The sequence below is a fragment of the Shewanella glacialipiscicola genome, assembly GCF_023283485.1.
In the GTDB taxonomy this organism is placed as follows: Bacteria; Pseudomonadota; Gammaproteobacteria; order Enterobacterales; family Shewanellaceae; genus Shewanella; species Shewanella glacialipiscicola.
Genome location: NZ_JAKILU010000024.1, coordinates 1 through 57,671, shown reverse-complemented (window position 1 = coordinate 57,671; position 57,671 = coordinate 1). Strand labels below are relative to the sequence as shown.

The 57,671-nt window shown below is 45.4% G+C and carries 46 protein-coding genes (1 of these 46 running past the window's edge); 39 read left to right on the top strand and 7 right to left on the bottom strand.

Going from position 1 to position 57,671, the window contains the following annotated elements; translation table 11 throughout:
• The 3 genes in view from L2717_RS15270 to L2717_RS15260 are tightly spaced (at most 12 nt apart) and all read left to right on the top strand, a layout consistent with a single transcriptional unit that may run on beyond the window.
• Nucleotides 1-349: the 3' portion of an NfeD family protein gene (locus tag L2717_RS15270; RefSeq protein ID WP_220773130.1), read on the top strand. The gene continues 122 nt to the left of window position 1, outside the view; 349 of the gene's 471 nt are visible here — the last part of the coding sequence; its start codon lies off the left edge, out of view; its stop codon occupies nucleotides 347-349.
• Between the two features lie 12 nt (nucleotides 350-361).
• The gene (locus L2717_RS15265; protein ID WP_220773129.1) at nucleotides 362-1,297 is read left to right on the top strand and encodes an SPFH domain-containing protein; all 936 of its coding nucleotides are present in this window, start codon (nucleotides 362-364) and stop codon (nucleotides 1,295-1,297) included.
• Complete coding sequence (locus L2717_RS15260; RefSeq protein WP_220773128.1) at nucleotides 1,297-2,235, top strand: SPFH domain-containing protein; 939 nt, start codon at nucleotides 1,297-1,299, stop codon at nucleotides 2,233-2,235. The genes L2717_RS15265 and L2717_RS15260 overlap by 1 nt, the downstream gene beginning before the upstream one ends.
• Before the next feature lie 187 nt (nucleotides 2,236-2,422).
• Here L2717_RS15260 and L2717_RS15255 read toward each other — a convergent pair whose 3' ends face one another.
• The 4 genes from L2717_RS15255 to priA all read right to left on the bottom strand — a co-directional run bounded on the left by L2717_RS15255 (nucleotide 2,423) and on the right by priA (nucleotide 7,810).
• Complete coding sequence (locus L2717_RS15255; protein WP_220773127.1) at nucleotides 2,423-2,647, bottom strand: hypothetical protein; 225 nt, start codon at nucleotides 2,645-2,647, stop codon at nucleotides 2,423-2,425.
• 355 nt (nucleotides 2,648-3,002) lie between these two features.
• The gene (locus tag L2717_RS15250) at nucleotides 3,003-3,731 is read right to left on the bottom strand and encodes an SPOR domain-containing protein (protein WP_220773126.1); all 729 of its coding nucleotides are present in this window, start codon (nucleotides 3,729-3,731) and stop codon (nucleotides 3,003-3,005) included.
• 3 nt (nucleotides 3,732-3,734) lie between these two features.
• Entirely contained in the window at nucleotides 3,735-5,480 is a 1,746-nt protein-coding gene (gene argS / locus L2717_RS15245; RefSeq protein WP_220773125.1) for an arginine--tRNA ligase, read from the bottom strand.
• A 134-nt stretch (nucleotides 5,481-5,614) separates the two neighbouring features.
• Nucleotides 5,615-7,810 (bottom strand): primosomal protein N', encoded by a 2,196-nt coding sequence (gene priA / locus L2717_RS15240; protein WP_107885159.1) that lies wholly within the window; start codon nucleotides 7,808-7,810, stop codon nucleotides 5,615-5,617.
• A gap of 103 nt (nucleotides 7,811-7,913) precedes the next feature.
• Here priA and L2717_RS15235 point away from each other — a divergent pair, with 103 nt between their 5' ends.
• The 33 genes from L2717_RS15235 (at nucleotide 7,914) to L2717_RS15075 (ending at nucleotide 48,283) form a co-directional block, all read left to right on the top strand.
• On the top strand, nucleotides 7,914-8,882 hold the full coding sequence (locus L2717_RS15235; protein WP_220773124.1) for a FimV/HubP family polar landmark protein: 969 nt from the start codon (nucleotides 7,914-7,916) through the stop codon (nucleotides 8,880-8,882).
• A 182-nt stretch (nucleotides 8,883-9,064) separates the two neighbouring features.
• Nucleotides 9,065-9,277, top strand: coding sequence for a 50S ribosomal protein L31 (gene rpmE / locus L2717_RS15230; protein WP_076499292.1), 213 nt, complete (start codon nucleotides 9,065-9,067; stop codon nucleotides 9,275-9,277).
• Between the two features lie 522 nt (nucleotides 9,278-9,799).
• Entirely contained in the window at nucleotides 9,800-11,044 is a 1,245-nt protein-coding gene (locus tag L2717_RS15225; protein ID WP_220773123.1) for a malic enzyme-like NAD(P)-binding protein, read from the top strand.
• Nucleotides 11,045-11,228: 184 nt separating this feature from the next.
• Nucleotides 11,229-13,172 carry an RNase E specificity factor CsrD gene (csrD, locus tag L2717_RS15220; protein ID WP_220773122.1) on the top strand — a complete coding sequence of 648 codons (1,944 nt, stop codon included), beginning with the start codon at nucleotides 11,229-11,231 and terminating at the stop codon, nucleotides 13,170-13,172.
• Between the two features lie 238 nt (nucleotides 13,173-13,410).
• Nucleotides 13,411-14,289, top strand: a complete 879-nt coding sequence (locus L2717_RS15215; RefSeq protein ID WP_220773121.1) for a type IV pilus biogenesis protein PilM — start codon at nucleotides 13,411-13,413, stop codon at nucleotides 14,287-14,289.
• Nucleotides 14,286-14,885, top strand: a complete 600-nt coding sequence (locus L2717_RS15210; RefSeq protein WP_220773120.1) for a PilN domain-containing protein — start codon at nucleotides 14,286-14,288, stop codon at nucleotides 14,883-14,885. The genes L2717_RS15215 and L2717_RS15210 overlap by 4 nt, the downstream gene beginning before the upstream one ends.
• The gene (locus L2717_RS15205; protein ID WP_220773119.1) at nucleotides 14,882-15,532 is read left to right on the top strand and encodes an MSHA biogenesis protein MshJ; all 651 of its coding nucleotides are present in this window, start codon (nucleotides 14,882-14,884) and stop codon (nucleotides 15,530-15,532) included. The genes L2717_RS15210 and L2717_RS15205 overlap by 4 nt, the downstream gene beginning before the upstream one ends.
• The gene (locus L2717_RS15200) at nucleotides 15,519-15,839 is read left to right on the top strand and encodes an MSHA biogenesis protein MshK (protein WP_246611736.1); all 321 of its coding nucleotides are present in this window, start codon (nucleotides 15,519-15,521) and stop codon (nucleotides 15,837-15,839) included. The genes L2717_RS15205 and L2717_RS15200 overlap by 14 nt, the downstream gene beginning before the upstream one ends.
• Before the next feature lie 14 nt (nucleotides 15,840-15,853).
• Complete coding sequence (mshL, locus tag L2717_RS15195) at nucleotides 15,854-17,521, top strand: pilus (MSHA type) biogenesis protein MshL (RefSeq protein WP_220773118.1); 1,668 nt, start codon at nucleotides 15,854-15,856, stop codon at nucleotides 17,519-17,521.
• Nucleotides 17,522-17,527: 6 nt separating this feature from the next.
• Nucleotides 17,528-18,436: an ExeA family protein gene (locus L2717_RS15190; protein WP_220773117.1), complete on the top strand. Its 909-nt coding sequence runs from the start codon at nucleotides 17,528-17,530 to the stop codon at nucleotides 18,434-18,436.
• 14 nt (nucleotides 18,437-18,450) lie between these two features.
• Nucleotides 18,451-19,605, top strand: a complete 1,155-nt coding sequence (locus tag L2717_RS15185) for a tetratricopeptide repeat protein (protein ID WP_373316149.1) — start codon at nucleotides 18,451-18,453, stop codon at nucleotides 19,603-19,605.
• Complete coding sequence (locus tag L2717_RS15180) at nucleotides 19,602-21,362, top strand: GspE/PulE family protein (RefSeq protein ID WP_220773115.1); 1,761 nt, start codon at nucleotides 19,602-19,604, stop codon at nucleotides 21,360-21,362. The genes L2717_RS15185 and L2717_RS15180 overlap by 4 nt, the downstream gene beginning before the upstream one ends.
• A 2-nt stretch (nucleotides 21,363-21,364) precedes the next feature.
• Nucleotides 21,365-22,585: a type II secretion system F family protein gene (locus tag L2717_RS15175; protein WP_220773114.1), complete on the top strand. Its 1,221-nt coding sequence runs from the start codon at nucleotides 21,365-21,367 to the stop codon at nucleotides 22,583-22,585.
• Nucleotides 22,586-22,590: 5 nt separating this feature from the next.
• Nucleotides 22,591-23,085 carry an MSHA biogenesis protein MshF gene (locus tag L2717_RS15170; protein ID WP_220773113.1) on the top strand — a complete coding sequence of 165 codons (495 nt, stop codon included), beginning with the start codon at nucleotides 22,591-22,593 and terminating at the stop codon, nucleotides 23,083-23,085.
• A gap of 82 nt (nucleotides 23,086-23,167) precedes the next feature.
• A complete protein-coding gene (locus L2717_RS15165) occupies nucleotides 23,168-23,785 on the top strand; it encodes a pilus assembly FimT family protein (protein WP_220773134.1) in 618 nt (205 codons plus the stop codon).
• Nucleotides 23,786-23,928: 143 nt separating this feature from the next.
• Entirely contained in the window at nucleotides 23,929-24,438 is a 510-nt protein-coding gene (locus L2717_RS18150; RefSeq protein WP_076499265.1) for a type II secretion system protein, read from the top strand.
• A gap of 173 nt (nucleotides 24,439-24,611) precedes the next feature.
• Nucleotides 24,612-25,100, top strand: coding sequence for a type IV pilin protein (locus tag L2717_RS15155; protein WP_220773133.1), 489 nt, complete (start codon nucleotides 24,612-24,614; stop codon nucleotides 25,098-25,100).
• The gene (locus tag L2717_RS15150; RefSeq protein WP_220773112.1) at nucleotides 25,090-25,620 is read left to right on the top strand and encodes a type IV pilus modification PilV family protein; all 531 of its coding nucleotides are present in this window, start codon (nucleotides 25,090-25,092) and stop codon (nucleotides 25,618-25,620) included. The genes L2717_RS15155 and L2717_RS15150 overlap by 11 nt, the downstream gene beginning before the upstream one ends.
• Nucleotides 25,620-26,486 (top strand): PilW family protein, encoded by an 867-nt coding sequence (locus L2717_RS15145; RefSeq protein WP_220773111.1) that lies wholly within the window; start codon nucleotides 25,620-25,622, stop codon nucleotides 26,484-26,486. The genes L2717_RS15150 and L2717_RS15145 overlap by 1 nt, the downstream gene beginning before the upstream one ends.
• Complete coding sequence (locus tag L2717_RS15140; protein ID WP_220773110.1) at nucleotides 26,476-26,955, top strand: MSHA biogenesis protein MshP; 480 nt, start codon at nucleotides 26,476-26,478, stop codon at nucleotides 26,953-26,955. Before L2717_RS15145 ends, L2717_RS15140 begins: the two co-directional genes overlap by 11 nt.
• Before the next feature lie 40 nt (nucleotides 26,956-26,995).
• On the top strand, nucleotides 26,996-31,573 hold the full coding sequence (locus L2717_RS15135) for a DUF6701 domain-containing protein (RefSeq protein ID WP_220773132.1): 4,578 nt from the start codon (nucleotides 26,996-26,998) through the stop codon (nucleotides 31,571-31,573).
• 338 nt (nucleotides 31,574-31,911) lie between these two features.
• A complete protein-coding gene (locus tag L2717_RS15130; protein WP_076499255.1) occupies nucleotides 31,912-32,961 on the top strand; it encodes a rod shape-determining protein in 1,050 nt (349 codons plus the stop codon).
• 44 nt (nucleotides 32,962-33,005) lie between these two features.
• Entirely contained in the window at nucleotides 33,006-34,043 is a 1,038-nt protein-coding gene (gene mreC, locus L2717_RS15125) for a rod shape-determining protein MreC (protein WP_220773378.1), read from the top strand.
• Entirely contained in the window at nucleotides 34,040-34,528 is a 489-nt protein-coding gene (gene mreD, locus L2717_RS15120; RefSeq protein WP_220773379.1) for a rod shape-determining protein MreD, read from the top strand. The genes mreC and mreD overlap by 4 nt, the downstream gene beginning before the upstream one ends.
• 2 nt (nucleotides 34,529-34,530) lie before the next feature.
• Complete coding sequence (locus L2717_RS15115; RefSeq protein WP_281421740.1) at nucleotides 34,531-35,136, top strand: Maf family protein; 606 nt, start codon at nucleotides 34,531-34,533, stop codon at nucleotides 35,134-35,136.
• A 221-nt stretch (nucleotides 35,137-35,357) separates the two neighbouring features.
• Nucleotides 35,358-36,824: a ribonuclease G gene (gene rng, locus L2717_RS15110; protein ID WP_220773393.1), complete on the top strand. Its 1,467-nt coding sequence runs from the start codon at nucleotides 35,358-35,360 to the stop codon at nucleotides 36,822-36,824.
• Complete coding sequence (locus L2717_RS15105; protein WP_220773380.1) at nucleotides 36,824-40,990, top strand: YhdP family protein; 4,167 nt, start codon at nucleotides 36,824-36,826, stop codon at nucleotides 40,988-40,990. Before rng ends, L2717_RS15105 begins: the two co-directional genes overlap by 1 nt.
• Nucleotides 40,914-41,762 (top strand): carbon-nitrogen hydrolase family protein, encoded by an 849-nt coding sequence (locus L2717_RS15100; RefSeq protein WP_220773381.1) that lies wholly within the window; start codon nucleotides 40,914-40,916, stop codon nucleotides 41,760-41,762. Before L2717_RS15105 ends, L2717_RS15100 begins: the two co-directional genes overlap by 77 nt.
• Nucleotides 41,763-41,875: 113 nt before the next feature.
• Nucleotides 41,876-43,324 (top strand): metalloprotease TldD, encoded by a 1,449-nt coding sequence (gene tldD, locus L2717_RS15095; RefSeq protein WP_220773382.1) that lies wholly within the window; start codon nucleotides 41,876-41,878, stop codon nucleotides 43,322-43,324.
• A 143-nt stretch (nucleotides 43,325-43,467) separates the two neighbouring features.
• Nucleotides 43,468-44,877 (top strand): TolC family protein, encoded by a 1,410-nt coding sequence (locus L2717_RS15090; protein ID WP_220773383.1) that lies wholly within the window; start codon nucleotides 43,468-43,470, stop codon nucleotides 44,875-44,877.
• A complete protein-coding gene (locus tag L2717_RS15085) occupies nucleotides 44,867-45,841 on the top strand; it encodes an HlyD family secretion protein (protein ID WP_220773384.1) in 975 nt (324 codons plus the stop codon). The genes L2717_RS15090 and L2717_RS15085 overlap by 11 nt, the downstream gene beginning before the upstream one ends.
• Before the next feature lie 65 nt (nucleotides 45,842-45,906).
• The gene (locus tag L2717_RS15080) at nucleotides 45,907-47,133 is read left to right on the top strand and encodes an ABC transporter permease (RefSeq protein WP_246611752.1); all 1,227 of its coding nucleotides are present in this window, start codon (nucleotides 45,907-45,909) and stop codon (nucleotides 47,131-47,133) included.
• Between the two features lies 1 nt (nucleotide 47,134).
• Nucleotides 47,135-48,283, top strand: a complete 1,149-nt coding sequence (locus L2717_RS15075; RefSeq protein WP_220773386.1) for an ABC transporter permease — start codon at nucleotides 47,135-47,137, stop codon at nucleotides 48,281-48,283.
• Between the two features lie 217 nt (nucleotides 48,284-48,500).
• On the opposite strand, the gene L2717_RS15070 is transcribed toward L2717_RS15075, so the two are convergent.
• Both L2717_RS15070 and yjgA read right to left on the bottom strand, forming a co-directional pair.
• The gene (locus L2717_RS15070; protein ID WP_220773387.1) at nucleotides 48,501-51,032 is read right to left on the bottom strand and encodes an Ig-like domain-containing protein; all 2,532 of its coding nucleotides are present in this window, start codon (nucleotides 51,030-51,032) and stop codon (nucleotides 48,501-48,503) included.
• A gap of 28 nt (nucleotides 51,033-51,060) precedes the next feature.
• Nucleotides 51,061-51,597: a ribosome biogenesis factor YjgA gene (yjgA, locus tag L2717_RS15065; RefSeq protein ID WP_107881467.1), complete on the bottom strand. Its 537-nt coding sequence runs from the start codon at nucleotides 51,595-51,597 to the stop codon at nucleotides 51,061-51,063.
• 230 nt (nucleotides 51,598-51,827) lie between these two features.
• Between yjgA and pmbA the strand changes: the two genes are divergently transcribed.
• Nucleotides 51,828-53,171: a metalloprotease PmbA gene (pmbA, locus tag L2717_RS15060; protein ID WP_220773388.1), complete on the top strand. Its 1,344-nt coding sequence runs from the start codon at nucleotides 51,828-51,830 to the stop codon at nucleotides 53,169-53,171.
• A gap of 134 nt (nucleotides 53,172-53,305) precedes the next feature.
• On the opposite strand, the gene L2717_RS15055 is transcribed toward pmbA, so the two are convergent.
• A complete protein-coding gene (locus L2717_RS15055; RefSeq protein ID WP_246611751.1) occupies nucleotides 53,306-55,429 on the bottom strand; it encodes a TonB-dependent receptor in 2,124 nt (707 codons plus the stop codon).
• Between the two features lie 243 nt (nucleotides 55,430-55,672).
• Between L2717_RS15055 and L2717_RS15050 the strand changes: the two genes are divergently transcribed.
• Nucleotides 55,673-55,912 (top strand): alternative ribosome-rescue factor A, encoded by a 240-nt coding sequence (locus L2717_RS15050; protein ID WP_220773390.1) that lies wholly within the window; start codon nucleotides 55,673-55,675, stop codon nucleotides 55,910-55,912.
• A 211-nt stretch (nucleotides 55,913-56,123) separates the two neighbouring features.
• Nucleotides 56,124-57,527, top strand: coding sequence for a class II fumarate hydratase (fumC, locus tag L2717_RS15045; protein WP_220773391.1), 1,404 nt, complete (start codon nucleotides 56,124-56,126; stop codon nucleotides 57,525-57,527).
• Nucleotides 57,528-57,671: the final 144 nt, after the last annotated feature.

Genomic DNA, 57,671 nt, shown 5'->3' with positions numbered 1-57,671 from the left:
TGCGTTAAGTATAGGGATAGTCGAAGGCGTAGTACAGAGTATGACCTTGTGGTTTATTGCCGCGATTGTGTTGTTATTGGCCTTTAGACAAGTAACACAAAGGCTCGTTGGCGGGGATTCCCATGTGGATAACACCGATGAGGCAATTGACTTATATAATCAAATTGCTCACGTAAAACAAACCATTGGTCCAGGGCAAGCAACTGGGCGGGTGGAGTTCCAAGGATGTGAATGGCCAGCACTTGGCGATGGCAGTATCATAGTTGCAGGTACTGATGTCAGAATTATTTGTCGTGAAAATATTGCTCTAGTCGTTGAGCCCGTTGCTGTAGAAACTGCCAAAAATTAAAGGATGGGATCTATGTTTGTATTTACCTTAGTGATTTTATTTATCTTTTTTATTCTCTATAAGCTAATGCTCATCGTACCGATGCGTGAAGTGCATGTTATTGAGCGTCTTGGTAAATTTCGTGCAGTATTACAACCAGGATTTCACTTTCTCATTCCCTTCTTCGACCGCGTCTCCTATCGTCATGATACTCGTGAACAAGTCTTAGATGTGCCGCCGCAGAGCTGTATCTCTAAAGATAACACTCAACTTGAGGTCGATGGCCTCGTCTATCTAAAAGTGATGGACGGTAAGTTGGCAAGTTATGGCATTGAGAACTATCGTAAAGCTGCGGTGAACTTAGCCCAAACAACCATGCGTTCTGAGATCGGTAAGTTGAGTTTGAGTGAGACTTTTTCAGAGCGTGACAGCCTAAATGAATCCATAGTACGTGAAATTGATAAGGCATCTGAGCCTTGGGGTATCAAGGTGCTACGTTATGAGATCCGTAATATCACGCCTTCACGTCATGTTATCCATACCCTTGAAAAGCAAATGGAAGCAGAGCGTCGTAAGCGCGCTGAAATTACTTTAGCCAATGCTGAGAAAGCGGCGATGATCAATATGTCTGAAGGTGAACGCCAAGAGGCCATTAACCTATCAGAAGGCCAAAAACAAAAACGGATTAATGAAGCCAAAGGTACCGGACAAGAGATCGCGATTATTGCCAAAGCGAAATCTGAAGGCATGGCGATGATCTCGCAGGCGTTAGCCGTTAATGGCGGTACTGATGCAATGAATATGCTACTAAAAGAGCAGTTTATTGCTCAGGTCGGTAAAATTCTAAATGATGCGCAAGTGTCAGTGGTTCCTGCGGAAATGGCAAAACTCGAAGGTTTCTTCGAAGGTATGGAGCAAGTCACTCAGACAATGAGCGGCCAGAATAATCTTGGCAAAGGAGCACGATAATGAATATTCCCCTAGATACTGATTTAATTGTTATGGCAATTTGGGGACTTATCTTTGCCATTTTTGTGATTAAGTTATTCCAATCTATTCGCCTAGTACCGACTAAGTCTGCTCATATTGTTGAGCGTTTAGGTAAGTATCATTGCACCTTAGATGCAGGTTTCCATACCTTGATCCCCTTTGTGGATAAAGTCGCTTTTATTCATGATTTGAAAGAAGAGACCATAGATGTTCCACCACAGGAGTGTTTTTCGAGTGATGAAGTGAACGTTGAAGTCGATGGGGTCATTTATATCTCAGTGACTGATCCTGTGAAAGCCAGTTACGGTATTACGGACTATCGTTATGCAGCAATCCAGTTAGCACAAACAACAACGCGTTCAGTCATTGGGACACTCGATCTTGACCGTACCTTCGAAGAGCGTGATGTGATTTCTGCCAAGGTTGTGCAAGTTTTAGATCAGGCGGGCGCTATGTGGGGAATACGCGTACACCGTTATGAGATTAAAAATATTACCCCACCAGAAACCGTTAAAAATGCCATGGAAATGCAAGTGAATGCTGAGCGTGAGCGTCGTGCATTATTAGCTAAGAGTGAAGGCGACAAACAAAGCAAAATTAATCGTTCTGAAGGGGTTAAAGCTGAAACGGTAAACCGTTCTGAAGGTGAGATGCAGCGCCGTATAAACGAAGCTGAAGGTAAGGCTGAGGAGATCTTAACCATCTCCCGCGCAACGGCGGAATCGATAGAACGTCTTGCCTCTGTGATTGCCGCGCCGGGTGGTCACAATGCTCTGCGGATGCAGCTCGGCCAGCAGTACTTTAAGCAACTCGATGGCTTAAGTCAGAAGAGTAGTCGCGTTGTATTACCGGGTAACATGGTTGATTTCGACTACTGGATGAATAGCATTGGCTTAACGGAAGAAAAACCCACTTAAGGTTGTTGGTTAACCGATAACTTAAGTTTTATTCTTATTGTAACATAAGGTCAAATATTCTGTATTTGACCTTATTTTTTGGTCGTCATTTGATGAGTTAGTCGATGGCTAAAATTGATGGTACAGCTTCTGTTGAATGAATGATTAGAAGCTGTTGTCAGGGTTAGATGATTCATTAAGTGTAATACTAATAAGCTAAACGTTCATGAATTTGGGAATGACTGTGAGTTTCTATCAGCGCTGCTATTTGGTTTTGTTCTAATTGTTTCAGTGCAGATATTTCATCATAAATTTTATCTTGAACATCCAGTGGCATGCGGACATGCTCCATAAACATCCTAATACCTAGCATGTCGCCATTCTTGAAAAGTTGGCTAAATTCGGTGGCTTCTATCTCAATTAGTGCATTCATAATACGTCACCCTAAGGTTGGATTTAATAAAGATACAGTCGTTTGACTGTTGATTAAGAAATACGCCTAAGTTTGATCTAGGTCAATTAAGCTGCATGTTAATCTTTATTAATAAAATTATTTGTTATTTTTTAACAGTGGCTTACGATTTTGTTAAAATAACACTTTTTAGATCTGAGTTGTTTAAAACAGAGGGTTTTAAGAGGTGATTGGATGAATGGTGAGTGATGAAGCGGCAATCGAAGCGATATCACATTATCGTTTAACAAATAAAAAATAGCGGCTTCGGTAAAACGCTGGCCGCTATTTTTTGAGTCATTAGCCTATTAAAATAAGCCAATATAGGATGTAAATGTTATTTGGGAACGGGCAAAATCTGACAACCATTAATACCCGCCTTTTGTAACGTATGGCGTTTACGCTCGGCATCACGCTTGCGCTCGTAGGGGCCTAAAGCGACTTTGTACCAAATACCAGTCGTGCCTTCGATTTGCCTTACCTGTGCTTCTAAACCTTGAAACGCGATCACGGCTTTCATCTCGTTCGCCTGTGACTCTTGGCGGAAAGACGCACACTGCAACTGATATAGTACGGGTGTGCGGCTTGCCACCACCTCGGGGATATCGACCTCGACATGTTTGTTTTCGAGCTCCTTGAGATAGGTCCATTCTTCCTTTGGCTGTGGCGGCAAGGCATTAGGATCTTTCTTCAATGGGACGACTACGGGCTCAGCTACAGGTACAGGCTCAGCGGTTTCCTCGGGGATCACCACCACTTGGCGCGCGGGTTCCTTCACCTTAGGAGTCAGTAAGGTGGTTTCTTGCGGCTTAACCTTGATTTGGGCTTTTTTGACCACTGCGGGTTGCTGCTTCTCCTCTTGCGGAGCATTATTTTTAATACTCCAGAGAAAATAGATGAAACCACCCACAGCGAGTATGGCAAAGGCTATCAGCGTCAGCGGCAGTCGAGTGCGCCGCGCCGCTTTAGATTGTGAAGGCTTGGCTCTAGATGGACGAGTTGCGCGTACTGGGCGCGGTTTAGCGCCCGTTTGCGGCCTTCTATTGGCATAATCGCGATGACTCATGGCTTACATCCGCTCTAATGTTTCGATACCGAGTAGATTTAGGCCTTTTTGTAAGGTGCGGGCTGTCAGTTGTGCTAACAATAAACGGCTATTCTTTTGCGCGTCGTTATCGGCTGCTAGTACAGGGCAAGCTTCGTAGAAACTAGAAAAAGCACCGGCAAGTTCATATAAATACGCACACAATACGTGCGGTTGGCCTTTGTCTACAACGCGATTGAGGATTTCACCGAACTGCGCCAACTTGTTACCGAGATCTTTCTCTTTTTCATGCTCAAGTACGATTTTAGCTTGGCTGAGATCCAAATCCGTTACACGCTTGAATATGCCCACAACACGGGTATAAGCGTATAACAGGTAAGGCGCGGTATTACCTTCAAAGCTAAGCATTTGTTCAAAGCTGAAGATGTAATCGCTGGTTCGATTTTTTGATAAGTCTGCATATTTGACGGCGCCAATCCCAACAACGCGGGCGATTTCAGCCAAGGTCGCCTCATCCATATCAGGATTTTTGCTGCGCACAAGTTCGAGCGCTCGCACGTTAGCTTCATCTAATAAATCAACTAATTTAACCACACCACCGCTGCGGGTTTTGAATGGACGGCCATCTTCGCCGTTCATGGTGCCAAACCCTAAGTGTTCTAATGACATATCTTCACGAACAAATTTGGCCAATTTAGCGAGGCTAAAAACTTGCTGGAAATGTAGTGCCTGACGTAGGTCAACAAAATACAGTACGCGATCAGCTTTCAACACGCTTGAGCGATAACGCATTGCCGCAAGATCGGAGGTGGCATACAAGTAGCCGCCATCGGCCTTTTGGATGATAACAGGCAGTGGCTCACCTTCTTTATTACGGAAGGCTTCTTGGAATACGACTTTGGCGCCGTTGCTTTCAGTTAATAAACCTTGGGCATCTAAATCTTTAACCACTTGTTCAAGATCGGCATTATAAGCACTTTCACCGTGAACATCAGCGCGGGTCAAACTCACGCCTAAACGGGCGTAAACGTCGTGGCAGTGACTTAACGAAATATCGTTAAATTCGCGCCACAGTTTATTGCAATATGCGTCGCCCGATTGCAGCTCAACCACTAATTGACGAGCGCGAGTGGCAAACTCTGCCGATTCGTCGAAACGTAATTTAGCAGCGCGATAAAAATTTTCTAAATCAGACAGTTCTAGCTGGGCTTGCTCGCCATTTTTGGCGCGGAGTTCTTCCATATAGGCCAGCAACATACCAAATTGAGTACCCCAGTCGCCCACATGGTTTTGGCGAATGACGTTATGGCCTAAAAATTCTAGTGCGCGCACCACACTGTCACCAATGATGGTTGAACGTAGATGGCCGACGTGCATTTCTTTGGCAAGGTTTGGCGAAGAGTAATCGACGACAATGGTTTGCGGTGTTGGCAGTTTGATACCGAAATGCTCATCGTTAAGTGCATTTTGCAGTTGGTCTGCTAAGGCGCTGTCGTTGATGAAAAAGTTGATAAAGCCAGGGCCTGCAATTTCAACCTTAGCCACAAAAGTAGAGGCAGGTAAGGTATCAATGATCAGCTGGGCTAATTCGCGTGGGTTCTTGCCCGCGACTTTGGTCAGCATCATGGCTAAGTTAGTTGCCAAGTCGCCATGACTCTTATCCTTGGTTCGATCTACCTGAATGCGCGCTTCAAAGTCAGCAGGCACAATACCTTGTTGTTTAAAGGATTCGAGTGTTTGTTCAAGTAATGATTGGATATGTGATTTCATGGGTTCTAATCGGCACTAACTTTAAGAGTGAATACAGGGAATAACCGCATATTTTAGCCGTTTGTGGTGAGCAATTGCTATCTTCCCGATGATTTTTTATTAAATGACGCTTAAATATTTATCAAATCCGCGACCTAGAGGAGATCCTGCGGATCTCTATCTAAGCTCCAGCGACAGCGTTTGGCTTCGATGAGTTGCTCTACAAGCGGATGAATACGCTCAAACTCTTGCTGCAGTCGGTTGCGGTTCTTCGCTTGAAATAACAATTGGCGCCGAAACTTACCGGCTTTTTTATCTAAAGGCGCAGGCATAGGGCCAATCACCTCAAACTCTTTATCTTGGGGTAAAAGCGCTGCAAAGGCGTTGAGAAAGTTATCGGCATCACTGGCTAAATGAGCTTCAGCGCGCACTAATACCATGTGCCATGCTGGTGGCAATAGCGCCTGTTGACGTTCTTTTAATTGGCTACGGGCAAACTCGCCATAACCACGGTGTAGTAAATCGCGCAAAATAGGGTTATCGCTCTGGTGAGTTTGCAATAATACTGTTCCGGGTTTACTGGCGCGTCCCGCACGGCCTGCGACTTGGGTATAAAGTTGCCCAAAACGTTCAGGCGCTCTAAAGTCAGCACTAAACAAGGCACCATCAACATCGAGCAGCCCCACAAGTGTGACATCGGGAAAGTGGTGGCCTTTGGCGAGCATTTGCGTGCCCACTAAGATTTTATATTCCCCCTTATGAATTGCGGTTAAATGGGTTTCTAGTGAACCTTTAAGACGGGTGGTATCACGGTCGATACGCACTACCGGATGTTTGGGAAACTCCAGTTGCAGTGCCTCGGCGAGTTGTTCTGTGCCTATGCCTTGGCCCATCAGCATAGTGCTGCCGCATTTGTGGCATTGTTTGGGGATGGCATATTGATTGCCACAATGGTGACAACAAATTTCGCCAAGGGACTGATGTACAGTGAAAAAAGCATCACAGCGGTCACATTCGTGTAAATGCCCACACTCGTGACACAGCAGCGCTGGCGCAAAACCGCGGCGATTGAGAAACAGTAATACTTGATTTCCTGCATCTAAGTGCAGGCGAATTTCGTTCAATAATGGCACCGACATACCCGCCTTTAGTGGCAGATTTTTTATGTCGATAATGCCTTGGCGCACTTTTTTAGCCGCGCCAGCACGCTCGCCCAATTGTAAATGATGGTAACGACCGCTTAAGGCATTTTGTAGACTTTCGAGTGAGGGCGTGGCCGTACCTAATATCACCGGAATAGACTCTAAATGACCGCGCATGACGGCTAAATCGCGGGCATGGTAACCCACACCTTCTTGTTGTTTGAAGCTACTGTCGTGTTCTTCATCCAAAATGATAATGCCGGGATAGGCCATAGGCGTGAACAAGGCCGAACGGGTGCCGATAATGATTGCCGCTTGGCCACAGCGGGCTTGGCGCCATGCTTCGAGTCTTTGATTGTCTGTTAACCCTGAGTGCAAGATGGCGACATTGACTTTAAAGCGGCGCTTGAAACGATTGATCGTTTGTGGCGTTAAGCCGATTTCAGGAACTAAAATTAACGCTTGCTTACCTTGCTTGAGGATTTCTTCAAGTACAGCTAAATAGACTTCCGTTTTACCCGAACCGGTAATGCCCTCTAATAAAGTACAGTGATATCCTTGCTGTAAGTTTAAGGTCGCAACCGCGACGGCCTGTTCTTTATTCAGTTTATGTGGCGTTTCGTCCATTTCAAGTGTGGTACGCCAGTCGAGGTTAAGCTCGGCGATTTTTTCGTGGCGCGCCACCCAGCCTTTATCTTCGAGGGCTTTAAGTGCCGCTTTACTGATGTCTAAGCTAATGACATCTTCTTGGGTTAAGTTGGCTGATTTTAGCAACTCGAGTAATTTCTTTTGAGCGGGCGCGCGCTTAACGGCTTCAGGCGCAATATTTTGGCCTATTTCGGTTAATTGCCAAAATTGGATCTTTTGCGGCGCGGCATCGAGCCCTTTACGCAGGGCTACAGGTAGAGCTTGGGTTAGCATCTGCCCTTGGCTGCAAAAATAGTATCTCGCCGCCCAAAGGGTTAATTTATAAAGTGATTCTGGCAACAAAGGTTTGTCGTCGATAAACTCAAGCACGGACTTAATTTGCTTAGGGGCTAAGCTGCACGTATCTGTGATACCTGTAACGAGTCCGATCAATTGTTGTCGACCAAAGGGGACTTTAACGCGCACGCCTATGTGCGGTGTACTAGGATAAGATTCGGGTACGCGGTAGCTAAAGGTTTGCCGCATAGGCACAGGTAACGCAACTTCGACAAACAATGACATATGCAGGCAAGTCTTAGGCAAGAATGTGGTTTAGTGTACTCAGCGCGGCAGGCTAGGGCTAGCCCTAATGATGGTTTACCAAAGGATAGTTAAGAGCAAATAAATGACTAATATAGTGAAATCATTAGGTCTACTGGCTTTAGTGTGTAGCGCGCCGAGCGTGGCACAAGTCTCCCATGTGAGCGTTAACAGCCGTATGTTTGAGTTAGGGGGGTATCCTAAACTCAGGGTGAATGTGATTGCTGACAATCAAGATATGTCACGCTTAGAGTTTGTGGTGGTGCAAGCTGGCGGCGAAGAAAAGTTAATGGTTGAGGAGCTTAATCGCTTTCTAGTGTTACTGACGGGCGTTGAAGATGTGGAGGATAGCAACGCTAAATTGTTAGTTAGGGAATACCGGCTCGATCGCTGGTATGACGTCAAAAGTATTAGTTTATTTGGTGCCGTTAAATCAACCTCGATAGCCAAAACAGCAACTGCGACAGTAGCTGTAGGGGCTAAAACGACTACCGCAACGACTCCCAAACGTATTGCTACCGCCGTTGAGCCGCCGGCCAAAACGATGGCCGAATCGGCGTTGCTCGCCGATAAAAGCACCACGGCTTTAAATCCCCAATCGAATGAGCCCGTAGTGGCAGCCTCTGTAGGGTTTAACTTTTCCGATACGGCTCTTGGACAAAAGGTGCCCGTTGCCGCTGCAGATAAAATGCCTAACGCAGCTGATAGCGTTAGGCAAGCAGAAACCTTGGTGGCAGTGAATGATGAGCCTAAACGACAGCAGGCCAATAATGCTCAAAGCGCCTCATCGACGCTTGAAGATTGTCAGCTAACGTATATTGCAGGTGAGACGCTATGGCGCACGGCCAATCGCTATGCAAAGGATTGGAACGTGAGCGTGTATGGTGCGATGCTGGCGATTTATGAGGCAAACCCTGCTGCTTTCTCGAAGAATAAAATCAACGCACTCAAGAGTAATGCGGTGCTAGCTTGCCCTTCGAAAATAATTTTAGTGCAGTATGCCAATGCACAAGAGGCAAAGGCGTTGTTTGAGGCGAAAGATGCTGGAAAATAAAGTGGCAAATCAGCATGAAAAACAGACGGGTTTTAACCACTAAACGCTCAGATAATCTACTTGTATCCGTTGGGGCTATGCTGTAACATTCTGCGCCCTAAACATATTGTTATTAACATGCATGTGGTATCCGACTACGGGTTGGAAGAGCGACATGGCCTTACACTTTTGAGGTAACCCCAATGAAACCAGGTATTCACCCAACATACGCTATCATCACTGCAAACTGTACTTGTGGTAACGTTATCAAAGTAAACTCTACTGCTGGTAAAGATTTACACTTAGACGTATGTGGTGCTTGTCACCCATTCTATACTGGTACACAAAAAGTTGTTGATACTGGCGGTCGTATCGACAAGTTCAACAAGCGCTTTGGTGCACTTGCAAAGAAATAATTACAATTGTAATTATTTTAAAAAAGGCGCCTTCGGCGCCTTTTTACTTTTTGTCATTGGTTATTCTCAATCCTCTAGCGCTATATAAAACACCCATCCGGTATGGCTTCACTCAATAAATCACCAATATATCCAATATCTATAATTCAAATCGGTTATTCTACTTTTTATAGTATTTAAGGATAAGTTAAACACGCTAACAGTTAGATATTGTAATTTAACCAAAATTACGCCTGCAAACCTGCTGTAACTCGCATCATGTCGATAAAATATATGTTTTTTTTCTACAGTAATTAATAACAAATGTCGCTTTATTAGATGAGATAAGTTTATAAAATTAAGCTTAGAGGATCTATTTGCCTGCTAAGATGAAGATTATGAATATCTTATTTTAAAAGTCGCTTTATTGGCGTATCTTACCTCGACCAGCAAGACTATGTATATCGCCCTTATAAGAGGCGAAATAGGTGTTGGTCGACCTTACGTTCATAACTTATAAATGCCGCATTTCAGGATTTTAAAATGTCAGATATTCGTCAACAAGCACTCGATTATCATGAATTCCCCGTTCCAGGAAAAACCGCAGTTTGTTTAACTAAACCAGCCGAAACGAGTCACGATCTTGCCTTAGCTTATAGCCCCGGAGTGGCTGAGCCAGTACGTGAAATCGCCGCTAATCCTGACAATGCCTATCGTTATACCAATAAAGGTAATACGGTTGCCGTGATTACTAATGGTACCGCTATCTTAGGTCTAGGTAATTTAGGCCCTTTGGCATCTAAACCTGTAATGGAAGGTAAAGCATTATTATTCAAGCATTTTGCGAATATTGATTCGACGGATATTGAAATTACGCATAATACGCCTGAAGAATTTATTAATACCGTTGCTGCGATTGCAGATACTTTTGGTGGTATTAATCTTGAAGATATTAAAGCGCCAGAATGCTTTATTATTGAGCGAGAATTGATTGCTCGTTGTAAAGTACCGGTATTTCATGACGATCAACACGGCACCGCCATTGTTACTGCGGCTGGTATGATTAATGCGCTAGAAATTCAAGGTAAGTTGATTAGCGACGCTATCTTTGTGTGTATGGGCGCCGGTGCTGCTGCGATTGCTTGTATGACTATGTTGGTAAAATGTGGTGCTAATCGCGCTAACATTTACATGCTAGATACTAAAGGCGTTATTCATTCTGGCCGTACAGACCTTAATGAATACAAAGCACTATTTGCTAATAATACCGATAAACGCACCTTGCTTGATGTAATCAAGGGCGCAGATGCATTTTTAGGTTTATCTGGGCCTGATGTGATTGGCGCTGAAGAAGTCGCATTAATGGCTGATAAGCCAGTAATATTTGCCTGTTCTAATCCAGACCCTGAAATTACACCAGCACTTGCCCACGCAACACGTAGTGATTTAATTATGGGCACGGGTCGTAGTGATTATCCAAACCAAGTTAATAACGTGCTGTGTTTTCCATTTATTTTCCGTGGTGCATTAGATGTGCGTGCCTCATGTATTAATGATGAGATGAAAATTGCCGCCGTCTACGCGCTTGCAGGATTGGCAAAAGAAGTCGTACCAGCAAGCGTATTAAAGGCTTATCCTCAGGTGACGTCATTAAGTTTCGGTGCTGAGTATGTGCTGCCAAAACCGATGGACCCACGCTTATTGCCAGTAGTCGCACGTGCTGTTGCACAAGCGGCTATTGACTCTGGCGTTGCTGTTATTACGACTTTGCCCCAATACGCCGACTAAACGAAAAGTCCTTACGACATAAAAAAGAGACTTATGAGTCTCTTTTTTATTTCTAGGTCTAAGTTAAGTTACCGCACCTTAGTTGCCTTTTGGGGTAGGCTACTGAATAATCAGCAGATAGATTTGTTAATCTTATGTTGAAATATTTTCGATAATGATAATAATCCTGCAGGATAGCGGATAGATGAAATTCACTCGGATGTTAACGACAAAATTAACCAGTTTTTGGTTAATGTCTTTGGCTGCAGTTGCCTTCGTATTTATATTGAGCGCGGTGATGAGCTTTGTGCAGCTGACTTATAAGTTCCAGCAGCAAAAAGTGGCTGGACTTGAGACTATGCTGATGGAGCATTATCAGCGTCAGCCAGACTGGGAGTTAGAGGCTTGGTTGCCGCCAATGCTTCTTGCTTATAATGCTGTTGATTTTCGTCTGAGCTTAAAAGATGAAGTGTTATTTGCCTATAAAGGTAATCTTTCTACTCAAAATGCGGTGATCTACGATCATGTACTAGAGCCTAAATCTGGCTTGCACATGAAATTGACCTTGCCGCAACCCTTCGAGCACTACACTTTCAGTTGGTATGAGACTCTTATTCTATTAATCGGTATTTTTGCCGTTATTGCATTAGTGCGTTTTGGCCATTTATGGTTTTCACAGCAATTAGATGGTATTGAGGAATTAGCTTTACGCAGTCGATTAATTTTACAAGGTAAGCATGAGGAGGCGCTGGCAAGTCCCGGAAGGGGTAAACCTCGGTTAATTAATCGTGCGTTAACTAAGCTACTCGAAGAGTTACAAGACGCGCAAAAGGAGCGGGGACGTTTTGACAAATTTATCCGCTCTAATACTTTTTTGGATGCAGAAACTCATATAGGTAATCGGTTATTTTTAACTAACCGTCTCGATGCGCTGAGTCATAATCAGTCGATGCTCGCCCATGGCGTTATTTATTTATTAGAAATGGATGATCTGGATTTATTACAACAATCCCAAGGTGAAATCGCAGCGAAAGAATTGCTCAACTCGACCGTTAATGCTATTAGCCTGCTTTTACAAAACCAAGCAAATAGTATCTTTGCTCGTCGCTCCCATAATCAGTTTGCCATTGTAGTGCCACAAATATCGCTTATTGAGGCTGATCAATTGGCCAGTAAGTTACTCAAGATATGTTTGAGTCAGCCTTTACCCGAGGTCGATAATCGTGACAATTTTTTCCATCTTGGCTGCGCTTATTTTACCGCAGGAGACAATGCCGCGCAGTTAATTGAAGAGGCTGATATGGCGTTAAGGGCGGCACAATTACAAGGTAATAGTAATTGGTTTATGTACGATAAAGGGGCGATAGATGAAGAGTTTGCTAAAGGTTCAGTGCGTTGGCGAAGCTTTTTAGAAAATGCCTTAGTGCAAAAGCGATTTTTTCCCTTTAGCCAGCCGATAATCGATTCTGACGGTAATGAACATCATAAGGAGATATTTACGCGTTCTAGGGATAATCAAGGGGCATTAATTCGTGCCAGTTTATTTATTCCTATGGCTAATAAATGTGGCTTAATGCCGCAGGTTGAAAGGCAAATTATTGAACGTGTTTTACTGTTATTATCGAATGAGCCAACGATCGAAGTATCGAATTTACCCTCAAATGTAAAATCTGCGCCGCAGCGATACAGTATTAACTTGAGCTTGGATTCGTTAATGAGTCGAGCATTTACACAATGGCTAAAAACAACGTTATTAGAGTATCGGCATTTGACCCCGCGGCTAATTTTTGAAGTAGCGGAAGATATCGTGATCCAACATCAAGAAAAGTTACTCCCTAAGTTGGATATGATCCGCAAAATGGGTGCCAGACTCTGTGTGGATCATGTTGGTGAGCAAGTTGTCGGTACTTATTATATTCGTGAGTGTCATTTTGATTTAATTAAGGTGCATCGTTCTATCGTACGGCACATCCATATGCGACCTGAAAACCAGTTATTTATCCGTAGCTTGATTGGTGGTTTATATCGCACTGAGGTGCAAGTTTGTGCCGAAGGCGTTGAGGTTTTTGAGGAATGGCAGACACTAAAAATTCTTGGTGTTAGCGCTGCACAGGGAATGTATTTTAGTGAACCGATAGAAGCCAAGTAGAATCTTGAATTTTTGTGTAGTTGTTGCCATGGTAGATGAAAAATAGCACATATAATTCACGTATTTATCTATAAACTATGCCCATTAGCAGCTAGACTAATCAGGTAAAATTACGGTGCTGGTAGTATTAATAGAATGTTTAAACACAGAGCTATTAAACATTGGATAGCAAGAAAACAAGACGTTTAAACGAAAGAGCAAACTCAAGCTTTTAAATTCAGTTAGTTATAGGCATTTTATGGGAAAAAGTTTTATGGGTCGATTCGCCTTTTGGCAGCAAAACACGCCCCCTATTAATATCGGGGTCTATGTCTGCGCCGATAAGTTATGGGTATATGCGCCTGTACAAGATGCCAAGAGCGAGCAGTGGCAATCCTTTGAACTTAAAAATGAAAACTGGTCTGCAGGCTTCAGTGCTGTAGCCAAATCCTTTCCCAATGCACAGTTACAACTGATTTTAGCTTCAAGTCGATATCAATTACTGCTAACCGATAAACCCAATGTCGATGTGACTGAGCTGCCGCAAGCTTTACTGTGGTCAGTTAAAGATATGGTTAGCTTGCCTGTGCCACAGATTCATTTGGATTATTTTGAGTCCCCCTTAGCCAGTAATAAAATTAATGTAGTGGTGGTGGATAAAACCAAGCTTGTCAGTATGGTTCAAGCCATTCATGAACAAAATTTACAACTGGCTGGCATCAGCATCGAAGAGTTAGCGATGACAAACCTTTTTGGTGATGATAACCAAGCTCGGTTAGTAGTGAGCCATAATCCCGGTCAGGAATTGTTATTAACTGTGGTTAAGCAAGGCCAGCTTTATATGCAGCGCCGAGTACGAGGATTTACTCATTTAGATAAGGCTCCAGCAGAGGAACTTGCTTATGGTATGGCAGACAATCTCAGCTTAGAAATCCAGCGTTCGATGGATTATTTTGAGAGTCAATTAAGACAAGCCCCAGTGTCTTCTATCGAACTGCTTGTCGATGGCGCAGTGGATAAATTGGCGACATTACTTTCAGCAAATTTTAATCAAAGCGTGAATGTTATCAATAAAAGCAGTGTTGACGCTCAAATGGCGCAGCTCGCATTTGCCGAGTTTTCAAGAGGTGCAGAGTGATTAAATACCGCGTTAACCTTTACACTCCCTCATTATTGCCACCAAAGCAAAGGCTGACTTTTACTCGTTTAGGGGCTTATGCCCTAAGTGTTTTACTCCTTTTGGCCGTTTGTGTGAGTTATAGCTACTGGCAAGTCAGCTCTTTACGGCAAGAATTACAATTTGCAACGCAGCAAAAACAGCAATTTGATACTCAAAAGCAGACATTAGAGGCTGAGCTCACTGCACGCAAAGCCGATCCTGCGCTGGTTGAGCGAGTCAATTTAGTGACCCAGCAGTTAGAGTTAAAGCAGTTGCTCATGGGAGAATTAAGCTTAAGGGCTTCCTTAACGAGCCGCGGTTTTGCTCCAGTACTTAACGATCTCGCCGTTGTAGCGGATGGCAGTGTGTGGCTAAGTCATATTGTAATCAACGAGCAGGACTTTATGTTCGAAGGTTTTGCTGACCACCCACAGAGTATTCCGCTGTGGGTAGATAAGCTTAAGACAACACGTACTCTCAAAGGACACGCTTTCTCGTCGATGAGTATGGATCGTGGTGAAGATAAACCTTTGGCTTTTACCTTGAAAAGTAGTAGCAAGGAGGCCACGCAATGAAGCAAAAGTTAACCCATTTAGGTCAGCAGTTTGATGCGTTAAGCCGCCGAGAGCGGGTGTTAATTGCAACTGCGGTGTTGGCCGTGCTGGGTATACTGAGTTACTTGCCGCTCGAATCGATTTGGAAAACCCATACATCGATTTCGCAGCAGCTTAAAATCCTAGAGCAAGAAAATAGTATTTCAGCTCAGCAAATTGATTTATATCAACAGCGCCTAGCCCTAGATCCTAACCTAGATTATCAGCAGCGCTTAGCTATAGTCGAACAGCAAAACCAAGACTTAGATAGCCAACTCGATGAGCAAATGGTGGCTATGGTACCGGCAGATTATATGCCTGAGCTACTAAGTAACTTACTTGGACAAGTGCAAGGGATTAAATTAATTAAGTTTATGTCGATAGCGCCCATCCCCTTGTTAGCGGTAGGTGAAGATAAAAAGCTTAACCTGTATAGCCATGGTATTCGCTTGAGTTTAGAAGGCGATTATTTCTCCGTGCTGCGTTTTGTTGAAGCAGTTGAAGCGATGCCAGATAAGTTGTATTGGAAGCGTCTTGATTATAACGTTGCAGTATATCCGCTGGCGACGATTGAGATTGAACTTTATACCTTAAGTATTAATAAGGACTTTATCAGTGTGTCTAAATAAGTCTTATATTATTAGCATTTTACTTTGCTTAAGCTCCACTGCTGTTTTGGCTGAGTCGCTGCGAGATCCCACATTGCCGGGCAAAGGCTTTGCTGCGGTAGATACCACGAGTCAAATGCAAGATCAGGCGATAATCCTCAATAGCATAGTCAGCTCTGGCAACACTGCTTACGCTGTAATTAATAACAAAATAGTGTCTGTAGGTGACAATATTCAGGGGCTGAGAATTGTTAAAATCACCCCCGCTTATGTGTCACTATCCGATGGCCGGAAATTGACATTGTTTCAAGCAATAACAGAGAGATAGGGAATACACCTCCGATGACAGCGATTAAATACTTCACACCTCTACTCTCACTTTGCCTTGTGGCGTGTCAGACCACAAATAGGCCACAACCCGAGGCGAGTAAAAATGAATTAGCCGCTTCAATGGCGACAACGACGCCACCGCCTGCGACTATGCCAGATGCGGTGCAGCGAGAATTGAATGCTGGAGCCTTATTGTCTGGTTTAACTCCAGTCATGGAAGCTGAGCGCCGTTTCGATGTGTCGGCCCTCGATGTGGATGCAAAGGTCTTTTTCCCAAGCTTAGTCCAAGGTACGCCCCTGAGCGTCGCCGTGCATCCCGATGTGCAAGGAACGATTTCGCTCTCTTTAAAAGGCGTAACGTTAACCGAAGCGATTCAAGTGGTTGAAGATATTTATGGCTACGAAGTAAGTCGTGAAGGCCGCATTTTACGCGTATTTCCAGCAGGAATGCGCACAGAGACTTTTCCACTGAACTATCTGTATATGGAGCGTGATGGTTTGTCGCTCACATCGGTGAGTTCGGGTCGCCTGTCGGATAACAATAATTCAAACAGTAATAACTCAAACAGCGATAATTCAAATAATAGTAATTCGAGCAATAATTCGAATGGTAATAACGGTAACAACTCCAGTAACAATGGCAGTAGTGATAGCTCTAACGGCACCTTTATTCGTTCGCGTACCAAGACTGATTTTTGGGGCGAGTTAAAAGAAACGCTAACCTCTATTATTGGTGAAACCGGAGGTGGGCGTCAGGTGGTTGTCACGCCGCAGGCGGGTTTAGTCACCATTCGTGCTTTTCCGAGTGAATTACGCCAAGTGCGTACTTTCTTAAATACAGCAGAAAGCCATTTACAGCGCCAAGTGATCCTTGAAGCTAAAATCCTCGAAGTGACCTTATCCGATGGCTACCAGCAAGGCATTCAGTGGGACAACGTGCTGGGGCATGTCGGTAATACTAACGTGAATTTTGGCACCTCAGCGGGCCCAGGTCTAAGCGATAAAATTACCTCTGCAATAGGTGGTGTTACTTCGCTTAGCATCAAAGGCTCAGACTTTACGACTATGATCAATTTCTTAGATACCCAAGGCGATGTCGATGTGCTGTCTAGCCCAAGGGTCACGGCATCGAATAACCAAAAAGCGGTGATTAAAGTGGGGACTGATGAATATTTTGTGACTGACGTTTCATCGACCACAGTGGCGAGTACAACACCCGTGACAACGCCGCAGGTAGAGCTTACGCCATTTTTCTCTGGTATTGCTTTAGATGTTACTCCGCAAATTGATCGTGATGGTAACGTGCTGTTACATGTGCATCCGTCAGTGATTGATGTAAAAGAACAAACTAAAAATATTAGGATCAGTGATGCCTCTTTAGAGTTGCCTCTGGCTCAGAGTGAAATTCGTGAGTCGGATACCGTTATTCGTGCCGCTTCAGGTGATGTAGTGGTGATTGGCGGCCTGATGAAGAGTGAAAATATTGAAGTGGTATCGCAAGTGCCTTTGCTGGGTGATATTCCTTTGTTAGGTGAGCTGTTTAAAAACCGCAGTAAACAAAAGAAGAAAACTGAGTTAATTATTTTACTTAAACCTACGGTTGTAGGTGTCGATACGTGGAAAACCGAGTTACAACGTTCTAAGACCTTATTAGACCGTTGGTATCCGGAAACAAATTAAGCTTCTATGTATCAGAAGCATTTTGGCCTCAGCCAAGCGCCATTTTCACTGACACCCAATACCGGATTTTTTTTCGGACTATCACCGCACGTAGAAGCCTTGCAAGTATTGCAAACCGCCCTACAAACGGGTGAAGGCTTTATTAAGGTGACTGGGGAAGTAGGAACGGGTAAGACATTGATTTGTCGTAAACTCATCAATGAATTACCGAGTAAGTTCCATTGCGCTTATTTACCGAATCCTTACCTTACACCTACGGAGTTACGTTGGGCGGTGGCGAGTGAACTGGGCCTTAAATATGCCAGTAATATCGATCAACAACAGCTCACAGGGCTTATTCAACAACAGCTTTTAGCCTTAAGTGCCCACGGCCACGCCATTGTATTAGTGCTTGATGAAGCACAGGCATTACCGGACGATAGTCTAGAGGCGCTGCGTTTATTCACTAATCTTGAAACCGAGACGCGCAAATTGCTGCAAGTCGTGTTATTTGCACAGCCAGAGCTTGATGAGCGGCTTAAACGCCAAGAATTTAGGCAATTAAGGCAGCGTATTACTTTTAGTTATAACCTGCGTCCATTAACACTAGACGAAACCGATGCTTATATTCGCCACCGATTAGCCATAGCAGGACGCGCTGGCGAAGCCTTATTTACATCACGGGAAACGCGCAAAATTGCCCATGCGTCCCGAGGGATCCCCAGATTGATCAATATTCTTGCCCACAAAGCCTTGTTGTTAAGTTTTGGCGAGGGCGCTGCTTGTGTGCAAAACTCCCATATTAACGCAGCAATTCAAGATACCGAAGATGCCAGCAGCCGCAGATTATGGTCGTGGAAGTGGTTACCGTTTTTAGCGCTAATGACCCTAGTGTTTGGCCTTGGATTACAGCATTTTTTTAAGGATGTTGTATGAGCGTAATCAACAAGATGCTGCAGGATCTCGATAAGCGCCAACAGGGGCATGAGCTTAGTAACGTTATCCAACCACAGATACCGTATTTAGCTCGTTCTAACTCCTATTTTAACGGATTATTGTTCTGCGTTTTTTCGCTGCTGCTAGGCGGTGGTGTTGTTTATGGCTGGCAAACCTTTATGGCAACACCAGTTGAAGCAACGCCGACTCTCACAAGTGAACATAATCCATTAACCTCGGCTCCCACAGATCCTGTGCCAGTTGACAGCGTAGTTTGGAAACCCACCTCGGCAAGCCTTGATTCTGTGACGACACCCGTCAAGGTAACGACAGCCGCGCGTGCTGAAATTGGCTCCAATGCTCAAATCACTATGCCAGTTTTTGCCGCTGAACAGCTTGCCATACCCGTGCCTGAGACTGATTTAGAGCCTGAGTCTGAACAAGAGTCAGAATCAGACATGAGCCTTGAGTTCGTTGATGATATGCCTGCCAATGATGATCATAATCAGCCAGATAGCATATCCGGCGTTGCTGCTAATACTGCTCCAAAAGCACAGGGAAAAATGGCGATAACAGAAGTGACGTTAACGCCACAGCAATTGGCAAATAAGCGTTTTGCGTTAGCGAGCGAGGCGCAGAAGGACGGTCAACTCAGTCGTGCTATTGATTATTATGAACAAACACTCGCGCTAGACCCTGGCATGCATGAAGCACGTAAACAATTGGCTGCGCTGCATTATGGGCAGAATCAATTAGCTCAATCCAGCGACCTGCTGCAACAAGGTCTTATCTTATATCCGCAAGAAGTCGACTTTGCGCTGCTTCTCGCTAGGGTTCAGCAAGCTTCTGCTCAGCCTAGTTTGGCACTGGCGACGTTAGCGAACGTACCTGACACGCACCTGCTCGCGAGGCAAAAGTGGATGGCACAATCGGATATCGCACAAAAATTAGGCCAGTTTACCTTAGCAGAACAAGCTTATAGGCAGTTATTACAACAAGAACCAATACAGGCTAAATGGTGGATGGGATTGGCTTATACGCTTGATTCACAGCAACAATTTACCCAAGCACGCCAAGCTTATCGCACTGCACTAGGCCATAGAGGCTTATCAGCGCAGGCGAGTGCCTTTATTGAACAACGTTTAACTCAGCTAGGAGATAGCCAATGAAGCCCAGATTAAAAATGCGTTTAGGCGATCTGTTAGTTCAAGAATCGATAATTACTGAAACGCAGTTGCAACAAGCGTTGGCTGAACAGCGTAATACCGGCAAAAAGTTAGGCCGTACTTTGATCGATCTACAATCGATTACTGAGCATCAATTACTGCAGTTTTTATCCCAGCAGTTAAATGTGCCCTTTCTTGATATCAGCAAACTGCCTATTTCCGCAGAGGTGGTGCACTTAATTCCTGAAGTGCAAGCACGACGTTTCCGCGCTTTAGCGGTTGAAGACAGAGGCGACAGCGTGCTCGTGGCGATGAGCGACCCGGCTGATTTACAGGCGCTTGATCACCTCGAAGCCCTTATTGCCCCCAAACGTTTAAAGTTAGCCGTGGCGCCTGAGCAGCAACTGCTACAAGCTTTTGATAACTTATATCGTCGCACAGACCAAATTGCTCAGATCGCCGGTAAGCTTGAAGAGGAATACGCCGCCGATCAGATGTTCGATTTAGCCAGCCTCACCTCAGGCGACAGTGATAATGAAACCACAGTCGTTAAGTTACTACAGTCGATTTTTGAGGATGCGGTGCAAATGCGCGCCTCGGATATTCATATTGAACCCGGTGATAAAGCCCTGCGGATTCGTCAGCGTATCGATGGTCAGTTACACGAAACGATTCTGAATGAAGTTAACATTGCCGCCGCGTTAGTGCTGCGGCTTAAGTTGATGGCCGGACTCGATATTTCAGAAAAAAGATTGCCACAAGACGGTCGCTTTCAAATGGAGATCAAAGGACATCATATTGATGTGCGGATGTCGACCATGCCGATTTACCACGGAGAATCTGTGGTAATGCGTTTACTTGATCAATCGGCGGGTTTATTAACCTTGAACGAAACCGGTATGCCACCGGCTATTTTGGCGCGTATTCGTAAACAAATTAAACGTCCTCACGGCATGCTATTGGTGACGGGGCCGACAGGTAGCGGCAAAACCACTACTTTATATGGCATTCTGAGCGAGCTTAATACCGCTGATCGTAAGATTATTACCGTCGAAGATCCTATCGAATATCAATTACCACGAATAAACCAAGTACAAGTTAACCATAAGATTGGTTTAGATTTTGCGAACGTTTTACGTACCACGTTACGCCAAGACCCCGACATCATCATGGTCGGTGAGATGCGTGACCAAGAAACCGTAGAGATTGGTCTTAGGGGCGCGTTAACCGGTCACTTTGTGTTATCGACATTACACACTAACGATGCGGTCACCAGTGCACTGCGTTTACTGGATATGGGCGCTGCCAGTTACTTAGTCGCCAGTGCCTTAAGAGTCATTATTGCCCAGCGTTTAGTGCGGCGGGTGTGCCATAACTGTGGGGTTGACTATCAACCGACCGCGCAGGAAAAGGCGTGGTTAACTAGTGTGAGTCGTAAAGATTTTACCCATGCAAACTTTAAAATAGGTACCGGTTGCCAGAGTTGCAACGGCAGTGGCTATCGCGGCCGTATTGGTATTTTTGAAATTCTTGAGCTGGACGATAAGATGGTTGATGCCATGCGTACCAGTAATCCACAGGATTTCGCCAGAGCCGCGTTAAATAGCCCTAACTTTACTCCGCTTGCTGAATCAGCTTTACAATATTTGAGCGAAGGCATGACGACGATTGAAGAGGTCGCTAAGTTGGTCGAGGACGTGAGCGAATCACACATCCCCTTATCTAAGGATATTATCAGTCAACAAGGCATTGAGGCGTAATTATGCCAATTTATCAATACCGTGGACGCAGTGGTCAAGGTCAACCCGTGACGGGGCAATTAGATGCAGCATCGGAAAGTGCTGCCGCTGATATATTGCTGTCGCGGGGTATTATTCCCCTTGAGATCAACGTGGCCAAAGTGACTAAACCCTTCTCATTGGCTCAGCTGTTTGGCAGTAAAGTCGCGCTAGAAGAATTACAGATTTTTACTCGGCAAATGTACTCGCTTACGCGCTCTGGCATCCCTATTTTACGGGCGATTGCGGGCTTATCTGAAACGGCACGTTCTCAGCGAATGAAAGATGCGTTAAATAGTATCTCTGAGCAGCTGACAGCCGGGCGGCCATTATCATCATCGATGAATCAACATCCCGATGTGTTTGATTCTTTGTTTGTTTCTATGGTGCATGTGGGTGAGAACACCGGTAAGTTAGAAGATGCGTTTATTCAGCTTTCGGGCTATATCGAGCGCGAGCAAGAAACGCGGCGACGCATTAAAGCGGCCATGCGTTACCCCATGTTTGTATTAATTGCTATCGCGATTGCGATGGTGATCCTGAATATTATGGTGATCCCTAAATTTGCCGAGATGTTTTCACGTTTTGGTGCTGACTTACCTTGGGCGACAAAAGTGCTGATTGGTACATCGAATCTATTTGTGAATTATTGGGGGCTAATGCTGGTGGCGCTTATTGGTTCGATTATCGGTATTCGCTATTGGCACCATACCGAAAAGGGCGAGAAACAGTGGGATAAATGGAAATTACATATTCCTGCCGTAGGGTCGATTATTGAACGGTCAACGTTAGCGCGTTATTGCCGTAGCTTCTCTATGATGCTGAGCGCTGGGGTGCCGATGACACAGGCGTTAAGCTTAGTGGCTGATGCCGTAGATAATGCCTATATGCATGACAAAATAGTCGGTATGCGCCGTGGAATTGAGTCTGGTGATTCTATGCTAAGGGTGTCGAATCAGAGCAAGCTGTTTACACCTCTAGTGCTGCAAATGGTCGCAGTAGGGGAAGAAACCGGGCAAATTGATCAATTACTTAATGATGCTGCTGATTTTTATGAGGGTGAAGTTGATTATGATTTAAAGAATCTCACCGCTAAATTGGAACCTATTTTGATCGGTTTTGTCGCAGTAATTGTCTTAATATTAGCACTAGGTATATATCTACCGATGTGGGATATGCTCAATGTAGTTAAAGGTGGGAAGTAGCCCTAATGCAGAGCCAACAAAAGGCCGATAATGATCTATTACATATCTATGGGCGTATGATCTCTGTAGGGCTAGTATTAGTTATTATGGCCGTTGTCGGCGCTAAATATTTTTTGACGTTACCGCAAATTGCGGCGCGTGGATTAGAAGTCGAACATACTCGTTTATTGAATGTGTTGGTCATGGTGCGATCGCAGTGGCTATCCCTAGGTAAACCGCAACAGATGCAGTTGAATTGGGAAGTATTGGACAATATATCGATAAAACCAGAAACCAGTGTCGTCAGTATGAATGATCTCGGTTGGCCACAACCTAAGTCATTCACTGCTCAAGGTTGTCAGGATTTATGGTGGCAGTTAATGGGGGCAGAACTTGATAATACGGACTTGGTCGCTGATTATTCGGCTCAAGATAATAGCTGTAGCTATTTGTCGTCCAATGGCGATAGTTTAGGTTATCAACTGGATTCTGGCAGCGTTACATTTTTGGCTGCACCGTAAAATATTGTTATCTCAATAGCTTTTTAAAATTGATTTAACTGTTAGAATAAAATGATTAAGCATAGGGGCATATATGAAAACTTTGAAAACGAAACAAGCAGGGTTCTCATTAATTGAGCTTGTCATTGTCATTGTCATTTTAGGTTTATTGGCAGCAACGGCGATCCCTCGGTTTTTAAATGTTACCGATAGTGCTGAAGATGCTAGTGTTGACGGTGTCGCTGGAGGTTTATCAACTGCAGTGAGTTTTGTTCGCTCGCAGTGGGAAGTTGACGGACGCCAAAATAGCAGCGTTATTCTTGACGGCACACCAGTGGCTCTGGACCCACGCTTTGGTTATCCAACGGGTATATCAGAGACCGATGCCACGGCGATGACAGATGCTAGCTGCCAAGAAGTGTTTAATACTGTGTTGCAGAGCGCACCTCGTAATGTGCTTTACACTGATGATGCTCGTAACCAACGTTACACAGTACGTATGATTGATGGTGCGGGTGGCAGTGCGAACTCGATCACAGGTACTACCGTTACGGGTTTAGATTTATGCGTTTATCACCAAGTGGCTTCACTGGTGTTAAACCAAACTAATGGTGTACCCACACCAACGCCAGATTTATCAACAGCAGGTGCTAAAGGGGTCGTGTATAACCCTGGTACAGGCAAAGTGTTAAGCTTTACCCAAACGCCCTTTACACCTTAGATTGTAATTTATAGTTTTATTTTGTTTATGTTTGAAATGGCTTAATTTGAAATGATTTTAGTTTTAAGCGAATTTAGCTTAAAAGTGGTTTAATTTAATTAGTACTCACACGAGTTCTCACTTATAAAGAAAGGTAGTTTTATATGAAAAGACAACAAGGTTTTACCTTAATCGAATTAGTTGTAGTGATCATCATCTTAGGTATTCTTGCTGTCACAGCGGCACCTAAGTTTATTAACTTGCAAGGTGATGCGCGTGCTTCTGCAATTCAAGGTATGAAGGGCGCAATTCAAGGTGCAAATAGCTTAGTTTATTCAAAAGCTGCATTAAAAGGTGAAGAGAAAAAAGCGTTTAATGATACTGTTGCCCCATCTGTAGATATTGGCACAGGAACTCCGGCTGTAACACATTACGGCTACCTACAATCCACTGCTGCAGAATTAAAAAATGCGATGGACTTGAACATTAGTAATACAACTACTGATAAAGTAGATTGGTTTATTGTAGAGGGAGCCGATGGTTCAGCAATGGCAACTATATACCAGGCTGGCTCGCCTTATGCTACTGATAGTACTAAAGAGTGTTATGTAACATATACACCAGCAACATCTACAGAAACACCTAAGTATGAAGTTAAGTCAGAAGATTGCTAATTAAATTAATACTAGAATGGCCTGCCTAGCAGGCCTTTTTTTTAGGTGAAATACGCTGCATACATGATTAGAAATAAATGAGTCTACAAAGAAATTACCGACATTTATTTGCGTTAATCATAAGGTTGGCAGAAACTGAACCTAGCACTTCAAATCAGCAATTAACCCGAGCAATGCTTAAATTTCCTATGTCAAAACAGGCCGGATTTACCTTAGTAGAGTTAGTGACGACTATCATCTTGATTTCAATTCTTGCTGTGGTGGTATTGCCGCGCCTGTTTACTCAGTCTTCCTACAGTGCCTATAGTTTACGTAATGAGTTTATAGGTGAGCTGCGTCAAGTGCAGCAAAAGGCGCTCAATAATACCGACAGATGTTTTCGCGTAGCTGTTTCTAATACTGGTTATCAAGTGAGTCAATTCTCCACTCGCACGGATACGGTTTGTACGGGTACTGCATTGTCACCCAATCCACTTTATAGCCAAGCTTTTCAAGGTGGAGCTCAATTAGTGCTGGTGAGCACGAATAGCACTAACTTCACCCTCGATTTCGACAGTTTAGGTCGACTCTTTCCAACGTGTAATGGTAGCTGTATTCGCGTGACAGCTAATGACACTGTGCTGATTAATGTGTCCTCCGAGGGATATATTTATGCCAACTAATTCTCGCTTATTTCTTCGCAAAGAATCATCGAGTAAGGGCTTCACCTTAATTGAGTTAGTGGTAGGCATGTTAGTGATTGGCATTGCGATAGTGATGCTCACCAGTATGTTATTTCCCCAAGCTGATCGTGCGGCTAGTACCTTACATCGAGTGAAGAGTGCTGAGCTTGCCCATTCTGTGATGAATGAAATCTGGGGCAAACGCTATGACCAAAACACCAATGCCAATGGTGGAACGCCGGCCTGTGGTGCGGCAGCTGGCGTTGCATGTTCGACAATATTGGGGTCTGAATTAGGAGAAGGCCGCAACGATTACAATGATGTCGATGATTATAACGGCTTAAATGAGACAAGTAAGATGCTTAACTCAACCCAAACCTATGCCGATGCTTATCCCAACTATCGTTTAAGTGTCAGTGTGGTTTATGGCAGTATGGCAAATACTAAGCTAGTCACCATTAATGTGACAACGCCTGACAGCGAAGTGATTACTTACAATATGGTGAGGAGTAATTACTGATGAACTCTTTATCAGCAAAGCGCATGCAAACATCCACGCGAGGCTTTACCTTGGTCGAGATGGTCACAGTTATCTTGATTCTGGGTATTCTTGTGGTTGGCGTGAGTAGTTTTATACTATTTGGCACCCGAATTTTTGTTGAGTCGAGTTCAGTCGATCAAGTACTAAGCCAGAGCCGTTTTGCCGTTGAGCGAATGACCCGTGAGCTGCGTAGTGCTTTGCCCAATAGCCTGCGAGTTAATACCAATTCGCTGACCTATCAATGTATTGAATTTGTGCCTATCGAGGCCAGCACGACTTATCTCACTATGCCAATCATCCCCGATGCTGCTGCGAGTACTGGGATCGTGATTCTTGATAGAAATCAGGATGAGAATAAGATTAGTGAGAATCAATTTGCTTGGATCTATCCCTTGATTGACGCCGATGTGTATAGCAGCGCGAGACAAAAACGAGCACAGGTTAAAACGATTGCGACTTCGCTTCCCCCTTTTGAGCATCAAGTGACACTGACTTTTACTGCGGCCTTGCGTTTTGCCGAAGGCTCACCGCGGCAGCGAATTTATTTTGGCACTAATCCGGTAAGTTACTGTTTTGAAAAAGTCGCAGCGAGTAATGAATTACAACTACAGCGTTATACCAGCTATAGCTTCAGCATTATTCAGCCTAAACCTAATATGATGGGAGCTGGCGTGTTGATGGCGCAAAGTGTGGCAAATAGTTTAACAAATAATGCCGATCTGCCTCTGACATTGACGCCATCAACCTTGGTTAATAATGCCATGGTGCACTTACAACCTAGATTTAATGTTAATGGTGAGACGTTTCAATACAAACATCAAGTGCAGGTGATTAATGTTCCTTAACTCTGGTCGTAAAACGGCATATAAACGCTCATCATCCAGATCATCGCTATCAAGAGCGTCATTACCTGCGCAACAACGAGGTAGTGCGCTGATTATCGGCGTGTTTGTAATTACAGTGATGTTTCTATTAGCTTCTGCTCTCATTAATATTGTGCAGGACAGCGATACCGCACTCACCCAAGAAGTATGGGGCACTCGAGCCTTTGCCGCCGCCAACAGTGGCGCCGATGCGGCACTAGCTCAGTTATTTCCATTGAATACGGCCGCTAACGCTACGGCGACATGCGCCAGTGTTTCAAGCTCTTGGGTACCCCCCGATGTGGTTGGCTTTCATGCTTGTAGCGTAAGTCTCCGTTGTACGTCTTATTCCGTGGGCGCGGTAATTCAGTATCGTATTAATAGCACAGCGGTATGCGAGAGTGGTGATACCCGCGTTAGCCGACAAATTGAGGTAGAAGCCCGTGAGTAGTTTTCGTTTTTGTGTGTATCTTAGTTTTAGCTTCGTTGCCATGCTGTTTGCCGCGCCTACGTTCGCCTATGGCCCGATTGATGACAATATTTATTTCCCTGCTGTTGCCCAAGGCCAGCACGGTAATAACAATAACGTGTGTCATAAAATCAACAATGAACAGTTTAAGCAGTACACCAACGCCAAAATTAATGGCACAGCTGGATTAGCGTTAAATTTTTGTTCTGTCGGCAGTGGCTTAGCGGAAAATGGTTGCGATACGGCTTTAGGTGGCTCAAGACAGTGCAGCATCACAGGAAGTGATTTAAGAGGGCTACAACTCAATAGCACCGATTTCCCGAGCAATTCACAAAGTGGCGGCGGGATATCTTATTGCACCGCAGGCCAAGCGATTAATGTCGGCAATAACGGTACTAACCAATATGGCGCTATTGCCTTATACAACACATGTACATTGACTACTTCCTCCACGTTTTCTGAATATGTGTTTCGCTCAATTGAGCTCGGTGGTGACGCGAAATTAGTGCTATCAGCCGGTGATTACTGGGTAGATACTTTACAAATTAATGGTAGTGCGCAAATCGAACTGCTTGGTGATGCCAGAATATTTGTGCGCAATAGTGTCGGGCTCACTAATGGTTCAGTGAATCAAGTGGGCAATAATAATTTGACCTTAGTAGTCTATAGCGATATTAACTTGAATGGCGCTACTAATATCAATGGTTTTGTCTATAGCGACGCAAGATTACAGATGAATGCTTCATCAATCATTAATGGCCGAGTTACCGCCCGTTACTTAGAGATGAATTCTAGTGCAACAATCAATGCCCGCAGTAGGATTAACCAACAACTCGATTTGCAATTTGGTAAAGCAACATCAACCTCGGTCACCTTCGAACATGTGTTTTCATCTGGTGTCACTCCATTAGTATTTTTAATGCCGACGATTTCGTCGTCAAATCCTAGTGGTGATGGTCCTGCATCGGTGTTTATCAGTAGCGTATCAGCGACTGGTTTTAGTTGGACTCAGCGGCAACCTCCAAGTAGCAGTGCGGCGGTCACTATGCCAGAAGTGCACTGGATAGCTGTGACGCCAGGCAGTTATGCTCTATCCGATGGTAAGCGGTTGACTGCGGGTACGGTGGTGACTAACAGTGCCTTGAACATGTCATCGTCAGCTTGGGTCAATCAAACGCTCGACTTAGGTTTGAGCGTACGATTAAACCAATTACAAACCCGCAATAACAATTGTTGGTTGACTAGCGTGTCGCAGCCAAGCGCTAACGGCATTTCGCTTAATATGGATACGTCAGAAGTCTACACTGTAACGGGCACAAGTCGGCGCTGTCAGCCTGGTAATTTAAATACATTAGCCAATGAAACTATTGCTTATTTTGCCATTGAGCCAGGTGTCGGCACGATAACCCTGAGTGGTGAGCCGATTAACTATCAGTTTGCCAACGCCTTGACTCATAGCTCGGGAAGTTCAACTCGTGATTTAGCAACTCAATGTACCTTTAATACCAGCTTAACTGGCTTTGGCAATCCTCCAACATTAGTGGCTGGAAAGTCTTCTCGCGATGGTGGTGATGGTGGCTGGTTAAGACGCTGTAATCTGAGTGCAACTCAAGTCAGTATGGTAAACGATGAAGATACCTATGGCGATAATGAACGTAGTCATCTTGCTGAAGACTATGGCTTTGTTGCGCTTGAGAAAGTAGCGCCAGTTGAAGAGTGTTTTACTGATGACTTTTCCCGCAGCAGCTTAGGCAACGATTGGGCAACGAAAGTGCTGGGTTCTTCTACTCCGCCGGCTATCAACGGGGGACGACTAAGAATAACGCCAGCATTGGGTAATCAGGCCACTGCTAGCACTTACCAGCGGTTATTTCCTGCTGAAGGCAATCTAGTCACGATAGAGTTTGATTATTATGCTTGGTCACCTACATCTGGAACGGGAGGTGATGGGGTTGCGGTTATTTTATCGGATGCTTCTGTTACACCGCAACCTGGCAGCTTTGGTGGTTCACTCGGATATGCACAACGTGATGATGATACGCCGGGCTTTGCGGGAGGTTGGATTGGCGTTGGTTTAGATGAGTATGGTAATTTTTCCAATCCGAATGAGGGGAAGATAGGTGGCCCTGGATTTAGATCACAATCGGTAACATTGCGTGGTTCTATGTCGGCAAATTATAAATATTTGGCTGGTACCGCCGCGAATTTGAATCCTAGAATTGATGTTCGTAGTACGACAACCGCGGCACCAAATCATAAGTATCGGATTAAAGTTGATTCAACCAGCACAGGTCAAGCTTGGGTATCGTTAGACAGAGATGTGCGTGATGGTAATGGATATCAGGTGCTTGTCTCTCGATTTAATGCTAGAGCTATATCAGGTCAAGATTCTGTTCCTGCTGATTTTTATCTGTCATTTACGGGTTCTACCGGCGGCGCCAATAACAACCACGAAATCGATAATTTTAAAGTTTGTGCAATAAAATCCAAACCGATTGGCTTACAAGTACATCATTTTGAATTTGCTTATTCGTCATCGCCGCTCACATGTAAAGCAGAGCCGATGCAGATCAAAGCGTGTGCTGATGGAAACACTCCTTGTACCCCGTTTACTGACCCAGTTAGTGCGCAATTGTCATTGAATCCTGCTACTAATGGCGGTTGGTACCAAAGTGGTAGCAGTGTCAGTAATGTCAGTTTCATCAACGGAATCGCCTCTGTTGACTTACGCCATAATGTCACCACCCCTGTAAAAATTGGAGTATCGAGTTCAAATCCTGCCACCGTCCCTGGTAGTAATACCTTGTGCCGCAGTGGCGTTGGCGCGTTATCAACCGCGGCTTGTACGCTGTCATTTGCCGATAGCGGCTTTTTAATTGATATGCCAGATAAACTGGCCAATAAAGCGCAAAATGCGACTATCTCTGCGGTCAGAAAGTCAAATGACAACCTAGAGTGCTTGCCGACGTTCGCTGGTCAAACTAAAAGGGTAGATTTGTGGAGTCAATATATTTCGCCTGTCGCTACATCTATGTTTACCCCAACAGCCGTTAGCGTTAACTCAGCTTCTATCAGCGGTTCGAGTTTGTCACCTTCTTCCCAGAATTTAACCTTTGATGCCAGCGGTAAAGCAACGATAGCGGTCAATTATAGCGACGCTGGTAAAGTTGAGCTAAACGCCAAATATACCGGTGTTGCTGGCACACCCGATGAAGGGCTGGTGATGATAGGTAGCGATCCCTTCGTCAGTTTTCCTGTTGGCCTGTGTGTCACGCCCAGAGACAGCGGTGCTTTGTGCCCAGCGGGAGACGTTAGTTGCGCTGTATATAAAAAAGCCGGTGAGAGTTTTAATTTGCAGATTGCTGCAAAAGCCTGGGTTATTGATAACGATAGTAATTATTGCGATAACCCAAGTACGCCCAATTACGTTCAATCTGGTATTGCGTTGTCGAGCCAACTGGTAGCGCCAAATCCCGGTGCTCAGGGCGTAGTAGGTATTACCAGTTACGATCAAGTGGCCGCGACAAATAATCTCAATACAGTCGTTCAAAGTATCAGTGAGGTCGGGGTATTTACCTTTAGTGCTGCACCGCCAGCTAGTTACTTGGGATCGAGTCTTTACTCAATACCACTGGCAAAGAGTGCCAATATTGGTCGTTTTGTCCCCGATAGATTTTTGGTGAGTGAGGCATTCGTGTCTCCAGCCTGCAATAGCTTTAGCTATATGGATCAATTATTCCCAATGTCGATGACATTAAGCGCGCTTAATATCGCCGGCGATATAACGCAAAACTACTTTGCACCGTTCTCTTTTGCCACAGCCATGCTTGTGGGCGAGAACATCAATAATGGTATCGATTTACAAAACCGTTTAAGCGCCTTACCCATAATATCAACACGTTGGGCCAAAGGGGTTGCAAGCTTAGGTAACAGTTACCGAGCGAACTTCAGCCGAGTGACACCTAATGTATTGACCAATTTATATCAGGATGGCCCCTTCGAGTTGCTTGATATTGGTGTGCAAGTGTTGGATAACGATCCGCGTCCTAATGGGATTAACTCGTATGTAGCCTCACCTGACATGGATGCCGCAACGACAGGAAATTGTGCGAACTGTACTGCAAAAAAAATCACCACCCAAAGACTTCGCCATGGGCGAGTGGTAATGGATAATACTTATGGACCAGAGACTGAAATACTACGTATGCCGACTCGGGCTGAGTATTGGAATGGCAGTTGGGTCTTAAATAGTGATGATAGTTGTACAGTTGCGAACGCTAGTTTGGCTTTACAAACCGATGATATTAGCCTTGGCTATAATTTTGAACCTGATTTAGTCTCGGGACAAAGTATTGAGCGTTCTGGCAGCATGCCAAAATTTCAGGCAGGTCAATTTGATTTGCTTTGGCGGGCAGTTACAACCAGTGGCGCGCTATATCGTGGGCAAGTTACCGCGCCTTTAGATGTGCCGAGTTGGCTTGAATGGTACTGGAATTGGAATGACGTCACGCCAACGCTCTTGAGCGATCCTCGGGCGAGTGCATATTTTGGCCGTTATCGAGGTCATGATCGAATTATTTACTGGCGTGAGGTGGATTAGTTTAAGTCATTTATTGGCTAAAAACTGACAAGTAAAAAACGCAATGCTTAATCAGTTATTGGAGATTTATTGGACTTGGCGCGATAAATCTTAATCGTAAAATGGATGTTTTTAGTGGTCAAATTGTTGCGGTGTTGTGCGCGCTCAGGTTTTTACTGTATTTTTTTCCGACATTAAACTGTGATATGCGCTTAAATATTGTATTTTTGGTGTAGATTTGAAAAAAAATCACTTCATTAGCGATTGTTGACCCCGTCGGTCTTGTGGAATCAGGGTGGCATTGATAAAGTTAGCTGATTTTTCTTTTCTTCTGGCTCCACAGAATACAGGCTAGTTACATGTTTAAGAAGCTACGTGGCATTTTTTCTAATGATCTATCGATCGATTTGGGTACAGCTAACACATTAATTTATGTTCGTGGTGAAGGCATAGTCCTGGATGAGCCTTCCGTTGTTGCGATACGTGGTGAGCGCGGTGGCTCTGGCCAGAAATCTGTTGCCGCAGTCGGCACAGAAGCTAAACAGATGCTAGGGCGAACACCTGGCAATATCCAAGCTATCCGTCCAATGAAAGACGGCGTTATTGCTGACTTTTATGTGACAGAAAAAATGCTACAGCACTTTATTAAGCAAGTGCATAACAATAGCTTTTTTCGTCCAAGTCCACGGGTTTTAGTGTGTGTGCCTGTTGGCGCAACGCAGGTTGAACGTCGTGCGATTCGTGAATCGGCCATGGGCGCCGGTGCACGTGAAGTATATTTGATTGAAGAGCCTATGGCTGCTGCAATCGGCGCGGGTTTACCTGTATCTGAAGCAACGGGTTCTATGGTCGTGGATATTGGTGGTGGTACTACTGAAGTCGCGATTATTTCACTCAATGGCGTGGTGTACTCATCTTCAGTACGTATTGGTGGTGATAAGTTTGATGATGCCATTATCAACTATGTCCGTCGTAACTACGGCAGTTTGATTGGTGAAGCTACTGCTGAGCGTATCAAGCATACTATCGGTACCGCTTATCCTGGCGATGAAGTGTTAGAAATCGAAGTCCGCGGTCGTAATTTAGCTGAAGGTGTGCCTCGTAGTTTTACGCTTAATAGCAACGAAATTTTAGAAGCGCTGCAAGAGCCATTATCTGGCATTGTTAGTGCTGTTATGGTGGCTTTAGAGCAGTCTCCACCAGAACTTGCTTCTGATATTTCTGAGCGCGGTATGGTATTAACTGGCGGCGGCGCATTATTGCGTGATTTAGACCGTTTATTAATGCAAGAAACCGGAATTCCAGTCATGGTGGCGGACGACCCATTAACCTGCGTAGCACGCGGTGGTGGTAAAGCCCTCGAAATGATTGATATGCACGGCGGCGATCTGTTCTCCGAAGAAACCTAATTTAACTTCGGTATGGGGCGGCTAATCACCGCCTTAGCTCTCCTATGAAGCCAATTTTTGTTCGTGGTATTTCAAACCAATTTCGTCTGACACTGGCAATTATTTTGTCGGTGGCTTTGCTCGTTGCTAATCATCGTCTCGATCCTGCTCGGCAATCTCTTGCCTCTGTTTTTAGCCCATTACAGTATTTAGCCAGTGTGCCAGGGGCTGCGCTTGATTGGTCCTCTGAAAGTTTTGCTACCCGTAATATGTTGGCGCTGCAAAATAAAGAACTGCTGAGACAACAGTTGTTGATGAGTGAACGCTTACAACGTTTTGAACACCTACGCCAAGAAAATGAGCGCTTGCGGGCACTGTTAGGTTCGCCAGCTTATCTTGACTCGCGCAAAATGGTAGCTGAAGTGTTAGAGGTCGCAAGCGATCCTTTTCATCAATATGTGGTACTTAATCACGGTTCTCGCAGTGGCGTCTTTGTCGGCCAACCTGTCGTTGATGCGCAAGGGGTTGTAGGCCAAGTGGTGCAAGTGAGTGAAATGACCAGTCGGGTGCTATTGCTCTCCGATGTATCCCATGGCTTACCTGTACGTATTACCCGTAATGATGTGCGCCTTGTCGCCAATGGTACGGGGGAATTGGACGAGATAGAACTACGCCATGTGGCTAAGAGTACTGACATTCGTGTCGGCGATTTACTGGTGACATCGGGTTTGGGTAATCGTTTCCCTGAAGGCTACCCTGTTGCACGCGTGATGGAAGTGTTAACTGAAGATGGCCAAAGCTATGCTCGCGTTACCGCCCAACCGTTAGCGGCGTTAGATCGTATTCGCTATTTATTGCTTATTTGGCCTGCTAGTGATTCTGGTGTGACTTTACCTAATCAATTGGTTGCGCCAGCAGCTGACCATCCTACTGCCACCGATGGGGATAATACCGATACGGCCATTCCTGCAGTTAAGAAAGTTACTCCTCAAGTTAAGCTAACCTCGCCCGATGCCAATGCGGCTAAGCCGGTGACATCTACGCCAGCTGCTGTTAATCCGCTGGCGGAAACCGTTCGTCCAGCCACTGAGGTAAATCAATGAGTTTCCAAGCCGCCAATGGGCGCCTCATCGTTTGGGTGACATTACTCATTGGGATTATCAGCCAGATTATGCCCTTACCAAGTGCGGTTGATGCGTGGCGGCCAGACTGGTTATTAATGATTATTATGTATTGGTCTATTGCATTACCCCATAGATACAATATTTTAACCGCATGGGTTTTAGGGCTTATTTTAGATATTTTATTGGGCGCTACCTTAGGAGTGCGTTCTTTGGCCATGTCATTGGTGATTTATATCGCCATTTTACATTGCCAGCGTTTACGTAATTTTCCTAAATGGCAGCAGTCGCTGGTGATCATGCTACTGCTTTGTATTTACCATTTAGTGATTTACTGGGTGGAATTTGTGATGCAAGAAGCGGTATTCCACACGGATTTATTTTTGCCCGCCATTTCAGGATTAATCATCTGGCCGTGGATATTTTGGATTTTACGTCGCGTTCGACGTCATTATAAGGTTCGCTAATTGTGAATTTAGTGCTAGCTTCGACTTCACCGCGCCGCAAAGAGTTATTGGCACAAATTGGATTTGGTCGCCTCGATTTTAGTTTTACGCAAGTGGCCCCCGATATTGATGAAACGCCCCGATTACGTGAAACGCCAACAGATTATGTGCAACGTTTAGCGGCCGAAAAAGCCTATGCCGGACTGGCATTATGCGCGGATATTTCACAGCCTGTGGTATTAGGTTCTGATACTATCGTAGTGTTTGAAAACCAAATACTAGGAAAACCTGCCGATGCTGCCGATGCTAAGCGAATGCTCAGTGAGTTATCTGGTAAGACTCATACCGTGATGACGGCTGTGGCACTGGTTTATTATAAGGATGAGCCATCTTTAACGGCAAAAACCTTAGTACGATTAGTGCAGACACAAGTGCGTTTTTGCACTTTATCTAAAGCAGATATTGAAGCTTATGTTGCCTCAACAGAGCCGATGGATAAAGCGGGTAGTTACGGTATACAAGGTCTGGGTGGCTGCTTTGTTGCGGCGATTAACGGCAGCTATTCAGGTGTGGTGGGTTTACCTTTAGTCGAAACCTGCGAATTGTTAGCCGAAGTTGGACTCATCTAACCTAGTGTTACTGGTATTATGCTTTTAGCTTGAGGTTAGAATGAATTTTACAGGAGTGATAGGCTCTTAATCGAGTCTCCGATGAAGTGATTCTTTATCGTCGATGCTTCATTCGGTTTTCATGCTTAGAAAATATGTAACTTCGATTAATTAATCTAGTTTCCCGAATGGGGTGAGTCGTGAATACCGGTCGCTTAAATCCAAATAAAATACAGCGCAAGATGGGTTCAGAATTACTGATCAATGTAACTCCTTCAGAGGCGCGTGTCGCCTTAGTTGAGCATGGTGTGCTGCAAGAAGTGCATATTGAACGCCGAATGAAACGGGGTTTGGTAGGCAATATTTACAAAGGTAAAATCAGCCGTGTGTTGCCCGGTATGCAAGCCGCCTTTGTCGATATTGGCTTAGATAAAGCCGCTTTTCTACATGCGTCCGACATAGTGCCGCACACTGAATGCGTTGCCGATGTTGAGAAGGGTCATTTCGTGGTCCGTGATATCGCTGAATTAGTCCGTCAAGGGCAAGATATTATGGTGCAAGTGGTTAAAGATCCGCTCGGTACTAAGGGCGCCCGACTGACTACTGATATCACTCTGCCTTCGCGTTATTTAGTGTTTATGCCGGGTTCTAGCCATGTGGGTGTTTCGCAACGTATTGAGCTAGAAGAAGAGCGTAATCGCCTTAAACAAATCACTTTGCCTTATGTGGATGATGACGGTGGTTTTATTATCCGCACCGCCGCTGAAGGGGTGGGTGAAGATGAATTATCCCAAGATGCGGCATTCTTGCGCCGTGTTTGGTCTAAAGTCAGCGAACGTCGTAAGCGCAGTGGTGTGTCTTTGTTATACCAAGATTTAGCATTGCCGGTGCGGATAGTGCGTGATTTTGTTGGCACTGAGCTTGACCAAATTCAAGTTGATTCTCGCGGTACTTTTGCTGAGTTACAGTCTTTTGCTCAAGAGTTTATGCCTGAGATTGCGCAGAAGATTGAACATTATTCAGGCCCTGCGCCTATTTTTGATCTCTACGATGTGGAGAACGAAATTCAACGGGCTCTGGGTCGTAAGGTTGAGCTTAAGTCTGGCGGTTATCTGATTATCGATCAGACCGAAGCTATGACCACAGTCGATATTAATACTGGCGCTTTTGTTGGGCACCGAAATCTTGAAGAAACCATCTTCAATACTAATCTTGAAGCAACCCAAGCCATCGCTAGACAGTTACGTCTGCGTAATCTCGGTGGCATCATTATTATCGATTTTATCGACATGATGACCGCAGATCATAAGGCTCGGGTACTCAGTAGCTTAACTAGCGCTTTGTCTAAGGATAGAGTGAAAACCAATGTGAGTGGTTTTTCGGGCTTAGGTTTAGTCGAAATGACACGTAAGCGTACCCGTGAGAGTTTAGAACATGTAGTGTGCGGAGAATGTCCTGCGTGTCATGGCACTGGCAGTATGAAAACCGTTGAAACTGTCTCCTATGAGGTGTTTCGCGAGATTATTCGTTTAAATCGTACCTATGATGCCGATGAGTTTTTATTATATTGCGCGCCTGCGGTGTACCAAAGTTTGCATACTGATGAAAACCATCAGATCGCCGAACTTGAAGTATACATAGGTAAACGTATCCGCTTACAGAATGAGCCCATGTACTCACAGTACAAATATGATGTGGTGATGATGTAGTGGCCACGCCTTTGACTGCACAAAAAATCAGCCGTTTTTGCTGGCAACTTTTGGCGCTGGTTTTAGTGGTGTTTGCGCTTGCAGTCAGTTTAATTCGCGGTTTGTTACCCCAAGTTGATGAAGTGCGTCAGCAACTGGTTAATTACGTAAAAAACGAATATAAAATCGATGTACAAGTGGGGGAGTTATCTGCCCACTGGCAGGCTTTTGGCCCCGCAATCAATATTAATCACTTAGTTATTCCGCCACAGGATGCCCTGCCGGTAACAGTGATAATCAAAAAAGTGCAAGTAAAACTCGATTTTTGGCAATCATTGCTCACGCTGACTCCACGTATTGAAGATGTCAATTTTGATGGCGTGCATGTCGCGTTAAATATAGATAAGTTATCTGATAACAAGGCGAACGCAGCGGATACTCCACCCCAAGTTGATTGGCTTTATGCCTTATTACTTAAGCAACTCGATAGGTTCTCCCTTACTGACGCCACCGTGCAATTGCTCAGTTTACGCCAAGAGTTTCGCCCTATTAATATTCGCCATTTAAACTGGCGCAATAATGGTGAGCGTCACCGCGGTGCAGGGGAGTTGTATCTGGATAATAATGCCACTGAGCATGAGTCGCTGGCATTACAGTTAGAGATTAATGGCGATGGGGCAAACCCCGATAGCTTAAGTGGGCAAATGTATTTGGCTGCTACATCATTAGATTTGGGCGAGTGGGCTTCGCGCCAGAGTAACTATTATGATTCAAGCCAATATGATTCAAACCAAAAGTTACCCTTAGAAGGCGTGGTGAATCTTAAGGCTTGGTTGACGTTTGCTAATCGCAGTATCAGCTCAGCAATGGTACATTTTGAGCCCAGTTGGCTGCAATGGACATTACAGCAATCGACGCAAAAATTTGAAATTCAGGCGGGCGATATCGTTTGGCAACCCACAGCAACGGGCTGGGAAGTACAAAGTACGGGGCTCGATTTTATCACCAATGGTGAGCATTGGCCGACGTTAACCTTGGCTGCTAAAAGCGAGAATGATCAATTTTTTGCTTATGTAAATCAACTCAGCGTTCAAAATTTACTGCCTTTGTTACCGTTATTTCCGGGTGCTGACAAAGAGATGCTGCACCAATGGACTGCGTTATCCCCCAAAGCCAGTATTGGTCCCATTCGCTTATACCAACAAGCTGAACAGCCTTTACTTGCCAGCACAAATATAACGCAGTTACATTGGCAAAAAGTTGGTGGTATTCCTAGCACAAACCCCTTTGATATTAACTTACGCTGGCAAGATAAAAGTCTCCTGCTGTCACTGCCAGAACAGATCTATCAAGTTGATTTTGGTGATGAGTTTTCAGCGCCGTTAGTGTTCAATGGTGCGCCTATGACGGGGCGATTCGATAGTGAAACCCTAACCTTAAGCGTGCCACAATTACAGCTCAATAATGATGACATGAGTGTCGACTCTGTACTCATGTTAGATTTCAGTCACGCAATCCATATGGCGCTGAGCGCGAATGTTCATATCAATAATGTCGCCAATGCCGACAAATACTTCCCAAAGAAGGCGATGGGTGAGTCGCTAGCCGAATATTTGGATACTGGACTTAAAGCAGGCCAGACTCAAGATGCACATGTGGTTTGGAATGGTCCGTTAAGCGGTTTCCCCTTTGATGATAATAGTGGCGTATTTCAGGCGGCCTTTACGCTAACCGATGCTAAGTTTCAATTTCAACCCGATTGGCCCGCTGTCACCGATTTGTCCCTTAATGCCTTATTTGAAAATGCCCGTATGGATTTATGGGTAAACCACGGCAAGCTGATGGAGGTGGATGCTAGCGGCGCGCATGTTTATATTCCTGCCATTGGCGAGCAAACGCTACTGAGGATTGAAGCTGATCTCGCCGTGCAAGGCCGCGCTGCAACTAAGGTGTTGCAGGCTTCGCCTTTAGCGAGTTCTATAGGAAAAACCTTAGAGGTTGTGCAAGTACAAGGCGCGGTGACTGGTAGTTTAAATCTGAGTATTCCGCTGTATGACGGGGATAACGAAGATATTCGCGGTCAAATCAATTTCAACAATACGCCAGTATATATTGCACAGCCAGGGTTACAATTAAAGGACGTGACTGGCACCGTCGATTTTGCTAACCAGATTGTTACGGGCAAAGGGATTAATGCCCGCTTGTTTGAACAACCGCTGAGTTTAACTTTTAATACCGAGCCTAAAGGCAAGGACTTTGGCCTTAATCTTAAGCTTAAAAGCCGCTGGGATCTCAGTCGGTTACCCGCAGAGTTACATTCTCCTTTGAGTGATTTTTATCAAGGAAAGGTCAATTTTGATGGCGGCTTGACTATGCTATTTACTGAGCAAGGTTATGATATACAGGCTAACGTCACCTCAGATCTTATCGGTACGCAGCTATTACTCCCAGGATACTTTGCTAAGCCAACTGACGAGCCTCGGCCTTTGGTTGCCGAATTTGCGGGTAATCAAGATAATACCTCGCTCAATATAAAAGTCGCCAGTCATGCTGAGTTTATCGGTGGTTTTGAGGCGAGCAAGGGCGCGAATCTGAGTTATTTTGACTTATTATTGGGTCGATTGTTTGATGAAGACGAAGCCAGAAATACCGACCAAGGTCATATTCAAGCGGATCTCGGTAAGGCAACGTTAGCGGATTGGCAGCCCGTGATAGACGCTTTCGTTAATAAAGAAACATTACCGAAAACGGGAATTTTAGTTGATGAAGCCTCCCATAGGAGTTTATTTCCTAAGGTCAGCGCTATTGATGCCCATATTGGTCGTTTCGATCTTGCGGGACAACCGCTTACCGAACTTACCTTAAATGCTAAACCCAATGAAACCGGTTGGCGCTTTAATATCCTTGCTAATGAGTTTGATGGGAGTATTGATTTCTATCCAAATTGGCGCACTCAAGGCCTTAAAGTCGTAGCGAATAAATTGTATTTATCCCCTGAGATAGCCTCGGCTGCCGAATCTGGTTTTGGTAGTGATCAAGTGCTCACTAACTTGCCGCCCGTTGCTATCAATGTGGAAGATTTTCGTTTTCATGATAAGCAACTAGGTAAGTTAGTGTTTCAGGCGACGCCGCAACCTGACGGTTATAAAATTCAAACTCTGTCGTTAACAACCCCTAACGTGAGCTTGCAAGGCAGTGGTATTTGGCAGCAAGCTGACCAGAATCGAACTGAACTTAATGTTGAGTTAAAGGCGAAACAATTTGATCATTTATCGGCGCTCTTGGGTATCGATCCTGGAGTAAAAGAAGCGCCGCTGAAAATAAATGCCGACGTATCGTGGCAAGGGGCTCCCTATGCGTTTTCCCTCGAAACCTTAAACGGTAAAGTGAAGTTTGACCTCGGTAAAGGTCACTTATCTGAGGTGAGTGATAAGGGCGCGCGCATCTTCTCTCTGTTTAGCTTAGATTCCCTTGTGCGTAAACTGTCACTGGATTTTACCGATGTTTTTGGTCAAGGTATGTATTTCAACTCCTTCAACGGCAATCTACAAATTGACAATGGCGTGGTAAAAACCACGGATACCGAAATGGATGCCATTGCTGGTAATATGAAGGTGCGTGGTTTCACGGATCTCACAACAGAGAGTTTAAATTACGATATTCGCTTTGTACCGCAGTTAGCCTCAAGTGTGCCTACAGTGGTATTACTTAGCACCAGTGCTTGGACACTAGGGATAGGTGCATTTGCACTGACAAAGGTGCTTGAGCCTGTGATTGAAATCATTTCAGAAATTCGTTTTCGAGTGACTGGCACTATGGCCGAACCTGTGGTTGAAGAATTGGAACGTAAGAGTAAAGAGATTGAAATTCCCGAGTCTATCCTACCCATAGTGGGTGTTGAGCGCCCAGCAGTGTCGGTCGGCGCCGCGAGTCAAACTCAACCCGCAGCTAAGAAAACTGAAGCGACCGAGACACCAGAGGCGCAAACCCAAGAGGTTAAGCCTACAGAACAGGTTGAAGAGCCTACATCACCGGTACAGGCCCCTGCGTCTGCCCTACCCGAAAAAAGCCAAGTAGTAGAGCCGATTAAACAAATTCAGGGAGGTAAGAATGCACATCAGCCTGTTGCAATGCCAGAGCAGTCGCGACGTCAGCGCCAATCTGCTGTTTATCGAATCGCAGCTTAACGCACTCTCGCGGGAAGCCCTTAATAAAGACAGTCTGCATACACCTCATTTAGTGGTCTTACCTGAATGTTGTTTATTGTTTGGTGGCCACGAAAGTCAGCAACTGGCTTATGCGGGCGATACCCACAACAGTCCGCTTAAATCGGCGTTAAGTGCACTTGCAGCTAAGTATCAGGTCTTTATGGTTGCGGGTACTATCCCAGTATTAGCAGACGATGGCCGTGTCTATAGCCGCAGTTATCTGTTTGATGATAAAGGTGATACGTTAGGGCATTACGATAAATTACATCTCTTTGATGTGGATATTGCCGATGGTACAAAGCAATATCGCGAGAGCGAAACCTTCTGCCCAGGGGATCACATTAGCGTTATCGATACACCTTTTGGCAAAATTGGTCTAGCCATCTGTTATGATTTACGCTTTGCCGACTTATTTAGGGCGATGCGTCTGGCTGGGGCTGAGATCATTACCTTGCCATCGGCTTTTACCAAAGTGACCGGCGAAGCTCATTGGCAGGTGTTGTTGCAGGCTAGAGCCATTGAAACACAATGCATTATTCTCGCAGCCGCCCAGTGGGGACAGCATAATGAAGGTAGCCGTGAAACCTGGGGGCAGAGCATGATAGTTGGCCCTTGGGGTAACATTTTGGCCCAGCGTAAAATCGGTACGGGTTGGGTACAGGCTGAAGTTGACTTAACCGAACTGCACGATATTCGCCGTAAAATGCCCGTTATGCAGCATAATCGTTTTCTTGAGCCAAGCTTGAAATAACCGTCCGCACTGGCGAGCGGCAATATCCAATTAGACGGCGATTAACGTACAGAATTAGTACAACGAATTTACACTCAGAATATAAAGATCCCTTGGGATCAAAGAGAGCATCGATGCCATTTTTAGCACAAGTAGAGCAAAGTTTATTGAAGAATGGGTTAGCGTTAGAGGGCCTACAGGGTTATCTCAACACTATACATCAACACAAAATCGATTATTCCGATCTCTATTTTCAAGGTAGTCGCCATGAGTCTTGGGTGCTGGAAGACGGCATCATTAAAGACGGTAGTTTCCACATTGAACGCGGTGTGGGTGTACGTGCTATTAGCGGTGAAAAAACCGGCTTTGCTTATGCCGACGATATTACACCAGCCGCCTTAAGCGCCGCAGCAGAGGCCGCGCGTGGTATTGCTAGCGCAGGTGAGCAAACTCAGGTTCGCGCATTTAAGCGCCGTAAGGCATTAGCCTTGTACGACAGTTTAGATCCCATTGCCGCGATGGAAGAAGTCAAAAAGATTAATCTGCTGAAAGAAGCCGATGCTTTTATTCGCAGTTTAGATAGCCGCATTATCCAAGTGGTTGTTAGCTTGGCGGGTGTGCACGAAGAAATTTTAATTGCCGCAAGTGACGGTACGCTAGCGGCCGATATCCGCCCTTTAGTGCGCTTTAATTGCAGCGTGATTCTAGAAGAAAACGGTAAACGTGAGCGTGGCGGTGCAGGTGGCGGTGGTCGCCATGACTACGGCGTATTAATGGCCAGCGACGATACTGGTTTACCTATGTGTTTTGCCTTTGCTCGTGAAGCAGTGCGTCAAGCGCAGGTCAACCTCAATGCTATCGATGCGCCAGCGGGCGAAATGCCAGTGGTGTTAGGCAATGGCTGGCCGGGCGTATTGCTTCATGAAGCCGTGGGTCATGGTTTAGAGGGCGACTTTAACCGTAAGGGCAGCAGTGCTTTCAGCGGTAAAATGGGGCAACTCGTTGCTTCTAAATTAGTGACTGTGGTTGATGATGGTACTTTACCTAATCGTCGCGGTTCACTCAGCATTGATGATGAAGGTGTTCCGACCCAAAGAACCGTATTAATTGAAGACGGTATTTTAAAGGGTTACATCCAAGACAAACTCAATGCACGCTTGATGGGTGTGGCACCAACGGGTAACGGTCGGCGCGAATCTTACGCACATTTGCCTATGCCGCGTATGACCAATACCTATATGACGGCGGGTGAGTCAGATCCAAGTGAGATCATTAAATCGGTCAAAAAGGGCATTTACGCCCCTAACTTTGGTGGCGGCCAAGTGGATATTACCTCGGGTAAGTTTGTATTCTCCGCATCTGAAGCCTATTTGATTGAAAATGGTGAAGTGACTCAAGCAATTAAGGGCGCAACCTTAATCGGCAATGGTCCAGAGGCGATGAGCCAAATTTCGATGGTCGGTAACGATATGGCGTTAGATCAAGGCGTTGGCGTTTGTGGTAAAGATGGACAAAGCGTACCCGTTGGCGTTGGTCAACCGACCTTGAAGTTAGATCGTTTAACGGTTGGCGGTACGGCATAGTTCAGTTTCGTCATTGTCTTTATACCCAAACAACCTGAAGAGGCTACAGTGCCAATCTTCAGGTAGCTTGGGTATATAGCTGCTTACTATGATGGATGTTATCATTCGCAAATGGAAATAGAGTAACTACTCTAGAGGTGTTAATGAAACTATCAAAAGTGGCTTGGTTATGCCTTCTATCATTGCCTTTGGCGAGTCATGCACAGCCGATTAGCTTTACCGACGCTTGGCAACAAATGCTAAAAGTGAGCGATAAGCTACAGGCGCAATCGCAGGAAGTTAACCGTGCTAAGGGTGAGCAAGAGGCGGGTGAGAGCTTAAATCTGCCCTCTTTGAGCATTAATGGTAGCTATACCCACCTTGAAAAACCCATCGAACTCGATCTTCGCGATCTCAATCCACTAGCCTCACTTGATCCTGCGACGTTACCGCCAGCTCTTGGCGGAGCACTAGCAGGTATTCCGGGGTCAATGTTTGTCACGCCTTTTACCGAGCAAGATATCTTCCGAGCTAGCTTGCAAGCCATGTGGCCAATTTATACCGGTGGGCAGATCACAGCCGCTCAAGGTATACAGGCCGCTATGGTGGCCGAGAAACAGCAAGAGTTGCAATTAGTCACGCGCGATTTATTTACTTTACTGGTAGACAGATACTATGCCGTTGATGTCACTCAGGCGTTAGTGAGCACGCAAACTGAGCTAGTAAGCTCGCTAACTAAGCATGTTGACCATGCGTTAGCGTTAGAGCGAGAAGGGCAAATCGCTAAGGTTGAACGGCTTAATGCGCAGGTTGCCTTAGACAATGCCAAAGTTAATTTAGGCAGTGCTCGCCGCCAGCATGAAATGGCGATCATTGCTCTATCACGCATGTTGCAGCAAAGCGATGTTGGCACGCAGTCACCTTTATTTGTTTTGCCGCATGCGCCGTCCTTAGATCAGCTTACTCAAGTGACCCTGAGCCAACATCCGGCGCTAAAATTACTCGAAGCAAAAGAGACACAAGCCAATGGCTTGGTTTCATTAGAACAGAGCAAGTATCACCCCACCGTATTCCTGTTTGGTAATTACACCCTTTACGAAGATGACAGCCTATTTTCTCAGGTAGAGCCAGATTGGATGGTTGGCGTTGGCGTTAAAGTGCCAATACTGAGCCGTGATGGCCGTAGTGGTAAGGTTGAAGCGGCGAAAAGTGCCTTATTGCAAGCCCGTTACACTAAAGCACAAACGCGGCAGGATTTGAGTCTGTTAGTGGATCAAAGTTATCGCCAATTATTACAAGCTGAAGAAGAAGTGAAAGCGCTCGATACTTCACTTGAACTGGCCACTGAAAATCTGCGTCTGCGAGAAATCGCGTTTAATCAAGGGCTTTCTACGTCTATCGACAGAGTCGATGCTGAGCTGAAACTGAGCGCCGTTAACACTCAACAGCTGGCCGCCCGTTATCGTTATGTGCAAGCCTATGCTCGATTAATGGCCATTAGTGGTCAACTAGATGAATTTATTGGTCGCACCGCTGACCGTACACTGTCGCAGGAGACAAATAATGCGCGCTAACAGAATACTTGCCCTGGTGGCGTTGGTCGCATTAGGCCTTGTTTTAGCCTATGGCCTTAAGTTGGCTTACAGCCCGCAGCCGAGCTTATTGCAGGGGCAGATTGAAGCGCGCGAATATAACGTCTCTTCTAAGGTTCCTGGCCGCGTTGAGCAAGTGCTCGTTCGCCGCGGCGATCGTGTGGCTGAAGGTGATTTATTATTCGCTATCCACAGCCCAGAATTAGACGCTAAGTTAATGCAAGCCGAAGGTGGCCGCGACGCCGCCAAAGCCAAACAATCGGAGGCCGACAACGGCGCTCGTCGCCAAGAGATCATGGCTGCTAAAGAACAATGGCTTAAAGCCCAAGCGGCGGCAACGCTCGCTAAAACGACCTATAACCGGGTGAAAAACCTGTTCAACGAAGGTGTGGCAGCAAGACAAAAACGCGATGAAGCCTTTACCCAATGGCAGGCAGCAAAATATACAGAACAAGCGGCATTAGCCATGTATCAAATGGCGCAGGAAGGCGCGCGCGTTGAACTTAAAGCCGCAGCGGCGGGTAATGCGCGCATGGCTGAGGGCGCGGTGAAAGAGGTTAGCGCGATTATGCAAGATAGCCAAATGCGCGCCCCAAAAACGGGCGAAATCAGCGATGTACTCTTGCAAGCGGGTGAATTGGCACCAAGTGGTTTTCCCATTGTGAGCCTGATTGATATGAAAGATGCGTGGGCGGTGTTCCAAGTGCGAGAAGATCAGCTTAAAGGCTTTAAAAAAGGTCAAAAAATTCGGCTGAATATTCCGGCGCTCGGGCAGGATATTGAGTTTACTGTGTCGCATATTAGCGTCATGGGTGAGTTTGCCACATGGCGCTCGACCGAAAGTGGCCACGATTTTGATATGCGTACCTTCGAGGTTGAATTGCGTCCAAGCCAGCCAATTAGCGACCTACGTGTCGGCATGTCTGTTTTACTGCGTGGTGAGTAAGGGCTGTGACTGAACGCACGCCAGACGCCAATACGGTGGACAATAGTAAGCAGTCACCCTCGCGCATTAGTTTTATCGCGCTTGTGCGCCGTGAGCTGCGCGCCCTGTGGCATGACCCTTGGCAATTAGCTTTAGTCAGTTATATTCCGCTGCTAGGGATTTTTTGCCTGTGGTGGTTATTCAGTGCTGGTTTGCCAAGGCAGCTGCCGGTGGCGATTGTCGATCAAGATCATAGTCAACTGAGCCGTATGCTGACCCGTCAGCTGAAGGCTAATCCTGTGACTGAGCCACAAAACTTTACCGATCTCACTGCGGCTGTAACGGCCATGAAGCAGGCAAAAGTCTACGCGATTGTGGTTTTTCCCTATGATATGAAAAAAGATTTACTCACGGGTCATAAACCTACGATAGATGTGCGCTATAACAGTCAGTTTTTACTGGTGGGTAAGTTACTCTCAAGCCAAATTCAGCTGAGCCTTGGCGAAGGCTTATTGCATGTTGCGGGCTTAAAGCAGTTGGCTAGCGGGACGCCAAAATCCCAAGTGGCGGTCAATTTAAGTCCAGTCAAAAGTCAAACTACGGCGCTGTTTAACCGAAATAATAATTACATTGGCTTTTTAGTGCCGCCAGTGCTGGTGGCGCTGTGGCAGCTATTATCGATGTTAGTGATGGCTAACAGCTTAAATCGAGAGTTGCACTTAAACCCAATGAATATCGATTCTGATACTTATCATGATGTATCGAATGTGCTGACCGTGGCTTTTTGGCCTAAAGTGCTGGCGAAAATGGTGTTATTTACGCCGATATTAATGCTGCAAGGCGGCTTTATCTTAGTGTGGCTGTATCTGTATCTCGGATTGCCAGTTGCAGGCAGTTTAGCCTCACTACTGTTAGCGCAATCAGTGATGTTGCTAGCGGTATGGAGTTTAGTGCTGTTGGTATTTGTGGTGATGCGCGACAGTGCACGGGTGATTAGCTTTTGCACGGCGTTATTTGCACCGGCCTTTGCCTTTATGGGGATCACGTTTCCCACCCATGAAATGCCACAATTAGCCCAGTGGTGGCGACTTATCATGCCATCGAGTCATTATATTGAGTCCCATGTGAGCGTTGTCAGTTATGGCGCTGCATTACCGAGCGTGGTGAGCCAGCTCTGTAGCTATTGGGGCTTTCTCTGCCTGTTGCCGGTGATTTATTTTCTATCACGTAAATTACTGCCTATTACAGTTAACGCTACTAGCGCGGTAACCGCATATGACTCTGATGCAACTCAGCCAGCAAAGGGGCAATAGGATGAATATGTGGCAACTGATAATGACTGAACTTAAAGCTATCATTAGCGATAAAGCCATTGCGGTAACCTTATTTGGCGGCGTACTGTTTTATTCGGTGTTATATCCGTTACCTTATTTGCACCAAGTACCGACCGAACAACAACTGATCGTGGTGGATTTAGATCATTCTTCCTTAAGCCGTCAGTTGATCCGCCATGCCGATGCCAGCGCAAAAATCCAAGTGATAGGTCAAGTTGGTTCAATCGCCGAAGCAAAGCGTTATATCCAGACGCGTAAAGCCCACGGTTTATTGGTGATCCCAGAAGGGTTTCGCCGCGACTTGCTGCTGGGTAAAGGCGTAACTTTAAGTTATGGCGGCGATGCTAGCTACTTCTTGATTTATTCTGCGGTTGCTGAAGGTTTAGTGAGTGCGGGGATGGATGCGGGCAAGCAAGTACAGTTAATTGGTATGTTGGCTCAGGGGCAAAATCCTAAGCAAGCACAGCAAAGCTTAAATTCGATTCACCTTAATAGTGTGCCCGCCTTTAATCCTAGTTTAGGTTATACACCCTATGTAGTGCCTGGGCTGTTTTTGCTGATTTTGCATCAAACCTTACTGATAGGCACAGGTATTTTGGGGGCAGGACAATGGCGTCAAAGGGGCTATTGGCAGCAGGTATCACCCGTACAGTTGATAGGTGGTCGAATACTCGCCTTCATGTTGATTTATATGTTTTTTACTAGTTTTTATGTCGGTTACTGTTACCACTGGTATAACGTGAGTATTCAAGCCAGTCTTGGTTTAGTTGCGCTGTGGCTATTGCCATTTTTACTGGCGACCGCCGCTGCAGGTATCGCGATGAGCAGCTTATTCACCCGCCGTGATTTACCGACCCAAGTATTGTTGTTGATTTCTATGCCTATCCTATTTGTATCTGGTTTTGTTTGGCCGCTGGCATTGATCCCTGAACCGCTAGTGTTAGGTTCGCAGTTTATTCCCGCCGTACCCGCGATTATGGGCATGCTAGAACTCAATCAAATGGGCGCCAGCTGGGCGAGTGTGATGCCAAAATGGCTACAACTCTGGGGCTTATTTGCCGTCTTTTTTGGTTTAGCTATTTTGGGGGTTAAACGCAGAGTTAGGTTATTAAAAGCGCAAGTGGGTTAGTGTTTGGAGCCATTGATAAGCACTATCTTGCCAGTAACACGCAGCATATCTATTGATATCAACTCAACCTCTGCTCACTTGGTCGCGGCTTTCTAGCGCACTAATTCATAGCGCACTAGTTCAGCAGGCTGATAAGAGTATTGATCAACAAACTGAACTCATTTTCCAAAAAAATACCCGCTTGAGCGGGTATTTTCTTAAGAGACAAGGCATCTTGCTATAGCAAGCTGACGTCAAATTTTAACTCAGATGTGTTACCACTAGGTGTTTTAACCGTGATCAATACTTGGCTATTAATTGTCAGTGCATTTTTTTCAAGTGAGAAACTCGTGGTAGCTGCATCGGCTTTATTGGTTTTGCTCACTGTAAATGGGTTATAGACGAGCTTACCTTCCGTTACTGTTACGCCAAGGGTGGTTGCTGATGGCATAATTTGATCGGCATCATCATAAAATTGAACGGTGAATTTACCACTTACTCCGGCGTTAATAGGTTTAATTGCGCTGAGATTATTCAGAATATTTTGCCCTTTACGGTCTTCATATACTTTCACGCCATCTTGCCAGAGAGTGAAGTATGCCTTTGAGCCCGACATGACCATGACCACAGCTTTGCGTACATAGGTTTTATTGGCTTGATTTAAACCACATAAATTTTTCACACATTGGGGGCCATTAAAAAGACCATCGGCGCCGGAATAAGTGACGGCAGCAAGATTATCAAAATATGGTTCACCTAGGTCGTAGGCAAAGTTTTCGTTATCATCCCTAAAGGCGGTTGGTAAATCGCTAAAGCCCGAACTGTGGAACGTTTCAACATCTAAGCCGTTGCCGCTACAGCTAACTGGTGTGCCATCTTGTAAACAAGCCTTTATGACTGCACTACCATCGGCGGCATCAAATTGGTTATTACCGTTAGTATCGAAGAAGGTTTCGTGACCTAGAGCATAGGCTAAAACAGTTATGCGGTGATCTGCGACTCGAGGGTTAGATGATGTCCAATTTACGCTACAGGCACCATCTAGGGTTAAGCAGCTAGGCTCTATTTGGCCACCTTCAGTCGTGAAGTTGACGGTGGTATCATTTGGCGCTGGGTTACCGAAACTATCGGAAAGTCTGGCTGTAACTGTGACTTTTTCTCCGTCAATACTCCCCGCCTCAGGGTTTGGATTACTGGTCGATAGACTAAATCCAAGCTGTTGCGGTAAGCCAGTATTGATTGTAAGTTGCTCTGATTGGCTAGTGATAACCTCTTTAGTATCGGCATCAACGGCAGTGGCGACCACGCGCACAGGTGTGGGCACTGTGCCCGATAACACGCGCACACTTGTGATGCCTTGGGAGTTCGTTTGACCTTGTGCATTAGCGGTGCCATTAGCAAAACTTAAACCGCCAACCACGGTATCAAGTTCAAAACTCACCTTTTGTTGCGCTGCAGGTTGTCCATTAGCACTGGTGACTTTAAAGCTGACTAAAGAGGATTCGTTTGAACCTGTGCCGCCCGCACCTCTGATACGAATTTGCTTAGGCTCAGCGGATTCAAAACTTAAGCTAGCAAGCGTTTGGCGTTGCAAGGTAAACGGGAAACTCGCCGTGAGCGTTTGATTGCCTGCCACAGTTGTGGCGATAATTTGGTCGCTACGCTCGCTATTACCACTACATTTTGTGTCTTGGAAAGTTGAACTGGCATTACCCGATAAGGTGGTCACTGGCGTATCAAGTGTCGCACTATTATTGCTGGTGCAATCAGAGCTAAAGCTGATTGAAGAAGGGGATTGCACTCGAGTAATTGTCCCATCATTAGCCACTAACACTAAACTTGCGTTCACGCCAAAACTGCCTCCGGCGCTGACCTTGTAAGTGCCATTCGTATCGGCTGTTAAGGTGCTTGCCAAGGTGTTTTCATTGAATACTGTGCCATTGAACGAGCCGAGTTTCAGCGTGCCTTCTTGATTGACCGCATCTTTACTCAACACTTCATATAAACTGCTGGTTTGCAGTGATTGACCTTGATAGTCAGCGGTTACCGTTAAGGTGTTTGCCCCTAATTCAGTTGCACTTGGCGTGTAGGTCACCTGCGCAATGCCTTGGGTGTCGGTCAATGTACTTGCTGGATTAAGCGCTGCTGAACCTGCAGTAAACGTGACTTTAACGCCGTCGATGCCGTTACTTGCGCTATCGAGCAATATGGCTTGCAGTTGCACTGACTCGTCGACTTTAAAACGAGTCACTAAAGCTGAGTTGTTTAAAATACTGGCGCTGAGTTTAGGTGTTGCTGGAATTGGAGAGGTGCCATCAGCAGTAGTTAAAAACTCAAAATTACGTGTAGCTGTTAGCGCCGTTGTGGAATCATTTGGAGTTGTCGTTGCAGTAATTATCCCAGCATTGACAAGTAAATCAGGATTACTAATGATAATAATGGCTTCACCGTTACTATCTGTTAGTTTGCTACTCGGTGTTAATGCACCAAGGTCTGCCGTAAAGTCGACTTTCTGATTACTGACGGTGGCTGAGCCTTTTTTTAACTTCGCGACGGCGCAAAAACCTGTGTCTTTAGGGAAGCTTTGGCGTGACGTAAAACTAGCGCATTCAGTACCTGTTAAGGTCTGAAAGTCGATAGACAGTTTATAGATACCGTCAGTGGCATCTGTGCCACCGTTATCTTCGTCCGCAGGGCCATTACAGGCCCCAAGTCCAAATAGTCCAATAAAAAGCAAAGCTAGGCTACATAACGTTTTGCTAAGTCGCATAAGCAACATCCTTGTGAGCTGAAGTTAATTAGTCTTGAATTTCGCTGCGTAGGTATTTAAACAGCTCTTTAGATGATTTTGAATCGGTGCCTTTAGCGAGTTCCTTGGTGGCTTGACGCACCAAAGTACGCAATTTTTGTCGGTCTAATTGCGGATAATGCTCGACTACGGTTTGAATTTCTTCGTCACCTTGAGTCAGTAAGCGTTCACGCATTTTCTCGAACATCTGCAATTTAGCGGTTTCGTTGTTGTTTTTATTCAACACGATTGCTAAAGAGGCTTTGATTGGCTCGATATCAAAATTACGCATCAACTTGCCGATATACTGCATGTGGCGACGATAAGCCTCAGTATTGACTTTGATTTTGCGTGTTTGAAGGATAGCGTCGTACAAAAACTCATCCAGCTCGATTTTATCTAGCTGAGTCTTGCTCAGTGAAACAAGCTCCATACCGACTTTTTGCACGGCTTCGCTATCACGCTTGTCCGTTGTTTTGCTGCTGACATAATCTTCATCGATGTCGTAGGGCTGTTTAAAATGTTCTGAATCACCAACAATCTTCATATAGATAAAACCTCAAGTAATATACTGGCTAATAATAACATCCCCAGCTAAAAATCGCCTAGGTGAATGTGCTGATTCCGAGATTGCCACCCGTTTTCTACTAGAGGCTGCATTTTTAGCTATTTTCAGCGCAGTCACCTTATTGGCTGCGGGTTAGCACGAATAATTAATGTGAATGGGATTTGTGTTTGTTATGCTACGACCATTGCCGACAACGAAAGAGTAGCTTTGTGTCTTTAAATCGAATCGATAGTGAATTAGGCGCGCTGAAAGATGCGGTGGCCGTGGCGCTGGAATATGCCAATAAATTAGGAACGAACGCTGCCGAAGTGGCGATCAGTAAACAGCAAGGTTTGTCGGTTTCTACCCGTTTAAAAGAAATCGAAACCGTTGAATTTAATAAAGATGGTGCATTAGGGATTACGGTTTACCGCGATGGTTGCAAAGGCAGCTCATCGACGTCAGATTTGAGCCCTGAGGCGATTGCCTTAGCGGTAAAAGCGGCCGATGATATTGCCCGCTACACTTCTTCCGATCCTTTCAGTGGTCTTGCCGATAAAGCATTAATGGCAACGAAGATCCGCGATCTGCAGCTGTATTATCCAGAAGATATTTCCCCCGATGAGTTAGCGCAACTGGCTATTCGCGCCGAAACCGCGGCGCTTGATGCCGATCCGCGCATCAATAATTCTGACGGCGCCAGCGCCAATGCCCATACGTCGGTTAAAGTGTACGGTAACAGCCATGGTTTTTTGAACGGCTATTGCAGCTCGCGTTATAGTTTGAGCTGTAGCGTTATTGGTGAGGACAGCGACGGCAATATGCAGCGGGATTACGATTACACTATCGCCCGTAAATTCAGCGAGATGCTTGCACCTGAAACCGTAGGCTTAAAAACCGCCGAGAAAACCGTCAGTCGTCTTGGCGCCCGTAAAATCGCCACAACTCGCTTACCGATTTTATTAGCTCCAGATATTGCAACAGGCTTAATCGGCCACTTTATCGGCGCGATCAGTGGCGGCAGTATTTATCGTAAATCCAGTTTCTTACTGGACTCTATTAATACTCAAATATTCCCCGATTGGTTTAATATCGAAGAACAACCGCATTTACTCGGTGCTCTAGCGAGTGCGAACTACGATAGCGAAGGCGTGGCAACTCAAGACAGACGTATTATCGACCGTGGTATGTTAGAAACCTATTTGCTGACTAGCTATTCGGCGCGTAAGTTAGGTTTAACTAATACAGGCCATGCGGGTGGGATCTATAACTGGACACTCGCTCACACGGGCCAAACCTTTGACGAATTGGTAAAAAACATGGGCACAGGCTTGATTGTGACCGAAGTTATGGGCCAAGGCGTTAATATGGTGACGGGCGATTATTCTCGCGGCGCTGCAGGTTTTTACGTCGAAAATGGTGAGATCCAATATCCAGTTGAAGAGATCACCATAGCGGGCAACTTGAAAGAGATGTTCCGCGGTGTGCAAGCCGTGAGTAAGGATTTTGATCTGCGCTCATCGATTCGTACCGGTGGTATTTTGTTATCTGAGATGAAAATCGCGGGTAACTAATGGGTATTGTTTTAGATAGCGTTTAGCTAATTTTAGCGACTGATTGTGAATGCGTTTAGCGCATAAAAAAGGGCAAGCGACGAGTTATTTCATCTGCTTGCCCTTTTTTGTGGCTTAAGGATTAATTATTTAGCTTAAAACGCATAGCTTGCGCTGAGCTCGAATGAGCGGCCAGCCCCTGCAATTTGGTTAAAGCCATTGCTGTTATCCACCTTAAACTCGGCAATGCTGACACCGCCCAGTGGTAACTCATAGTCGCTGTTGAACAGGTTATTGACCGCGAAGCTGACGCTAAAATCTTGCCATTTCATACTGCTGCTCAAATTAATCAATGAGTAGCTGTCGGTTTCATTTTCGAGGCGGCGGTCATCGATACGATCTTTATTCGCCACCCATTGCCATGAAAGGCGGTTTTCCCATTGACCTAACTGATGTTGCAGTGCCAGCTCAGTTTGCAAGGGTTTTATTTGGTATAAAGGCTCATTGCCTTTATCTCGTTCACCGCGGGTCACATTTACGTTGCCTGCAACTTGCCATTTGCCGCCGCTCGTTTCAGCAAATAGATAAAGTGCGTTGAACTTAGCGCCATAAAGATTGGCATCGAGGTTGGTAAACTTAAGCAGATTACGTTTATCTGTTGGTGTATTGCTATTAAAGCTGCCGATCACTTCTGCATCAACATAATCGGTGACGGCGGTATACCAAGCCGTGGTAGAGGCTTGCCAACGATCGCCATTATATTTATAGGCCGCGCTTAGTGTATGGGCTGTTTCAGGCTTAAGATCTGCATTACCAACATAACCATTACCATCGCCATACCAACCGATCATCTTGGTCGCCATAGCACCAAGACCCCAACTGTAGCGTTCGTACAAATTGGGTGTACGATTTTTACGAGCTAAGCCGAACTCGAGTTGTTGATTAGTCGATAATGGGTAGCGGGCCAGCAAGGTGGCATCAATAAGATTGTCATCACGTTTTCTGTCCATCGCATTAAAGGCCCGCGCCGCTGCGGCATCCATATTAGGCATGCCCATCATCGGCGTTTGGCTATAGGCTTGGACCTCTCCGGTGTTGGTGGTGACATACTCGTAGCGAATGCCCGCCGATAACCACCAGTTTGCACTCATATCTTGCTGCCATTCGCCATAAACAGCAGCGCGGCGGCGTTCACCATCGTTGATATTGATATAGTCATTAGGCGCCATCATAGTGCCCGGCACCGCAGGCCAAACATCATTCAGTTGATAAAGATAGAATTCTTGGCCGACTAATAACGTGCTGTTATCGCCCATTGGCAAGCGCCAGTGCAATTGATAGCTGTAGTCGTCACCCTCAGTGTTCATTGGCATTTTGCCGATTTTTTCTGGGGTGAAAAAGCCCATTTCGTGCTTCACACCATGCCAGTTGAATTGGGCACTGAACTCACCGTCATCGTCGAGTTTGAGTTGATAGCGGGCGAGGGCACCGTAACTCTTATTATCTGTCATATCCATGTATTGGTTCGGAAAACCTTGAAATGGAATATATTGGTGTGTCAGTTTGATGGCTAACTCTTGCGTATCATCACGCCATGCTGCGGTCAGCGCATGGTTTTGGGCGCGGTACAGCGTGTCTAACACTTTGTCGCCATTGCCATCTTTATAACTGTTGGCATCTTCATAGGCGCCTTGGTAACTAAGGCTGACATTTTTGCTGGCCACTGTCGCTTGGGCACCGAGTAACAAGGCGTCACTCACGCTGCGATATCCTGTTGAAATATCGCCGCTATTCCACTTAATCGTCTCGCTTTCACCAAACTTAGGATTCAGGCTACTAACCTTAATCACGCCTGCAATATTGTCGCCACCGGCACTAACGGGTGATACGCCCGCAATCACTTCCGCTGTGGTGATTTGATTGGCTGAGATATAAGAAAGCGGTGGATTCATTTGGTTTGCACAAGAAGCGGTGATGTCTGCGCCATCAACGAGCACTTTGATACGATCGCCCATCATGCCATTGAGAATAGGCAAGGCTGATACACCTCCCGCTTCAGAGAAATCTACCCCTTGTCCTTTGAGTAAATTTTCAGCTGAACCTAGTGCATTACGGTTTGCGATCGTTTGGCCATGGACTGTTAAGCGTTCAATATTAGCTAATTCGCTAGCGTCAGCCATCGCGTGCGGCATAGATACTAACCCCATCGCCATCGCGACAGATGAATACAGTATTGACGTTTTAAAGGGATGGGATAAACGCGAGAAATATACAGCCATGTGATGACCTTTCATTGATTAGGATTCATTGTACGGCATTATAATCAACCCCTTAGGATTGTAGGTGCGACATATTGTCGCAGAGATAGCATCAAGGGGAACGATGGCGGGAATGTTAAGTCGCGTACGATATTTTTAGGTTGGGGGTTGGGGCTCTATACATATCCCCATATTGGGCTATAGTGGCCTAGTTAACCAAGTGGCTTATTATTTCAACCGTTCTACGTCATCTTTGGAGGTGCAATGAACAAGCAAAATACGGTGGTCGTGGCCATAGAACACGATAGTGGACGAGGCAAAATTGCCGACAATGCCTTAAAAGCATTGGTGACTAGCCCTCTGTTTCGGACTCGAGCCGAGAGAGCGAAAAAGGGCAAAGGGTCATACGACCGTAAAGACAAGGCATTTAAAATGAGTAACCGAAAGGGGCATCAGCACAAGGGCGATGCCCCTTTTGACTTTCTAGGTTTGAGTTTTTGTTAGTCTGTTTTTTATCGGTTTAACTCATTGTTCTATACCCCGCTAATTCTGCCCGTTTATGCTATTTCGCCAATCTTAACTTCCGTCTTTACACTTAAATCAGCCTTATGCTTGATAGTCGTCTTTCTTTGGACTCATTAGTTTGGAATGAACTGGTACTTTTGCCTTGAGCGAGTATGGTTAATCACAGAGGTTTTTCGTAAAGGAGAGATGCATGTCAGCGCAATATCGAATCGAGCACGACACTATGGGCGAGGTAAAAGTCCCTGCAGATTGCTACTGGGGCGCGCAGACCGAGCGTTCGCGGCAGCATTTTCGTATTGGTGCTAGCGCATCTATGCCGATTGAAGTAATCCATGCGTTTGGTTACTTGAAAAAAGCCGCCGCTATCACTAATCAACAGTTGGGCACCTTAACTGCGGATAAAGCGCAATTAATTGCTAAAGTGTGTGATGAGTTAATTGCTGGTGAGCTGGATACACAATTTCCCTTAGTGATTTGGCAAACGGGCTCCGGCACGCAAACCAATATGAACGTCAATGAAGTGATTGCCTATCGCGGCCATGTGCTCAGCGGCGGGCAACTCAGCGATGCGGTCAAATACTTACACCCCAATGACGATGTTAACCGCTCACAATCCTCTAATGATACTTTTCCTACTGCTATGCATATTGCAGCTTATCGCCAAGCCGTTGAACTTGTTTTGCCTTGCATGACGTTATTGCAGCAGAGCTTGCAGGATAAGGCTGATGAGTTTGCATCTATCGTTAAAATCGGCCGTACACATTTTATGGATGCAACACCGTTAACCTTAGGCCAAGAGTTTTCGGGTTATGCGGCGCAGTTAAGCCATGGCATTGCCGGTATTGAGCACAGTCTCAAACGCGTGGCTGAATTAGCTTTAGGCGCGACTGCTGTGGGTACTGGGCTTAACACGCATAAGGATTACGCGGTTAAGGTCGCTGGCAATATCGCAAAACTCACAGGTTTGCCGTTAGTGACTGCGCCAAATAAGTTTGCCGCGCTTGCCGCCCACGATGAATTAGTTGCGCTGTCGGCGGCCTATAAAGTCGCTGCAGTCAGTTTAATGAAAATTGCAAATGATATTAGGCTGTTAGGTTCTGGTCCGCGCTGCGGCATCGGTGAGTTATTACTGCCTGAAAATGAACCGGGTTCGTCTATTATGCCGGGCAAAGTCAACCCGACTCAGGTCGAGGCGATGACTATGGTGTGCGCGCAAATTATGGGTAACGACGTTGCCGTCGGTATTGGCGGCAGTAATGGTCAGTTTGAGCTTAACGTGTTTAAGCCGATGATTATTGCTAATGTGCTGCAATCTGGGCGCCTATTGGGCGATGCCTGTCAGTCGTTTAATGAACATTGCGTGGTCGGCATAGTGGCGAATGAGCCGCAGATTGCTCAGCATGTGGAAAACTCGCTGATGTTAGTTACGGCGCTCAATCAACACATTGGTTATGAAAAAGCCGCTAAGATAGCCAAAAAAGCCCATGTTGAGAACAAAACATTGCGCCAAGCGGCATTAGAGCTTGAGTTGGTGACCGCAGAAGAGTTCACGCTTTGGGTCGATGCGAATAAAATGCTAGGGCCAGATGCTTGATGTCTAATACTTCAAATCTCAGGCATCAAATCATAGGGTTTAATACCAATTATTTTAATTATATGATCTAATAAGTCGTCACTTTCTAACCTTACAAAGTATGAACAAGCCCAATATCCTAGCCCTAGTTAAATCAGAGAAAAG

Bases quoted from the DNA above. Each gene is read 5' to 3' on its own strand.
- L2717_RS15075 (WP_220773386.1), top strand. From the start codon at position 47,135: ATGAATATGTGGCAACTGATAATGACTGAACTTAAAGCTATCATTAGC.
- L2717_RS18150 (WP_076499265.1), top strand. From the start codon at position 23,929: ATGAAAAGACAACAAGGTTTTACCTTAATCGAATTAGTTGTAGTGATC.
- L2717_RS15135 (WP_220773132.1), top strand. From the start codon at position 26,996: ATGCTGTTTGCCGCGCCTACGTTCGCCTATGGCCCGATTGATGACAAT.
- L2717_RS15070 (WP_220773387.1), bottom strand. From the start codon at position 51,032: ATGCGACTTAGCAAAACGTTATGTAGCCTAGCTTTGCTTTTTATTGGA.
- L2717_RS15145 (WP_220773111.1), top strand. From the start codon at position 25,620: ATGAACTCTTTATCAGCAAAGCGCATGCAAACATCCACGCGAGGCTTT.
- L2717_RS15255 (WP_220773127.1), bottom strand. From the start codon at position 2,647: ATGAATGCACTAATTGAGATAGAAGCCACCGAATTTAGCCAACTTTTC.
- priA (WP_107885159.1), bottom strand. From the start codon at position 7,810: ATGTCATTGTTTGTCGAAGTTGCGTTACCTGTGCCTATGCGGCAAACC.
- L2717_RS15260 (WP_220773128.1), top strand. From the start codon at position 1,297: ATGAATATTCCCCTAGATACTGATTTAATTGTTATGGCAATTTGGGGA.
- L2717_RS15250 (WP_220773126.1), bottom strand. From the start codon at position 3,731: ATGAGTCATCGCGATTATGCCAATAGAAGGCCGCAAACGGGCGCTAAA.
- L2717_RS15235 (WP_220773124.1), top strand. From the start codon at position 7,914: ATGACTAATATAGTGAAATCATTAGGTCTACTGGCTTTAGTGTGTAGC.
- rng (WP_220773393.1), top strand. From the start codon at position 35,358: ATGGGTTCAGAATTACTGATCAATGTAACTCCTTCAGAGGCGCGTGTC.
- mreD (WP_220773379.1), top strand. From the start codon at position 34,040: ATGAGTTTCCAAGCCGCCAATGGGCGCCTCATCGTTTGGGTGACATTA.
- fumC (WP_220773391.1), top strand. From the start codon at position 56,124: ATGTCAGCGCAATATCGAATCGAGCACGACACTATGGGCGAGGTAAAA.
- L2717_RS15205 (WP_220773119.1), top strand. From the start codon at position 14,882: ATGAAGCAAAAGTTAACCCATTTAGGTCAGCAGTTTGATGCGTTAAGC.
- L2717_RS15185 (WP_373316149.1), top strand. From the start codon at position 18,451: ATGCTGCAGGATCTCGATAAGCGCCAACAGGGGCATGAGCTTAGTAAC.
- L2717_RS15265 (WP_220773129.1), top strand. From the start codon at position 362: ATGTTTGTATTTACCTTAGTGATTTTATTTATCTTTTTTATTCTCTAT.
- L2717_RS15130 (WP_076499255.1), top strand. From the start codon at position 31,912: ATGTTTAAGAAGCTACGTGGCATTTTTTCTAATGATCTATCGATCGAT.
- mshL (WP_220773118.1), top strand. From the start codon at position 15,854: ATGACAGCGATTAAATACTTCACACCTCTACTCTCACTTTGCCTTGTG.
- L2717_RS15215 (WP_220773121.1), top strand. From the start codon at position 13,411: ATGGGAAAAAGTTTTATGGGTCGATTCGCCTTTTGGCAGCAAAACACG.
- yjgA (WP_107881467.1), bottom strand. From the start codon at position 51,597: ATGAAGATTGTTGGTGATTCAGAACATTTTAAACAGCCCTACGACATC.
- L2717_RS15055 (WP_246611751.1), bottom strand. From the start codon at position 55,429: ATGGCTGTATATTTCTCGCGTTTATCCCATCCCTTTAAAACGTCAATA.
- argS (WP_220773125.1), bottom strand. From the start codon at position 5,480: ATGAAATCACATATCCAATCATTACTTGAACAAACACTCGAATCCTTT.
- tldD (WP_220773382.1), top strand. From the start codon at position 41,876: ATGCCATTTTTAGCACAAGTAGAGCAAAGTTTATTGAAGAATGGGTTA.
- L2717_RS15155 (WP_220773133.1), top strand. From the start codon at position 24,612: ATGCTTAAATTTCCTATGTCAAAACAGGCCGGATTTACCTTAGTAGAG.
- L2717_RS15225 (WP_220773123.1), top strand. From the start codon at position 9,800: ATGTCAGATATTCGTCAACAAGCACTCGATTATCATGAATTCCCCGTT.
- L2717_RS15090 (WP_220773383.1), top strand. From the start codon at position 43,468: ATGAAACTATCAAAAGTGGCTTGGTTATGCCTTCTATCATTGCCTTTG.
- L2717_RS15170 (WP_220773113.1), top strand. From the start codon at position 22,591: ATGCAGAGCCAACAAAAGGCCGATAATGATCTATTACATATCTATGGG.
- csrD (WP_220773122.1), top strand. From the start codon at position 11,229: ATGAAATTCACTCGGATGTTAACGACAAAATTAACCAGTTTTTGGTTA.
- L2717_RS15085 (WP_220773384.1), top strand. From the start codon at position 44,867: ATGCGCGCTAACAGAATACTTGCCCTGGTGGCGTTGGTCGCATTAGGC.
- L2717_RS15190 (WP_220773117.1), top strand. From the start codon at position 17,528: ATGTATCAGAAGCATTTTGGCCTCAGCCAAGCGCCATTTTCACTGACA.
- L2717_RS15180 (WP_220773115.1), top strand. From the start codon at position 19,602: ATGAAGCCCAGATTAAAAATGCGTTTAGGCGATCTGTTAGTTCAAGAA.
- mreC (WP_220773378.1), top strand. From the start codon at position 33,006: ATGAAGCCAATTTTTGTTCGTGGTATTTCAAACCAATTTCGTCTGACA.
- L2717_RS15175 (WP_220773114.1), top strand. From the start codon at position 21,365: ATGCCAATTTATCAATACCGTGGACGCAGTGGTCAAGGTCAACCCGTG.
- L2717_RS15140 (WP_220773110.1), top strand. From the start codon at position 26,476: ATGTTCCTTAACTCTGGTCGTAAAACGGCATATAAACGCTCATCATCC.
- rpmE (WP_076499292.1), top strand. From the start codon at position 9,065: ATGAAACCAGGTATTCACCCAACATACGCTATCATCACTGCAAACTGT.
- L2717_RS15100 (WP_220773381.1), top strand. From the start codon at position 40,914: ATGCACATCAGCCTGTTGCAATGCCAGAGCAGTCGCGACGTCAGCGCC.
- L2717_RS15150 (WP_220773112.1), top strand. From the start codon at position 25,090: ATGCCAACTAATTCTCGCTTATTTCTTCGCAAAGAATCATCGAGTAAG.
- L2717_RS15050 (WP_220773390.1), top strand. From the start codon at position 55,673: ATGAACAAGCAAAATACGGTGGTCGTGGCCATAGAACACGATAGTGGA.